The organism is Clostridium sardiniense (assembly GCF_050584765.1).
GTDB classification, from domain to species: Bacteria; Bacillota; Clostridia; order Clostridiales; family Clostridiaceae; genus Clostridium; species Clostridium sardiniense_A.
Window position 1 is genome coordinate 57,672 of the sequence record NZ_JBNOOR010000003.1, and the last position, 57,671, is coordinate 115,342.

The following is a 57,671-nucleotide window of genomic DNA, read 5'->3' on the forward strand; positions in this document are numbered from 1 at the left end:
AGTGTTAACACCAGGTTTAACTACTCCTAATAATAAGCTCATTCACTTAACATATTTTATAATATTATTTTCTTTAATACATTCTATCATACACCTATATCTTCTTACATAAAAAAAGCAGCTAAAAAGCTGCTTTTTAATAAAGTAAAATATTTATTATAGGTTTTCTCTTCCTTTTGCTAATTCATATATTGAATTAACAGGTACTCCAGTACCACCTTTTAATTTATAAGGCTTTGCTGAATCTGTCCAAGCAGTTCCTGCAATATCTAAATGTAAGAATGATACTCCATCATCTACAAATTCTTCTATAAATAATCCAGCAGTTATTGTACCTGCATTTCTTCCACCTATATTTTTAATATCAGCTATATCAGATTTTATTAATTCTCTATATTCAGGGAATGTTGGTAACTTCCATACCTTTTCTCCTGTATATTTTGATACATCTTCTAATTCTTTATATAATTCTTCATCATTAGTTATAACAGCTGTTGTTGTCTCTCCAAGTGCAACAAGAGCAGCTCCTGTAAGTGTAGCCATTTCAATAACTTCATTTACCTTTTCTTTTCTTATTATATAAGTTACTGCATCTGCTAAAGTTAATCTACCTTCAGCATCTGTATTTAATACTTCAATTGTCTTACCTGCCATACTTCCTATAATATCTCCTGGCTTATAAGCATTTCCTGATATCATATTTTCACAAGCTGCAACTACTGCTATTACATTCATTCTTAAATTTCTTTTTGCGATAGTCGCCATAGCACCTATAACAGCTGCTGCACCACCCATATCTGATTTCATTGTATCCATACTTGCAGTTGGCTTAATTGAGTATCCACCTGAATCATAAGTTAATCCCTTACCAACAAGTCCTAGAACATCTTTTTTATTATGCTTATCTCCAAAGTATCTCATAACTATAAGCTTTGGTTCTTTACTTGATCCCTTTGCAACTGATATAAAAGCTTCCATACCAAATTCTTCAATCTTTTCTCTTCCAAAGATATCAACTTCAAATCCAAACTTATTACCTAATATTTTAGCTTCATCAGCTAAGACTTCTGGATACATTTCATTTGCAGGTTCATTAACTAAGTCTCTAGCTATAGTTACTCCTTCTGCTATATCTTTTCCTTCAATTATATATTCTTCAACCTCATCTATCATTGAATCATTTAATTTAGCACATGAAATTGAAACAAATACATCCTTTACTTCATCTTTCTTATCACTCTTATATTTATCAAATTCATAATCTGAAAGCATTAAAGATATTGTCATAGCTTTAGCCATTTCTTTTACATCTAAATTCTCAGTTTCTATCATTCTTACAACAATATCATCATTTTTTAGTTCTTTCATCTTTTTATAAGCTTTTGATAAATTAACTTTTATCTTTTCTAAATTTATATCTTCTTCTTTTCCAAGACCTAATAAAACTATATCTTCTATATTGCCTTCTACCTCTTGAGTGAAAGTATAAACTTCACCTTCTTTTCCGCTAAACTTACCACTCTTTTCTAAATGCTTTATCATTTTATTTATTTCAGGAGTTTTTAATTCTAAATTATCCTCAAATAAAGAAATGATTACCCCTTGAACTTCTGTCCATTTTTTTGCCTTTGCACTTACGTCCATATAACTCTCTCCCTTCATATATAAATAAATTAGTTCATGTATTCATGTACTAAAACTATTTCGCCTTTATCTAGGCTCTCTTTAACATTTATGATTCTTTGATTACTTGAACCCCTAAATCTTATGCCATCATCCATCTTTGTTTCATCAAATCTACCATCTATAAGAACATCTATGTTGTTTATAAATTCTCTCCATCCAAATCTATCCTCTAAATGCTCTAAGATATATTCAAAGGTATAGCCTGTAAATGACCAAACATTTAATCCATTTTCTCTGAATTTCTTTGCCATATAAGCAAATTCTTCTGCTCTTTCCATTGGATCTCCACCACTAAATGTAACGCCCTTAATAATAGGATTATCTAATACATCCTCTATAAGTTCATCCATATCTCTTTCTTCTCCACCTGAGAAATCATGAGTATCAGGATTGAAGCATCCTTCGCAATTATGTTTACATCCTTGTGAGAAAAATACTCTTCTCATACCAGGTCCATTTACTAAGCTCTCATAAGCTATGCCAGCAAGTCTAATTTTTTTGCCCATAAGCTCACTCCTTTAATTAATTTATATTATATCACTGTGATAACTATTATCATATGTTTATAGATACTTTTTATTACTTAATTTAAATTATTAATATATTTATCACATACTCTTTATGTATTTATAATGCATTCTTTTCATTAAATATATTATAAGCTAAAACCTAAATTAAATATAATTAAAGTTTCCTATGTTAATATATATTTTACCTATATATAAATTTATATTGTTTGTACTCTTATTAACATTAATTATATTTATTTTTAATTTGCATATTTTAGTATATTTATATTTCAAGATTAAAAGGAATAATAGCTTATCCCTATTACTCCTTTTAATATACAAATATTAACTATTATTCTTTACATAATTTAGCCTTCCACCAGCTCTAATTATCTCTACTTCCTTATCTGTCAAATTTAAAATTGTATTAAATTCACTCTTATTAGTTCTATTTTTAAACTTAACTATTCTTTTTATTAAAGCATCCTGTATGTTATCACATATTATTTCATCCATTAATTCTATGCTATTATAGCTATCCTCATCCTCAAATTCTAACGGTAATATTCCATTATTTATAAGGTTTGCTTTATGAATTCTAGCGAAGGATTTTGCTAGAACTGCTTTTACACCAAGATATAAAGGCGCAAGTGCCGCATGTTCTCTACTCGATCCTTGCCCATAATTTGCACCAGCAACTATAATACCTCCATTATTTTCTTTTGCCCGTTTAGGAAATTCTACATCTACCGTATTAAAACAGAACTTAGAAAGATATGGTATGTTAGACCTAAATGGTAAAAGCTTTGAATTAGATGGCATTATGTGATCAGTTGTAATATTATCTTGAACCTTTATAAGAACTTTCCCTTTTATATCTCTACCTAATGGCTTATTAATCGGAAATGGCTTAATATTTGGTCCTCTACATACTGTAACATCTGAACTTTTATCTGCTGGTTTTAATATCATAGAATCATCAATTAAAAATTTCTTTGGTAGATCAATACTTAAATCAACATTCATAATTCTAGGGTCTGTAATAAATCCATTTATTGCAGAAACTGCTGCTGTTTCTGGACTCACTAGATATACTTTAGCAGATAGCGTTCCACTTCTTCCATAGAAATTTCTATTAAATGTTCTAAGAGATACTCCCTCTGTGCCAGGTGCTTGCCCCATACCAATACATGGCCCACAGGAATTTTCAAGTATTCTAGCTCCAGAGCTTATAATATCTGCAAGAGCACCATTTCTAGCTAACATCTCCATTACTTGCCTCGACCCTGGTGCAATAACTAAGCTAACATCTGGATGAACTTTTTTACCCTTTAATATCTTACTAACTTTCATTAAATCTTCATAGGATGAATTAGTACAACTGCCTATTGCTACTTGATCTACTTTAATTTTTGATATATCTGAAACTTCTATCACATTATCAGGTGAATGAGGTTTTGCTATCATAGGCTTAAGATTATTTAGGTTTATTGTAATCTCCTCATCATACGTAGCATCTTCATCTGCCTTTAATTCAATATAATCTGATTCTCTATCTTGAGCTTTAAAAAATTCTAAAGTTCTTTCATCACTAGGAAATATCGATGTAGTGGCTCCAAGTTCAGCTCCCATATTAGTTATTGTTGCTCTCTCAGGAACCGAAAGAGTTTTTACCCCACTTCCTCCATATTCAAAGACTTTATTAACTCCACCCTTAACTGAAAATCTCCTTAAAACTTCTAATATTATGTCTTTTGCAGATACCATTTCATTTAACTTTCCAACAAGATTTATCTTACATACCTTTGGAGTGTTAATATTATACTCACCACCTGCCATAGCAAGTGCAACATCAAGACCTCCAGCGCCCATAGCAAGCATTCCTACTCCGCCAGCTGTTGGTGTATGACTATCAGATCCTATTAAAGTTTCTCCCGGCTTTGAAAATCTCTCTAGAAATACTTGATGGCATATTCCATTTCCAGGCTTTGAAAAATACACCCCATGCTTCGATGCAACAGTTTGAATAAATTTATGATCATCTGCATTTTCAAATCCTTGTTGTAACATATTATGATCAACAAAAGCCACGGATCTTTTGGTTTTAACATTGCCTATATCCATAGCCTCAAGTTGAAGGTATGCCATTGTTCCTGTTGAATCTTGTGTTAATGTTTGATCTACTTTTATGCCAATAGGTCCATTTCCCTCAATTATTCCACTAACTAGATGATTTTTTAAAATCTTAATTACTAAATTATCTCCCATCTATTTAAGCCCCCTAATTAACTCTTGCTTTTAAGGATTCTTTATAGTCTTTATAAAGCTTAACTAATTCTTTATCAAAAAGACTTCTTTTAAGCCTTACCGATGTAGCACGTACAAGATTTAATATACCATCAGATTCATCTTGAGTAAGACCTATACCATACTCTTTAAATTTATTTATTATAGCTGCCCTTCCTGAATGTTTTCCTATTACTATTTGTCTTTCAAGCCCTACAACATCAGGATCAAAGGCTTCATAATTCTTAGGATTTTTTATAGCGCCATCCGCATGTATTCCTGATTCATGAGCAAACATATTATCTCCAACTATTGCCTTCCATGCAGGAAGTACTCTTCCAGATGCTCTTGATACATACTCTGAAGTCTCTCTAAATTTCTTTGTATCTATATCTACATCATAATTAAACAGATACTTAAATGTCATTATTACCTCTTCAAGTGCTGCATTACCAGCTCTCTCCCCAAGACCATTTACAGTTACTCCAACATAACTTGCCCCAGCTTTTACTCCAGCTACTGCATTTGCTGTTGCCATTCCAAAATCATTATGGGTATGCATCTCTATATCAAAATTAGTTTTTTCCTCTAGATATTTTATATCTGTATAAATCTTGAACGGATCCATTATCCCTACTGTATCACAATATCTAAATCTATCTGCACCTGAGCTTTTTGCAGCTTCAATAAATTTAACTAAAAAGTCTCTATCCGCCCTTGATGCATCTTCCCCATTTACTGATACATAAAGACCACTTTTCTTTGCATATTCAACCGCCTTGCACATATTCTCTATTACCCATTCTCTCGATGTCTTAAGCTTATGCTTTATATGAATATCAGATACAGATATAGAAATTGCAACCGCATCGACTCCACAATCAATTGATTGATTAATGTCTGAAATTACAGCTCTATTCCATGCCATTATGCTGCTTTTTAAATTTCTTTTCACTATTTTTTTTATAGCTTCTTTTTCATCACCACCCATTGTAGGAATGCCAACTTCTAATTGATCAATTCCTAAATCATTCAAAAGTTCTGCAATGGCTACTTTCTCATCATTTGCAAAAACAACTCCTGCGGTCTGCTCTCCATCTCTTAAAGTTGTATCTACAACATATATTTGCTTTCCATTATCTAATTTTTTAATAGTCATTTTAGAGCCCCCCTTTTATACCAAATTCCCCAATATCCTAATTTTACCATAAACTAACTTCCTAAACAAGCATTTTGCAAGAATTATTAATCATCCATTCATTTTATGCCTATCTTTTATATTTTGTTATTAATAATCGACTTTTTTTGCAAGTTATTTTATTTATTATTCATTTTAATTTTTGAGTCTATTTAAGTGCTTTGTTAATATAACTAATTTACATAATTTATTTACAAGTAAAAAAGACCGCTATAATAAGTTTCCTATTATAGCGGCCTTTAATATTTTTAACATTCTTGATAGTGATTTAGTTTTGTTCCTGTATGAGTTACTCTATCTTGTCTTTCATGATATTTTCCTGGTCCAAATCTTTCATCTAAGCTTAGGTATCCAGTAACTCTTGAAACTCCTTGTATATCTTCACTTCCACAATTAGTACATTTTTTTTCATGATTTTGTAGATAAGTTCCACAATCCTTACAGTATCTTATATGGAAATTAATCCCTAAGTAACTGATATTTGTTTTCTTATATGCAAAGTTTAAAATATCCATTATAGCTTCCCCTGATGGACAATCATCAACTTCTAAGTAGCTTATATGTCCACCATTACATAACTTGTGGTATGGTGCTTCAATCTCTATCTTATTTTTTATTGAAATAGCACACCCAACTGGAACATGATAACTATTAGTATAGTATTCCTTATCAGTTACACCTTCAATAATTCCAAATGCTTTTTGATCTTGCTTTATGAACTTTCCTGATAGACCTTCTGCTGGTGTTGCATATGCACTCCAGTTAAGTTTTGTTTCTTCTGTTAATCTATCACAATAAGCTCTTAAATGTTCAATTATTCTTAAACCAAGTGCTCTAGCTTCTTCATCTTCACCATGATGTTTACCAGTTAAAGCAACTAAAGTTTCAGCAAGCCCTATGAATCCAATTCCCCAAGTTCCTTGCTTTAATACTGGTTCAATTGAATCGTCTGGTGATAATCCTTCTGCACCTTTCATTAAGTGCTGTCCTGCTACAAATGGTAAATCTTTAACTCTTAAATTCTTTAATACCCCATATCTATGCATTAAAGCTTCTTTTGCAAGATTTAATCTAGTATCAAATATTTCAAAGAATCTATCTATATTACCTTGTGCTTGTATTCCTATTCTAGGTAAGTTTATTGTAGTTGGTGCTATATTACCTCTACCTTTAACTCCTGGCTCTCCATTCACATTACTCATAAGGTATGTTCTACAACCCATTGTTGCTGGAGTTATGCCCATATCATAATATTTTTTATTAAAATCTGCATCTATATTCATAAATGTAGGATTCATTCTCTTAGCTGCTACTCTACAAGCTAATTCATATAAATAGAAGTATGGATCCTCTGTCTCTCTATTTACACCTTCTTTAACTCTAAAGATTATATTAGGGAATATTGGTTGCTCACCTTTTCCTAATCCCTTTTCATATTCTAATAGGAATATTTCACAAACTAATGCAGCATCTTCTGATTCAGGAATCCCAAGGTTTATTGAACTAAATGGAACCTGTGAACCCGCTCTTGAATGCATTGTATTTAAATTATATACAACTCCTTGCATTGCTTGATGTATTCTCTTTCTTAGTCTTTTTTCAGCTAATTCTTCTATTTTTTCTGCTGGTACTTCAAGCTCTTTTAATTCACCTATTATTTCTTCTCTTGTTGGCGCTACAAATACAGCCATATCATTATCAAAGTCTGGGTGTGATTGTCCTCCAAACATATCATTTTGAGTTGATTGTAATAATATACATGATAATTCTGCTGCTGTTTCTATTCTTCTTGGAGCATTGATTGTTCCATATCCTGTATTGAATCCATTTTCTAATATTTCTCTAGTTGGTATATGAAGACAGTTAGTTGTTAGATTATAACTATCTAAATCATGATAGTAAAGATCTCCTATTTCATGACCTTTTGATAAATGCTTTGGCATTGAAGCTAAATTGTGCCACTTGTTTGATTCTGATGCTATTCTTAATAATTTTGAACTAAAATTATTACCTACATTAGCATTATCTCTATCAGTTTCAACTCCAATTTTACTTATAGCTCTCATAAGATCTGATTTTATTTCTCTAACCTTAGTTCTTTCTTTTCTATAATTTTGGTATGCTAAAACTACATCATTAAGTTCTGAATCTTTTAATGCTTTTTCTACAAGATTTTGAACTTGCTCTACTGTAATTCTGCTGTCTCCTGACATTTCTATATATTTGATAACTTTTTGAACGATATCCAAAGTCTTACTTGTCTTTAAATTTACGCCTATTTCTGCTGCCGCACTCTTTATAGCGTTACCAATTTTTTCGGCATTGAATTCTACCTCTCTACCGTCCCTTTTTACAACATATAGCATTTAAACTACCCCCATTACACAATATATAGTACCGTTTTTTCGTACCGTATTATTATACTTCAAAAGATATTCTAGTGCAATTACATTTTATTTTTAAATTTTTAGATATAATTCTCTCTATGTCTATTTATCTCTCTTTTTTGGTTTTTATTGTACTTTTGCTATTAAAATAATTTTTTTATTAGGTATGATTTCTCCTAAACCATTAATATATATTAAGTAGAAAACATTTAGTTCTAGGAGGAATTTATGAGAAAAAAAATATTATTATCGATACTTTCAATTTTTGTTATTTCATCATTAGTATCCTGCGATTCGTTAGAATCTATGCAACAAGATTCCGAAACTACAGAATCCAGTGCTAAAGAATCAGAACAAGTATATAAATATCCATTTACAGGACTTGAAACTAAAGAAAACCCCAAAGATAAAACCCCATATATGGTTGTTGTTGAAAACTCAAAAGCTGCAAGACCACAAAGTGGTTTATCCTTTGCTGATATAGTATATGAAACATCTGCTGAAGGTGGTATTCCAAGATTTATAGCAGTGTATCATAGTAATACAGCTAATAAAATTGGTCCTGTTAGAAGCATTAGACCTTACTTTTTAACCATATCTAAAGAATATGCCCTTCCTATAGCTCATTGTGGTGGATCTAAAGAAGCTCTCAATGAAGTAAAAAAAGATAATTCTATTATGAGTCTTAATGAAATGACTAACGGGAAATATTATAATAGAGATAAAAATAGAAAAGCGCCTCATAATCTGTATACTTCTAGTGAGAATATAATACAAGCCACTAAAGATAAGAAGTACAACCTAAAAGCAGAGTCATCATTAAAATTTGATAAAGAATTTTTCAATAAAGATGATTTAAAAGAAGCTTTAAACATAACTGTTAAACCAAATAACATATATGAAACTTCTTATGCATTTAAAGATGGCGTTTATACTAAATTAATGGATGGTGAAATTGCTAAGGATGCTTTAACAAATTCTCCATTAACATTTACTAATATAGTTATTCAAAAAACTGATATAACTCTCCAAACCGATAACTCTCATCTAGATATTGACTTGGTTAACAGTGGAGAAGGTTATGTATTCTCTAACGGAAAAGTACTAGATATAAAATGGTCTAAGGATTCAGAATATGGTGATACCAAGCTTTATGATTTAGATGGAAAAGAAATATCTTTATCAGAAGGTAATACTATATGGAATATAGTAGACTCTCAATCTGAGATCACATATTAAGCAACAAAAAAAGAAATTATTTACAATAATTTCTTTTTTTATTGCTAAACTATATCAGCAGTGATATAGTTTATATTATCATAACTGATAAAGATTTCATAATTACAATCTAAAATTAGGAGGAATAATTAATGCAAAAAATCGCTATTTTAACTGATAGTGGGTCAGATTTAACATTAGAAGAATTAAGAGAGAATAACATAGAATTTGCACCATTTAAAATTATATATTCATATGGTGAATTTGAAGATAAAATAGATTTAAGTCCTCAAGAAGTTTACGATTCTTTAGAGAAAGAAATTCCAAAAACATCACTGCCTAGTACAGCTAGAATTGAAAATATTCTGAATAAATTAGAGGATGAAGGATATACCCATTTAATTGCAGTAACAATTTCAAGTGGACTTTCAGGAACAGGAAATGCAATAAGACTTGCTCTTGAAGATCATCCTAAATTAATTTCTTATGTATACGATACTAAGATACTTAGTATGGCAGAAGGTGCTTTAGTATTAAATACTATTAAGATGGTTAAAGAAGGTAGAAGCTTTGAAGAAATTATCGAAAAACTTCCAAAGCTTAGAGAAAAAACTTATGGGTACTTTACTATAAGTACGTTAGAGTATTTAAAAAAAGGTGGAAGAATAGGAAAAGTAGCAGGTACAATAGGTGAAATATTAAACTTAAAACCTATTATTTCTATTGATGATGAAGGTGTTTATTACACTTATGCAAAAGTACGTGGTAGAAAGCAATCAATGAATAGAATATATAAGATAGCAAAAGAGCATCTTGAAAAGTCAAAGTGTAAAGTTTGGGTTCTAAACGGAGGAAGTCCTAGTGAGGAATTTGACTCTTTATACAAATTAATTTCAGAGCTTGATAATATAGAATCAATAGCTCCTGCAACAATCGGACCAGCTCTTGGTGTACACACTGGCCCTGGCTTATTAGGAGTTGTAGTTCAAGAGGTGTAATAACTGATGAATAATTTAAATTTCTCTAATTCAAATGATATAAAGGCTGAAGAAAAGCGTCTTTATGAGGAGTATAAAAAGAAGGTCTCTGAATTAAAAAAAGTAAAAAAAGAAAATGATGCTGTAGGTCAAGTCTTTACTAAAGGACTTTTACCGATTTACGTCCTTCATATACTCAATATAGGACCAACTACAGGCAACTATATATCTCATGATATAGGAGAGCGTACAAAGGGCAAATGGGTTCCTAGTACCGGTGGTATATACCCTTTACTAAAAAGCTTAGAAAAAGACGGTCTCGTTATTGGTACTTGGGATGACCCTAAGAAAAAATTTAGAAAAATTTACTCCCTTACACCAGATGGGAAAAAAGAATATTTAAGAAAAAAATATTTACTTAAATCTAAAATCGAAGAAGCTTTAGAAGTATTTAAAATTATATACAATGATATTTATTAAAGGCGCTAATATAGATTAGCGCCTATTTTTGTATAGATATTGCTAATTTTGATAACACTAACTAATAAACAATAAGGAGGTTAGTGTTATGCATGGACAAATAATCGATATAAACGGCTTAGAAGCATTTGTTGAACTTGATGGTGGTAGCCTAGTTTCTGTACCTACTCATCAATTATCTGGCGCCTCTATAGGTGATCATATTTATTTATCTAATTCTATTTCACCCAATAATCATAATTTATCCGAATGCAATGTAAACCCATTTATGAATGATTTCTTTCAATAAAAATAGCAAGCTTAAATTTAAGCTTGCTATTTTTATTAATTATTCTACTTCGATGGCATTAACTGGACAGCTTTCTTCGCCTTCTTTAGCTCCATCTTCATGTTCTGATGGTACATCTTCTTCGATAGCTACTGCCTTTCCATCATCATCCATTGAGAATACATCTGGGCAAATTGAAGGACATAATCCACATCCTATACAAGTATCCTTATCTACATGTGCTTTCATATTAAGTTACTCCTCTCTTTTATAGAGAGTATATCTTAGTATAACCCTTCAAAAATTAATGAGTACAGAGGATTATCTAATACATACTCCTCAGCTCTACCTTCCTCTAAAGCTTCCGTAAGCTCTAAGTTGATTGGAAGTTCTCCTAAAAGTGGTAATCCAAGATATTCAGCGTGTTCTTCAGCTGACTTTTTACTAAATACTCTTAACTTCTTATCACATCCATCGCAAACTATATAAGCCATATTCTCTACGACTCCTCTTATAGGTACCCCTACCTTTTGAGCCATCTTAACCACTTTTTTAACTATCATCGAAACCATATCTTGTGGTGTAGAAATTATTACTAGTTCTTTTAAATGGAAATCACTCATAACTGTAAGTGCTATATCACCTGTACCTGGTGGCATATCTATTAATAGATAATCTAATTCTTCCCACTCAGTATCAAAGTACATTTGATTTAATACACCAGTTATAACTGGGCCTCTCCATATAACTGGATCATCCTCTACATCTGTTAAGAGATTCATTGACATTACCTTTATTCCACTCTTAGTAGTAGCTGGGATGAACTTTATATTTTGTTCATCTAATGATATTATTTGCGCTCTTTCATTATTTATACCAAAAAATCTTGGCATTGATGGTCCTGTTATATCAGCATCTAAAACTCCTACTTTATATCCCTTTTTACTAAGCATAGTTGCCATAATTCCAGTCACTGTTGATTTACCAACTCCACCTTTTCCACTTATTACACCAATTACATTTTTTATCTTTCCGTATCTAGGTTTCTTTTTAAATTCTCCTATAGGTGTACCTTTAGTTTTTAATTCGTTCATTCCTTCTCCTCCTTGCTTACCAATTTTCTGGTTTCTTTCCATCTTTACCAACTGTTATTTCCCACTTTTTAAATTCATAATGTCCTACAACATAATACTTTTCATAAACATTATCTACTTTATTATCTATAGTAATAAGTGTTCTAAAAGTATCACTATCATATCCTTTATTTTGAACTGTAACAATGACATTATAATCTTCTGCATTATTCTTTATAATTTCAGCCCCTGGAATAACTTTTTGAAGTTCATCTTGGAAGCCTTGTAAATCAACTGAGAATAGGTATTTAACACAATCTAGATCTCCAAGTATATCTATTCCAACTTTATGTTTTCCATCCCCTAATTGATCTTTATTCATTTTTAATACATCCATTATTGTTCCATAATAAATTGAATTAAAATCCCTAGGTCTTCTTATAAATGATAAATTGTTTATTATTGTTTGATCTAGATTCTTAGGAACCTTATATGCTTTTTCTCCATCATAAAAATTTCCTTTGCCATTTTCATCTACTCCAACAACATACTCATATTTTTTTATTTCATCTCCACAGTGAATCTCAAATATGTAATCTGGATCTAAGGAACTCTTCTCTGACTCTGGATTACCAGCTGCTAAAGTATTATATATCTCATCAATGGCTTTTGGATCAGTAACTTTAAACCTAAAACCACTATCTCTAGTGCTTTCAATTGTGATTTCATCTACTTTATTTGTTTTCATATAGTCAAAGTCATTATTTCTAAATCCAAGCTTAACCATAACATCATTTACTGGTGCACATCCAACCATAGATGATCCAATAATAAGCATAATGCCAAGCATTAATAGTTTAGTTATTCTTTTTTTCATAAACCTGCTTACCTCTCCTTTTTTAGTTTGTCTAAATTGTATACTACAATTCCAAGTATTAATGTAAAAATAGCTATAAATTGAGATGTACTTAAAATCCAAACATTACCCCTAGGATCATTTCTAAAAAATTCAATAAGAAATCTACCTATACTATATATTATTAAATATAAGGCAAACACTCTTCCATCTTTGCTATTTTTTCTGCTATACCAAAGCAATATTCCAGCTAATATAAAATCAAAGCCTGAACTAAAAAGCTGTGTTGGAAGTAAGCTTACTCCACTTGGAGCTAATGAATCTTGTGGAAATGTAATCCCTATAGGAAGTGTAGTTTCCCTTCCATAGCAACATCCTGCTAAAAAGCATCCAATTCTTCCAAATCCTTGAGCTAATGCAACTCCAGGAGCTACAAAATCTAATATTCTTAATGAATTAAATTTATTTTTTCTACAATATAAATATAAACCTAATATACCACCCATTATAGCCCCATATATAACAAATCCATTTCCAAAGTCTAAAAGAATTGACGGATCATTAATTATGTTATTTAATTCTGTTAATATAAATAGAAGCTTTCCACCTAAGATTCCTGATATAACTGTTACTATTATTAAATTTAATAATTTATCTTCATCATATCCATCATACTTTGCTCTCCTTATGAATAATGTAGCTGCTACAATTATCCCTATAGCTATCATAAGCCCGTAGCTATAAACCTTAAAATCCCCTATTTGAAATAATACTAATCTCATATTCCCTCCCAAACCTTATATAAGTAATTAGGAGAAGCATATGCTTCTCCTAATTATATCTAAATTATAATACTTTAACTTATCATTGGCAAACAATTGTATATTACGATTTTATTACTTTGAAGGTACTACAACTGTTGAGTTTTTGTAATCATAGAACATTAGCCAGAATCCATTACGATCATCATCTCTCTTGCACCATGTTACAAAGCCTGATTTTCCACAATAAGGTTGTTCTTCTCTATCTCTTTTTCCCGGAATTGCATAAACTAAGTACTTTAAGTTACCTTTTGAATCACATTTATATCCCATCATAAAGTAACCATATTTCTTGATATATGGATAATAGTTTAACATTGGATAATATATAATTGAATATTTATTATAATCTTTTGAATTACACATATCTTCTATATCACGTACAGGAATTTTAAACCACTTACAGTAAGATATTTCTTTAAAGCCGCCTTTTACTTCTTCAAATTCTTTTACTAAATTCTCAAAGAAGTTTCCAACTCCACCTCTTAAACTAAAATCATAAGGATCTACTTTTTGTTCTTCTATTCTTCTTTCATACGCTTCAAAATTATTTGCTAAATTATCCCTACCACAATGGTACTTATTATCTCTAATTTCGTCATCCATGTTATAGCCTTCATTATGGTAATCTTGGATTTCATAATCCTTAATATCATTTTCTTCTGAAGTATACTCTTCATCTCTATCATGCATTTTTTCTCCATGCATCATCCCCCAATGCATCTTACCGTCATACATCTTCTCTCCGTGCATCATTCCACAATGCATCTTGTCGTCATACATCTTCTCTCCATGCATCATTCCGCAATTCATCTTATCGTCATACATCTTTTCTCCATGCATCATTCCGCAATTCATCTTATCGTCATGCATCTTTTCTCCATGCATCATTCCACAATGCATCTTATCGTCATACATCTTCTCTCCATGCATCATTCCGCAATTCATCTTATCGTAATGCATCTTTTCTCCATGCATCATTCCACAATGCATCTTATCGTCATGCATCTTCTTATCATGTTTTTTATAATCTTTCTTACCAGAGCAATATTTTTTATGACCTCTGATCTCATCATCCATGCTATAATTCTCATTATCATGGTCTTCATTGTGATGCTCTTGAACTTCATCATATATAATATCATTCTCGTCTATAGTATCATCTTCATCTATATCCCTTTTCTTATCATCACAATTATGTTTATGATCATCTTTATCATGGGACTTCTTTTCTTCATGCATCTTTTCACAATTCATCTCGTCCTCATGCTTCTTGTCATATTTTTTATCCTCGTGCTTTTTATCCTCGCACTTCTTATCTTTATCTTTTTTACTTTCGTATTTTTTATCATCATCTTTCTTGTAGTACTCTTTTGACTTTGTACTACCACTCTTATCATAACAGTTTACTACTTTCATCTTCTTCCAGCCGTCATCTACCTTTTCTCCGTTCATAAAACCATACATTGAAAAGTCTAAGCTTCCACTTTTCTTTTTACATATACCGGCTCCTGAAATCTTATCGTATCCTAAGTTTAGACCAGCTATATTATCAGAATAGTACTCAATACAAGCCTCTCCCTTACCAACTTCATTGACAGTTAGTGGTCCCATGTCAATTATCTGTTTCATGTCTTTTTTATAACAAATAAGTACTATGGCGTAATCGTCATCCTTTTTTAAGTTCTGAGCATAAAAGGTTATTTTACACTTTTCCCCCTTTGCCTCGATTTTTGCATATCCTGATAAAGCTTTATCATTTGAAGAAGATTTTGACTTATCATCTTCCTGTAATATTATAAAGTTTCTATATAATTTATTATGTGCCAAGTCTCCATTACCTCCACATATATTTATTCCATATAGTATATGCGTGAAGGTCACTATTATGATAATATTAATTTATTTATATTCATAAATCTTATCGCTAAGTCTTGCAAACTCTTCTAATGATAGAGTTTCCCCTCTTCTTTTAGGATCAATCTCAGCTTCTTCAAAGGCTTTCTTTAAATCCTCTTTATCTAATCCAATATTTTTTACGCCATTCCATAAAGTCTTTCTTCTCATATTAAATGAACTTCTAATGATTTCAAACATAAGTTTCTCATCTTTAACTTTAACTTTTGGCTCCTCTAATCTATCTAATCTTATTACTATAGATTCAACCTTAGGTCTTGGCATAAATGAACTTGGTGCAACTTTTCTTATAATTTCAGTGTTGCAATAATATTGTACTAATAATGATAGTGAACCGTATTCTTTGCAGTTTGGCTCAGCATCTATTCTCTCTGCAACCTCTTTTTGAATCATAATAGTTAAACTCTTAAAATTATATCCTTCCTTTAAAAGATTAACTATTATTGGAGTTGTAACATAGTATGGAAGGTTAGCAACTAGTTTTACGCTTTTTTCATCTCCAATTACTTCATTAAAATCTACCTTTAATGCATCTTTATGTATAAGTGAGAAATTTGGATGTTCTCCAAGTTCTTGTTGTAATATAGGAATTAGGTCACTATCTAACTCAATTGAAACAACTCTTTTTGCTTTATTTAATAATTGAGCTGTTAAAGTTCCAACCCCTGGACCAATTTCTATTACTAAATCTTCACTATTTACGTCAGCACCCTTTACTATATCATTAAGTACTGAGTCATCTATAAGGAAGTTTTGTCCTAGACTTTTTGAAAATCTGAAGTTATACTTCTTTACAAGCTCTTGTGTTTTATAATCTTTTATTTCCATAATAATTATTCTCCTATTTCTTTCTCTACCTTTTGTATAGCTTTTACAAACTCATCTTTATCTATTCCGTAATTATTTAATCTAGATATCATTTGCTTTGCATTACCATATCCTATTCCAAGCTCTTTTCCAAGTGCCATTCTTCTTTCTCTAGCTTTACTATCAGCTGTTAATTTAAAGAAGAACATATCTTCCATTCCATATATAGATTGCTTTTCTTCTAATGTTACTTTCGCTCCTTCTAAAGCTCTTATTATAACTTCAGGACAAGCATTTTCAACACCAATATCTCCGTCTTTTAATCCATCTTCTTGAGCTATGTATGCATGTTTTATCCCACTAACTCTTTTTCTTATAATACTTCTTATTTTCTCTCCAGCAAAATCTGGGTCAGTAAGTACTATTACACCTTTTCTTTTTTGAGCTTCTTTTATTCTATCTATAACTCTTTTATTTATTCCAAATCCGCCAACAGCAATAAGTTCAGCATCTACTGCTTTTTTTACTGCATCTATATCATCTCTACCTTCTACAACTATGACCTCTTTTATGACTTTTTTACTCACGCGACTACATCCTTTCGCAAATTCTATTTTTCCTTAATAGCTTCTATATAAATAATTTACCTATATATACACCCCGTGTCAAATATCAAGGTTTTATTTTATCATAAAAAAATAGAGATAACAAAATTGTTATCTCTTAAAAAAAAATTCTACCATTCTCCCGGATAAGATACTATATAAACATCCACACCATATTTTCTTCCCCATTGAGTACATTGATCTTCACTATTAAAGAAAACATCTATAATGTTTCCCTTTATTGCTCCACCTGTATCTGCAGCTCTAGCATATCCGTATCCTTCTACGTATACTAAGCTACCTAATGGTATTACTCTTGGGTCAACTGCTATAGTACTAGTTCCACCAGGGTTGTACACTGGTTTAACTCCAGTAGCAGTATTATTATGTCCTGAATATGCGGTTGATTCCATAACTAAGTGTTTCTTGTATTGTACTGAATCCCCTCTATTTGGTATATATTTAACTGGATTCTTAGTACCTTGTACAACAATTGCATTTACTGGGGTAGCAACAGTTTTACTGCTTACTTCCTTCTTTGAAGCTTCCTTGCCATTTTTATATACTACCTGGTAAGTAACCTCTTGCTTTCCGTTTTTACCTTCAGCTTCAACTTTTTTCTTTCCTTTTTCAAGTTCAGTATCACTCTTAGTTACAGTGTCAAAAGGTATAACTTTATGTTCAGTTACACTCTTAGTTTCTACCTTTATGACGTCAACATCCATGTTTTCTTTAACAGGAGCTTCTAGTCCTGGCTGAACTTCGTCAACACCATGAACATATTCTACTCCTTCTTTTTTAAGTTGATCATTACTAGCTACTAAGGCATCTTCAACATTATCCTCTGCTGAAAGAATTGTAACATCTTTCTTTGCAAAGTTAACCTTGATAGGCACGGCCTTCTTAACTGTAATCTCTTCCGCTTCTTCAATTTTGGATTCTAAGGATGGTTGCACCTTATCATGATCAGATATTTCTATACCTTTCTCCTGCAACGCATCTTTAACAGTCCCTTTATATGTGATAAATGTTTCTTCTTTTCCATCGATGCTCAAATTTACTGTCTTTCTCATTGTAGCAACGGTTGTTGCTGCTACTGCCACAACACATGCCGTGGCTAATATCACTATTTTTGCCTTCGGACCGTTAGAAAAACTTTTCTTAATAAAAGTTTTAAATTTTTCTACCATTTATTTCCCTCCTTTGGCAAGAGTGTCTTTTGCATTATATATTACTTTTTGACATTTTGTCAAATTTAAGGCCTCTTGCTTGATTGAACTGATACAATAAATGCAGTTCTATGCATAATTAACAAAGTTTATAAATTGTATATTTTCAGTTCTTTATGGGGTGTCCTTGCGTCCATGGTATATTTAGTGAAGTGTCTCCTTAAATTAATTGATATTTTCTTAATATACAATTAATTCCATTTCATTTTAGCTTAAATATCTTTTTTAATCAAATTGAAAAAATTGGTATTTAGTTGAATATTTAATTCATATGGATTTATACTTCTTATTTCTGCGATTTTCTCTATAATCTCTCTTATGTAATCAGATCTATTTCTTTTTCCTCGATTCGGAACTGGTGCCATAAATGGTGCGTCAGTCTCTACAAGCATTCTGTCAACAGGTATTTCTTTAGCAACTTCTACTATCTTTTTAGAATTTTTAAATGTTACTACTCCTGTGAATCCTATATAATATCCAAGTTTTATGCATTCTTTAGCAAACTCAACACTACCTGAGAAACAATGTACTACTCCATTAACCTCAGGGAATTCTTTTAGTATATCAAGAGTATCTTTATGCGCATCTCTATCATGAATTACTACTGGCATTTTAAGCTCCTTAGCTAAATTCATTTGAGCTCTTAAAGCATTTTTCTGTATCTCTCTTGAAGGATTTTCTTCCCAGTAATAATCAAGTCCTATCTCTCCAACAGCAACTATTTTATCATTTGCTTTAATCATCTCTTTTATTGTTTCTAATCTTTCATCTGTAAGTTCATCTGCATTCTCAGGATGGACCCCTAACGCACCATAAATAAAGTCATATTTTTTTGTAAGCTCATCAGTTAGCTTTACACTGTCATATGATGATGCACAATTCAATATTCCTATAACTCCATTCTCTTTTAACTCTTTAAATACCTCATCTCTATCTATGTCATAATCTTCTGAATCATAGTGTGCATGAGTATCAAAAATTCTATATTTTTTCTCCATATCTTCTGTCTCCCTCTTTAAATAATTAATAATATATATTATTATACATTATAAACAACTGACAAAAAATAAATACAAATTGAAAGGATGTGAAACATATGACAAATAGTGAAATAATTGATGTTTTAAATTTATCATCTCTATTTAATAACTTTTCTAGAGATGATTTAGATTCAATAATTAATAATCCATTAGTTCGCATAAAAAAATATTCAAAAGAAGAAACAATTTTCTTTCACAATGACACCTGTAATGATTTAAGCATTTTAATTTCAGGCAAAGTCGAAATACAACAAAATGACGCTAATGGAAACACTTTAGTGGTAACCACCTTAAATAAAGCAAATATGTTTGGCGAAAACCTTTTATTCGGTGATAAAAATACATATCCAATGGATGTCGTAAGCAAAGAAAATAGTGTAGTAATCCATATAAACAAAAAAGAAGTAACTAAGTTACTTCAATCAAACCAAACTTTTTTATTAGCATTTCTAAAATTATTGTCAAATAAAGCTATGATACTTAGTAATAAATTAAGACAAGTAAGTTCTAAATCTTTAAGACATATGATTTGCGATTTTTTAATAAAAGAATCAAAGAAACAAAACAGTGACACAATAAAATTGACTATGACAAAACAATCATTAGCAGATTCATTCGGAGTTCAAAGACCCTCTCTTTCTAGGGAATTAATCAATATGAAGCAGGAGAAAATCATAGATTATGACAGAAAAACAATAGAAATACTAAATTTCGATAAGATTTATATACAGTAATTCCTTATTTAGGATATTTAAGTTGATAATTATTATCTCTTAATACTTTATTATATTTTTTGACACATAAATGACATATTACTAAGTTATCATGTAATTGTAAAGTAGTTAAAGCATTATTATTTACCCCTTATAACCATCTTAATTGATTGGTTGCCTAGAATATCTCGTCCCCCTATTGTAGATATTCTAGGTTTTTTTTGTCTTTAAATCTTATTATCTTTTAGTTTCTTTATTTCTTCCATTATGTTTTTCCTATCTATCATTTCAAAAATAGGCTTATAACTTAGTTGCTTTGGCAATTCTTTTACCTCTATCAAATTCCATATACTTTCCTTTATATTAAATTGTTCCTTTATTTTTAAAGATGTACTTGGCATAAACGGCTCTAGTATATTTGCTATATTTATTAGCACATTAATGGAAGGTCTTTTCTTCTTACTTTCTTCCTTTATATATGAAAAAATCTCTTTTAATGCAGCCTTAAATTCACCTTCCTCAATCTTATCTCCTACACTAAAATATAAATCTAGTATTTTATTTTTTTCACTTAAATCTAGTCCTTTTAAATCTCCATTTGTAATAATATTTTTATATAATTTATCAAATTCTAATACTAAATCATAGTTATTTGAGTTTATAAAATTCCTCCACTTAAAATCAGTATTTGAATTTTCAGGTCCATTCGATATTAAATAATATCTTAAAGAGTCTACATTATATTTTTCTAATATATCATCAACCCAAATAGCCCAATTTTTATTAGTAGAAAAATCTTTACCCTCCAGCTTTAAATGTTCACTAGACATTATGCTTAAATTTACATTTTTAAAGCCTAATGCTGATAATAATCCTGGAAATATTATTGTATGAAATGGTATATTATCCTTTCCATGAACTAAGTAAACTCTGCTATCTTCATCATTCCAATAATCTTCTATACTTTCATCACTATTTTCAAGACATTTTGCTGTTGCTGTAATATATCCCATTAAAGCTTCAATCCATACGAATATTTTTTTGTCCGAAAACCCATCTAAAGGTACATCTACACCCCAATCAATCTCTTTAGTTACTGCTCTATCTCTTAATCCTTCTTCTATGTATTTTTTAGTTATACTTTGAGCATTTTCTCTCCAACCTTGTTGCTTTATAAATAGCCTCTTAACATCATTTTCAAACCTTGAAAGAGCTAAAAATAGATGGTTACTTTCACGCCCTGTTTCTCTCTCTAAGGATTTTTTTTCATATATATATCCTTCGTCATATAAGCTTCTAATAAAGTGCATTACCATTTCCTTGTGATAATCTGTATCAGTATTAGTAAATAAATCAAAGGAAAAATTGAGCTTATTAAAGCATTCTAAAAATTCTTCATGATACTTTAAGAGAGTTTCCTTTGGAGTTATATTAAGTTCTTCCGCCTTCACCTTAACCGGCCTACCATGTGCATCACTTCCAGATATAAATAAAACATTATCACCCATCATTCTATGATATCTAGCTAAAATATCTCCTGGAAGGAATACTGCTATTCTACCTAAATGCAATTTTCCATTTGCATAAGGCCATGCATTTCCTATTACTATATTCATAAATTCTCTCCCTCTGCTATTAATATAAATAAGGAAGTCAACTTATAATCTAAGCTGACTTCCTCTTTAGTGTTTATTTTATACTACTATCTTACTTCGCTTCCAGTTGGTAGTTTACCAGGATCTACTAAGTTTAATACGCTATCATCATCATTTGATGCAGCAAGTATCATACCTTGTGATAATTCCCCTCTTAACTTAACTGGCTTAAGGTTTGCTACAAGAACAACATTTTTTCCAACTAATTCTTCTGGTTTAAAATGTTTTGCTATTCCTGAGACAACCTGTCTAACTTCTCCACCTAAATCTACTTTTAATTTAAGTAATTTATTTGCTTTCTTTATTGGCTCACATTCTAATACTTTAACTACCCTTAGGTCAAGTTTTTCAAAATCATCTATTGTAATTTCTTCTTTTATCGGCTTCATTTCTTTAACTTCTTCTTGAGGTTTAATAGCCTCCATTTGAGTTTTTCTTAATTCTTCAAGTTCAGCAAGCTTCTTTTCAACATCTATTCTTGGGAATAAACTATCCCCCTTTTTAACTGTTGTTCCTGGCGCTGTTCCATCAAAACCTTCTAATGAACTCCAATCTTTAGCTGTTACTGCTAATTGTTCATTTATCTTTTCTGATGTTGTTGGTAAGAATGATGATATTAAAACTGATGCAAATCTTAAAGATTCTGCTAAGTTATAAAGTACAGTTCCAAGTCTACCTTTCTTATCTTCATCCTTAGCTAATATCCAAGGAGTTGTTTCATCAATATACTTGTTAGCTCTTCCAACTAAATCAAAGATATATTCTAAAGCTTCTGGGATTCTAAGCTCTCCTATAGCTTCTTCAACCTTCTTTGGAGTATCTAACGCAAGATTTATTAACTCATCATCAACTTCTTCTTTTTCTAATGGTGCAGGTATTACTCCATCGAAGTATTTTTCTACCATTGCAACTGTTCTTGAAAGTAAGTTTCCAAGGTCATTACAAAGATCTGAGTTTATCTTCTTTATGAATATTTCATTATTGAATAATCCATCTGCTCCAAAAGGTATTTCTCTTAATAAGTAATATCTAACCGCATCTACACCGAAGTTTTCAACAAGTGCAACTGGATCTACTACATTTCCTTTTGATTTACTCATCTTACCACCATCAACAAGTAACCATCCATGGCCAAATATTTGCTTTGGTAATGGTAAATCAAGCGCCATTAACATTATTGGCCAATAAATTGTATGGAATCTTAATATATCTTTACCTATTAAATGAACATCTGCTGGCCAGTATTTATCAAATAACTCTGTATTATCACTACCATAGCCTAATGCAGTTATATAGTTTGATAATGCATCTATCCATACATATACTACGTGCTTTTCATCAAATGTTACAGGTACTCCCCAATCAAAGCTAGTTCTTGAAACACAAAGATCTTGAAGTCCTGGTCTTAAGAAGTTATTTAACATTTCATTCTTTCTTGATTCTGGTTGAATGAAGTGTGGATGTTCTTCAATATATTTTATTAATCTATCAGCATACTTACTCATTTTGAAGAAATAAGCTTCTTCTTTTGAAGTTTCAACTGGTCTACCACAGTCTGGGCATTTTCCATCTACTAATTGGCTTTCTGTCCAGAAAGATTCACATGGAGTACAGTATAATCCTTCATATGAACTCTTATAAATATCTCCTTGATCATATAATCTCTTAAATATCTTTTGAACAGCTTCTACGTGATAATCATCTGTTGTTCTTATGAATTTATCATAGCTTACGTCCATCATCTTCCAAAGGTCTTTGATTCCTGCAACGATTTCATCTACATGCTCTATTGGCTTTATTCCTTTTTCTTCTGCAATTCTTTGAATCTTTTGACCATGTTCATCTGTTCCTGTTAAGAACATAACATCATATCCTGTTAATCTCTTAAATCTTGCAATTGCATCTGCTGCAACTGTTGTATAGGTATTACCTATATGCAGTTTCGTTGATGGATAATATATTGGTGTAGTTATATAGTATGGTTTTTTACACATCTTAAAATCCTCCTTGTTATTTACATATTAAATGTATTTTTTACTATTTTAAAATTTTTATAGTTTCCTTTAATAAAAAATCCTCTATGCAATATACTGCATAGAGGCGTTATATACGCGTACCACTCTACTTCATTCTTATCTCACAATAAGAAACTCACTAGGTGAATTATCACCATGCAATATAACGGTTGCTCCCGTATCTTCCTTACTAAATCCTATCAGCTCAAAAGATATGCTCAAAGTCCATCTTCATAAAAGTCTATAACGCTAACTTTCAGCCATTGTTAGCTCTCTTTGGAAATCTACTTTTATTACTCTTCTTTTCATAGCATTTACATTTTAAGTATATAATATTCCATATAGTTTTATATGTCAATTACTTTTAACCTTTATTAGTTTAACATAATATTATTTCATATGATATAATATTAAAATACTTAATTAGAGAGGGGAATAAGTATGAAGCTAAATGTGCATAGAGTGGGTTTACGTAATATAAAGACGGCTCTAGCAGTTACTGTATGTATGGTTATTTTTCAGCTTATTGGAAGAGAAAATGCTTTTTATGCTTGTATAGCTGCAGTTATCTGTATGAAAGATACTGTATCAAGTTCTTTTACAATGGGCAAAAATAGACTGATAGGTACTATAATAGGAGGGGTATTTGGAATATTAATTATATTTATTATGATTAAACTTCCTTTTTTGTATAATTATAATGCTTTTGTTACTGGTTTTGGTATTGTTGGGGTTATATATACATGTAATCTTTTTAATAAACCCGGTTCTGTAACCATAGCATGTATAGTGCTCATTGGTATCATGATAAATTATAGTGGTCCACAATCATATGCTTACGCAATTGGTAGAAGTATAGATACTGCTATAGGAATTATAGTAGCGATTTTAATTAATAAATATTTTAATCCACCAGAAGAAAAAGAAAACAACGAATAATATAATTAAAGAGGCAATTTTGTCTCTTTTTTTATTTTTATAAATCCGCTATCACCTTATTCACCTACTATTCATTTTTTATTTACTTTTTGTTAATATTTGATTAGAATATATTTGAATCAATTTGATAAGGAAAGGATTATCATATAATGCAAAAATATATTTATTTAGTATTCTCTTATACTGGTTCAAATTTATCAAATTGCATAAAATTTGTTACCAATGATATGTATACTCATGTTTCAGTTAGCTTAGATGATTCTTTCACCGAAATGTATTCCTTTGGAAGGAAGATTCCAAATAATCCTTTTGTTGCAGGTCTTGTTAAAGAGAGTCTTTATGATGGTACATTTAAATTATTTGGAAAAAGTAAGTGCTTAATATATAGAATCAAAATAACGAAAGAACAGCATTTAGGAATAAAGAGAGATTTAGAGAATCACTTTAATAAGAAGGAGATTTACAGATATAATTTTTTAGGTCTTATATTTGCTCCTTTAAGAGTTTCATTTAAAAGAGATAACTATTATTTCTGCTCTCAATTTATATCTGAGCTTTTGATTAATAACAATATATTCTCATCAAACAAAAAGCCTGAGTTCATAAAGCCTAGTGATATTCAAAGAATTAATTATGATTATATTGTATACGAAGGACTTGTAACTAACCTATCATCTCAAAGTGTACAAGCTATGCAATGTATATTTTAAATTAAATTAACTATTCATAATAAAGGCCCAATTAAATAATTAATATATTCAATCGGGCCTTTTATTATATTCTTTTAGTTTCTTTTTTTAAGAATTTTCTTTCATCATCACTTAAATAAGCTGAAAGTGTATCATACACCCACTTATGATAATTATTAATCCATTCCTTTTCTTTGTGGTCTAGTAATTTAGTATCTACTCCTTGTAAATCTATTGGACATAGTGATATTACTTCAAATTTGTAGAATTCACCAAATTCTTTTGATGATGTATCTTTAACTACAAGCATAGTATTTTCAGTTCTTATACCATGCTTTCCCTCTCTATAAATTCCTGGCTCATTTGTCAAAATCATTCCTGGTTCTAATGAAACTTTATTTGGAACTGGGCTTATACTTTGTGGACCTTCATGTACATTTAAGAAAAATCCTACCCCATGACCTGTTCCGCATTTATAATCTATACCTTCATCCCATAATGGTCCCCTAGCTTTAATATCAAGGTTTGATCCAGTTGTTCCCTTTAAAAATTTTGTATTCATTAAACTTATATGAGCCTTTAAAACTAATGTAAAATCTCTCTTTTCTTCCTCTGTAAGCTTTCCAAGTACAAAGGTTCTTGTTATATCAGTAGTTCCATCTAGATATTGACCACCTGAATCTACTAGTAAAAATCCTTTTTCTTCTAACTTATAATTAGTTTTTTCTGTTGCAAAATAATGCATCATTGCACCATGGTCTTTATGACCTGCAATTGTATTAAAGCTTATTCCTTTAAATAATTCTCCTAAAGCTCTAAACTCCAGCAACTTATCAGAAGCTGATATCTCGCTTATTTCTATTTTGCCTATATTTTCTTTAAGCCATTTAGTAAATCTAACCATTGCTATACCGTCTCTTATTTGACACCTTTTTAGATTCTCTATTTCAATATCATTCTTTATAGACTTTAGTGATGTTGTTATATTCAATCCTTCAATTATATCTACATTTTCATTTACATTAGTATATATAAATGAACTTATCTTATTTGGATCTATTAATACACTTCCTTTAATATCTTTAACATCTTCTTTTATATCATCATATTCTTTTAATATTATGCCTTCTTCATTAAGCTTATTTCTTACATCATCTAGCACTTTAGAATTATCAACATAAAGAATCGCTTCATCTTCCTTAATTAATGCATAGCTTATTACAACTGGGTTACATTCAACATCATTTCCTCTAATATTATAAAGCCACGCTATATCATCTAATGAAGCTATTATATAATTTGCTGCCCCTAAGCTTTTCATCTTCTCTCTAACTTCGCTAACCTTCTCTTTTGTACTCTTTCCGCAATACTTAATATCATGTATAAATACCTTCTCCATAGGTAGCTTAGGTCTATCTATCCATACATCATTTAATAAATCATACTCACTCTCTATCTTTATTGATTTTTTATCTTCTATGTTCTTAAATTGCTTATAGTCAGTTACTGAAAATACCTTTCCATCAAAAGCTAGGACTTCATCAGAATTCATATTATCCATAAGCCATTCTTGTAAACTTGGCCATCCAGGTATTCTCATTTTAAATAATTCTATATTAGAACCTTCAAGTTCTTTTTCAGCTTGAATAAAGTATCTTCCATCAGTCCAAAGTATAGCTTTATCTAGCCCCACTAATAAAGTACCTGCTGATCCTGTAAACCCTGACATATATGCTCTTCCTCTATAGTGTTCACATACATACTCACTTTGATGAGCATCACCACTTGGAATAATATAATAGTCTATTCCTCTTTTCTTCATTAGACTTCTTAATGACTCTATTCTCTTTAATATATCCATAATCTTGCCCCCTTTTTTCTTCTACTATATTTTCCCATATACATACTTTTATATCAAGCTTATCTAAAACAAAAAATCTGAGAATGCAAAAGCATCTCAGATTTATTCTTCTTCGTAATCAACAACATCAATAATATTGTCTTCATTCTCTATTAAGTTATCATTCCTATTTCCTACTATTTCCTCCATATACTTAGGAAGTTCTAGTCTTAATCTATAATTTTTGTATGAGGCTTTAAGCCTTGTAGCATCAGCATTAGGTACAAAGAATTCTCTGCTAAATTCATCACCAAATTGCATTACCATCATAGACATATTATACCCATTAGAAAATACTTGTTTTCTTCTAACATTTAAATATATATAACTATCTTTATAATCTATTTTTATATCTTGTCTATCTATCCCTGGAAATTCTCCTTCTATTAAGTATTTATCATTTTCATCTCTTATATTAACTTTTATTATACTATCTTCATTATTATAATCTCCATTGAAGCCTTCATTAAGATTTTCTAAAAGACCTGAATTAAATAGGCTATCAACTATTCCATCAATGAAATTATTGTTATTTATAAGTGCATTAAATGTCTGAGTAAATATATTAGTCAGGTCATTTCCACCATTCATAATATTTCTATTCATTATACGTCTCCCAATATAAATTTTTCCTCTATATAAGTTATTACATTTACGCATATGATGACACAAATAATTTATAAGTTATAAATAAATCCCACAGAACTTTATTCCGTGGGATTCTATATTATTGAAAATATTTTATTCTACATTATCAACTGGCTTTCCTATAAACCTTACTGCTAATGCAAGTACCAATATAGCAACTGGTAATATAATATACACTGGTATATTTAATCCTGCTGGAATGTACCCAAGTAGAATCGTTGCTCCTCCAACAAATAACGCATACCACATTTGTGTCTTAACGTGTTCTATATGATCACATCCAGCCCCCATTGATGAGAGAATGGTTGTATCTGATATTGGTGAGCAATGATCTCCAAAGATTGCTCCAGTAAGCACCGCACTTGTACTTAATACTATATACCCCATTTCTGGTGAGATTGAATGTGCAAGAGGTATTGCAAGTGGCATAAGTATTCCCATTGTTCCATAAGCAGTTCCAGTTGCAAATGATATTACTGCACCTAGAATAAATATAATACTTGGAAGTAAGAAGGCTGGTATTGAATCTGAAAGTAATGTAACTAAGTATTTAGCTGTTCCTAAATCTTTTATTACTGAACTTAATGACCAAGCAAGTAAAAGTATTACACCAGTGATTATTAGGCCTTTCATTCCATCAATCCATACATCTATAGCTTCTGAAATTGTAAATATCTTTTTGCAAACAGCCATTAATATAGCAACTATTGATGCAAATACTGCTGATTGGAAAAGTGCTGTTGATGCATCTGCTGCACTAAATGCTTGCTGAATAGCTTGGAATGAAAATGGTGAATTAGTAAGTATCCCTTGAAGAGCTACATCATTCCCTGCCATTATTGATGAGTATCCACTATAATAAAAACTTACAAGTGCTGAAATTATTAATGTTCCAATTGGAATTATTGCATTCCATACACTTAGCTTTACTCCTTCTTTAACTTCCATTTCTTCATTTACAGTTATGCTTTCAAGCTCTGCTTTTTTATCTTTAATTCCTTTTCTTGCTCTAATCTCTGCTTTTCTCATAGGTCCAAAATCTCTAAGCATAAGTGTTGTAATTACAACAAAAGCAAGTATTAATATATTATAAAATCTAAATGGTATAGTGTCTAAAAACACTCCAAAAGCATCTACCTCTACTCCTATTTGAGTGAATGAATCATTTATAAGTCCAACTTCAAGTCCAATCCATGTTGATATAATAGCAAGTCCAGCAATCGGAGCTGCTGTAGCATCTATTATAAAAGCTAGTCTCTCTCTTGAAACTTTTAATTTATCTGCAACTGGTTTCATTATAGGTCCAACAATTAATGAATTTGCATAATCATCAAAAAATACTAATAATCCTAAGAACCAAGTTGTCATTTGAGCACTTCTTGGTGTCTTAGCTCTTTTAGCTAACGCCTCTGCTATAGCTCTTGCTCCACCCATCTTAGAAACTAGATTTATAACACCACCTATAGCTAATACTTGAAGTATAATTCCAGCATTCCAAGGATCTGCAAGTGAATTTAAAACCCTTTGAATAAAGTCTAGGAATGCTTGAATTAATGATATAAATGCATTATTATCTACTATTTGAAGCATAAAACATCCTGCTAATGCTCCAACGAATAATGAAATAACAACATTTTTAGTGATAAATGCTAATACAATTGCAACTAATGGTGGAATTATCGTCCAGATACCAAATTTATCTGCATTTATAGTTCCAGGATCAACCTCTGCTGCAAAAGCAACTGTTGACATACTCATCATTAAGATGAATGTTAATAAAAATACTAAATAATTTCTTTTTTTCATGATTGAATCCCCCTCAAAATAATTTTTGTGAATATTAGAGGCCCATCATTTATTGCTCTTTAATACAAAAAAAGAACCTTGAGATAACACTCAAGGTTCTACTATATACGTAAAAATCCGTTGAATGATAGCTCACCACAATATAATTGTGACAGTCTTATGCATATTCTACATAAGCCCAGGATTATAGCATTAAAGCATTAGCTATATCCTTCGGCGACATCTCCTTTTCTATCATCTCTAAGTGCTTACCTCAATGATAGTACTCTTAAATATCGCGCCTCTACCTCTTCTCATTATTCACTTATTAAAATAATGTTATTATACATTATTTTCAAATTACTGTCAATAGTTTATTAACATTTTATCTTTATTTTATTAACATTTGCTCATAAATGCTTCTATATCTTCTACACTCTTAATCATATCTTTAGTAAGAACTTCGTGTCCACCATCTGTTATTAATACATCATCCTCTATTCTTACTCCTATTCCTTCTTCAGCTATATATATTCCAGGTTCTACTGTATATACCATACCTGCTTCTAGAGTAGTATTTCTTCCTGGATTTTCAACATCATGAGTATCTAATCCAAGACTATGTCCTATACTATGCCAGTAGTATTTTGATACATCTTTCTTATCTTCTATAAGACCAAGTTTAATACATTCTTCAGCAATCCAATCCCTTGACTTCTTATTAATATCTAAAAAGTTCACACCTGATTTTAATTCATCTATTACTCTTTCATTAACTCTTAAAACAGCTTCATATACTTCCTTTTGTCTTTCTGTAAACTTACCGTTTACAGGGAAGGTTCTTGAAATATCCCCATTATAATAATTAACTTGTGCTCCTAAATCAAATAATATTAAATCTCCATCTTTAGCTTCTGAATTATTATCTACATAATGAAGAATTGTGGCATTTTTACCTGCTGCTGCAATAGTCTTAAATGCGTAATCACGTACTCCTCTTCTCTTACATTCAAATTCAAAGTATGCTTCAAGCTCATATTCTTTCATACCTGGCTTTATATTTTTCATTATTGATTCAACACCTTTAATTGTTATATCAATAGCTTTTTGCATTTCTATTACTTCTCCAGGGCTCTTTATTAATCTTAAAGGAGCTAATATAGGAAATATATTTTTTATAGTTACTTGTGAGTATCTATTCTTTAATTCATTGCAGAAAGTATTGCTTACTGAAGGAAGGCTATCAAAACCATCTCTTTCTAAGTCTAAGTATATAGTTTTTTCTACACTCTCATTTAAAATTTTATTCAAATAACCCTTGAATTCTCCTAAGTATAAAACTTCTTCAATCTTATTTATTTCATATACTTCTTCTTTTCTTATAGTTTTTCCTAGCCATTTTTCTTTTTCTTCATCAATCTCCTTTATAAACATCTTTGCAGTTATATTTCCATTACTCTTTTCCATAACAAGTATATGATCTTCTTCATCTATTCCTGTTAAGTAATAAAAATTTCTATTTGGTGTAAAATCATATTTTTCATCTGCTGTTTTCTTTGGTGCATTACCAGCAAAAAGAATTACTAATTCATTATCCTCTAGCTTTTCTGCTAACCTTTTCCTATTTAATTCAAATACTTCGTTTTTCATATTGATCCCTCCAAATGTTTATTCAACAGCCAATACCCTAACCTTTATTACTCCATCTATTTCACTCATTTTATATAAAAACTTTTTAACATCGCCTTTTATCTTAGAAACATCTAGAGTTATAGTAACATTAGCTGTCATGTTTATTGGTATATCTTGATTTATTGTTAATATATTTAGTTTTCTAGTTGCAATAAAGTCTAATACCTTTGATAATACTCCTGATTCATGAGAAAGCAATAGCACAATTGTTATTTTTTTGCTATTAACTCCTTCTGCCATTGGATAAACGGCATCTTTATATTTATAATAAGTGCTTCTACTTATACCAACCTTCTTTACCCCTTCTGAAATATCCTTAACCTTTCCTGTGTGTAATAATTCTTTTACTTCAATAACCTTATAGAATACGTTTGGTAATACATTTTCATTAACTATGTAGAATCTTTCTTCTGACATATATCTCGTCCCCCTGTACTTTTAAAAACAAATCCCACAATCTGTTTTTTAGTATAATTTAATTTATGCTTATTACTCTAATTTATAGGCATATTATCTCCTAATATACATATAATTATTGTTATTCTTCTTTTTATTCTTATTTCCTCTTTATATTATGCTTTTATGTTAAATAAATAGACATCTTTTCTATATTCTTATAATATCATATAAAATACACTTGTCCATAGGAGGAATACATATGAAAAAATTAGGTTTAATCCCTAAGCTTATAATAGCAATTATATTAGGTTTATTAGTTGGAAACTTTATGCCCGAAGGATTTATAAGAGTATTGGCTACTTTTAATTCCTTATTCGGTAATTTTCTTGGATTTATAATTCCACTTATCATATTAGGATTTGTGGTTTGTGGTATTGCAGACCTTGGTGGTTCTGCTGGTAAAATGCTTGGATTTACAACATTATTAGCTTATGGATCAACACTTTTGGCAGGATTCTTTGCTTTTTTTGTTTCATCAAATATTTTTCCGAGGTTCATTACTGCAGCTGAATCTTTTAGTGCAAGTAATCCTGAAAAAGGACTACTACCCCCTTTATTTGTAGTTGATATGCCACCTATAATGCCTGTTATGACAGCTTTACTTTTAGCTTTTCTTTTAGGGCTTGGTATATCATCATTAAAAAAAGGTCGTACTCTTTATAATATGGCTTTAGAATTTCAAGAAATAGTTCAAAAAGTTATTAAAGTAATTATTATTCCATTAATCCCATTACATATTTTAGGGATATTTGCAAATATGACATATACAGGCGAAGTTCAAACTATCTTCTCTGTATTTTGGAAGGTATTTTTAATTATACTAGCTCTTCAATTCTGTATAATACTATTCCAATTTTCAATAGCTGGCGCTGCTAGTAAAAAGAATATTTTTGTTCTCCTAAAAAACCAGGTTGCCGGCTATTTAACTGCTCTTGGTACTCAATCATCTGCTGCAACTATACCTGTAAATCTTGATGTTGCTGAAAGAAATGGTGTATCAAAAGGTGTTAGAGAATTTGTTGTTCCACTTTGTGCAACTATTCACTTATCAGGTAGTACTATAACTCTTACTTGCTGTTCAATAGCAGTAATGCTTCTAAACGGTATGAATTTTACTTTTCCTCAATTTGCTGGATTTATAGCAATGCTTGGTATAACTATGGTTGCTGCCCCTGGAGTTCCTGGAGGTGCAGTTATGGCAGCACTTGGAGTACTTCAAGCTAATTTAGGTTTTAGTGAAGCACAGCTTGCTTTAATGATAGCACTATATATAACACAAGATAGTTTCGGAACTGCTTGTAATGTATCAGGAGATAACGCAATTGCATTAATAGTTGATAGATTTAAATTTAAGTAGAGTAAAACAGTATAAGTACTTAATATTAATATTGTCAGTCTGTAGATTAAAATAGAGATGGTCTAATGCCCATCTCTATTTTTATATTACTTAATTTTTAATACACTCTAAATATATTAATTTAATTACTAAACTTTATCATATAACTTAGGCCCATTTTTCATTAACATTTTATATGAAATTATAGTTACTAATAATATTATAGCTACATTTAAAGCAAATATTATATATATATTTATTATCATAAATGCAAGCCATGTTAATATCGCTCCAATAGGAATAAATATTAAAAACATTATAAGAGGTTTAAAGTTCTTATTAAATAAAGCCTTTTCATCCTCCCAGTCAAGTTTTGGAGAGCTATAATCCATATATACACCTATTACAGAAACCATAACTATAGTTAAAGCTTGTAATATTAAACTCATAATAAATGCCATTATAGGAGCATCAAAATATATAAGTATAAATACTCCAATTAAAAATCCTATACAGTTTATCATTATTGATGAAAGTATTTTAGACTTTATTTGTGTTTTATAATCAATAGGAATATATTTTAATACCATTAAGTTTTTGCCTTCTCTACTTATACAAGTAGAGGCAGCACTACCACCAGCTATTGTTAATGCCATAAATAAAACAGATCCTCCAACTATAACCATACTTCCAAAAGCTTCATTACCCAAAGATACCCCATTACCTAAAAAAGCAACAAAAAATATTGCTGGCATATATATAATCATAACAACACAATTTATAAAAAATGTTGGTGTTCTAAATATCATCTTTACATCCTTAATAGCAAGTGTTACTAGCGGAGATTTTTCTTTTATATATTCTTTATTATTTTCTAATATCTTTTCTCTCTTACCTACAGTCTCTGACATTCCAACGATACTCTTAAAGTATAACTTATCTCCAATATAATATAGGATAAAAGTAAGTATTAAAGTTGCTACAATTAATAATACTAAATTAATTATTCCTTTACCTTCATTACTATATAATAATGCATTTGCACCAAATATATTTGTAAAGAATATCCCATTCATAGTCTCCATAAGCCCATTACTTTTCTTTAATAATCCTTCAATTGTACCTGTAGCACTGGCACCTCTATTTGAAAAGAAATTAATTAATACAATAAAAGCTATTGCTATGACACCTGAAATTGTTTTAAACATATCCTTATGTCTTGATATATTAGTAAATCTCATAACTATTAATGAAATTAGTAAGCATAACATAAGTGGTAATATTGGATTTACTATTATAATTATAATTGCAAATACGTAATATAATACTCCCATATTAGCCTGTAAGCCATAAGCTATAAGCGGTAAAATTATTATACATGTATAAACATACATATTTAATAAAGTAACTGCAAACTTACCTATCATAATATCACTAGCCTTAAATGGCATTGGCATAAGTACTTCTATATCTTCTGAGAAGAAAAAGACATTAAGCACAGTATAAATACCCATAAGAAATGTTGTTGCACTTCCCATAAATAATATAAATGATATAAGATATCCTTCTTGATTTATTGCCTTAAAACCCTCATAAGTTGTACCAATCATTATACATATAGGTGCTGAAAATAAAAGAACTAATCCGAGCATAAGAGCCATCATTAATGTACCTGACGTTTTGTTATTAAACATCTCTCCAAGAGCATTTTTTAAAAAGAATTTTGTTGCCATCTTAATCCTATTCATGTTCTGTCATCTCCAAGAACATTTTTTCTAATGACTCACTCTCTTTAAACTCTTCTCTCATTTCATCTAAAGTTCCGACGAACTGTAATTTCCCCTTATTTATAATTGCAATTCTATCACAAACTTTTTCTGCTACCTCTAGTACGTGAGTTGAAAATAATACTGTATTACCTTCATCTGCATGTTCCCTCATCATCTCTTTTAATATATATGATGATTTAGGATCTAATCCAGTTAATGGCTCGTCCAGTATCCACACTTTAGGTTTATGGAGTAAAACTCCCATTATTATCATCTTTTGTCTCATCCCATGAGAATAACTTTGAATTTTATCTCCTAAAGCACCTTCCATTGAAAATCTTTTTGATAGATCTTCTATTCTACCCTTTCGATCTTCCTTTGGTACTCCATATACATCTCCCATAAAGTTTAAGTATTCAATTCCTGTAAATCTTAGAAACATATCGGGATTATCAGGAACATATCCGAATTGTTCCTTTGCTCTTACTGGCTCTTTAGTTATATCCACATTATTGATTGTAATATTACCATCAGTTATTTCTGATATACCCGTTATCATTTTTATAGTAGTTGTTTTCCCTGCTCCATTTGGTCCTAAAAGTCCAAATATTTCTCCATCTTTAATCTGTAGATTAATATCATCTACCGCCTTAAAAGTTCCATTGTATGTTTTGCTCACACCTTTAATACAAATCAACTTAATCCCCCCTTTTTTTAGTTAAATGTTACCATAATATATTACCTATTACAATAACATCCAATTAACCACTATAATAGCTGTTATAATAGCAGTTATATCAGCTATTATAGCTGCCCAAAGGGTATGTCTTATCTTTTTAATTTTTGCTGCTCCAAAGTAAACCGTTATTGTATAAAATATAGTCTCCGTAGTTCCCATAATCACTGACGCAACAAGTCCAATAAATGTATCTGCCCCATATGTTTTAATTATTTCTGTAAACATTCCAATTGCTCCACTTCCTGAAATTGGCTTTATTAATACTAAAGGTACAACTTCCTCAGGTAGTCCTATGGCCCCTGAAAGTGGTGAAATTCCTTTATTTAATAAGTCTAAAAGATTTGAACTCTTAAGTATTTGAACTGCCACTATCATAGCCAGAAGGCATGGAAATATTCTCATACAAACTCCAAGACCATCTTTAGCACCTTCTATAAACCATTCATAAACTTTTCTTCCCTTTATCATTCCATAAAATAGTATTATTGCAACAACTACAGGGATTATACTTTTTGTCATATAATCAAACATAATACATCCCCCTTAAAAATATCGTTGTAATATCTTACAGCAAGTTATCCCAACTATTGCTGCTACTCCAGTAGATATCATCGCTGGAATTATAATTATTCCAGGATTACCAGAACCTGCTGCTGCCCTTATTGAAATAATAGTTGTAGGAAGTAACTGTATACAAGCTGCATTCATAACTAAAAATAATGACATATCATTAGATGCTATACTACTACTTTTATTTAATCTCTCCATTTCTTCCATTGCTTTTATTCCAAAAGGAGTTGCTGCATTAGAGAGTCCCATCATATTTGCAGTTAGATTCATTACTATAGCACCAAGTGCTTTTTCATCCTTAGCCGCATCTTTGAATAACATTTTAAGGACAGGTCTTAAAAGTTTAGCTAGTTGTGCTGTAAGCCCACTCTTTTCTGCTACTTTCATAACTCCACACCAAAAACACATTATTCCAGCAAGCTCAATAATAAAAGTTACCGTACTTCCACTGCCATTTACAATAGCCTCTGTTATCTTATCTGCGTTTCCAGTAAAGAGTGCAAATATCACTCCAAAAAATATCATCAAAAACCAAATGTAATTAATCATATTACCCTCCATAAAATAAGTACTGTTAACATTTAAATATATGCCTTGCGTAAGGGTTTTAGTAGTGATAGGATAAATATATATAAACATAAGTTAAATATGATATGTTAAAGGAGAAGCTTGAATGAAAGAAGAAAATCTTAAAATAGCACAACAAGATATTGAAGAAGCATTAAAAACTGTAGAGGATCTAGAAAATGGAATCGATAATGACAATATGTCAAAAGATGATATAAAAGAAAAATTCATATCATTAAGCGATAGACTTCAACAATTAGAAGATATCTTAAAGAATGAAGGCATATTATAAAATTTAATAGTATCTAGAAAATATAAGAAGCTTATCCTATAAGCTTCTTTTGTGCATTTTTAATATTTATACAAGGGAGGAATTTAAAATGAGAGTAGTAAATAAACATAATGAGGTCGTTCCATTTAATTTTGAAAAATTAAAAAAGAGTATTTTTGGCGCATTTGAAGATGCAGATTTTTCATACACAGAAGGAGATTTAGACTTAGTTTCAAAAAATGCAGAAGATATATTAAAAGAGATTACTAATGATTGTAGAGCCGCATCTTATGATGAATTAATTAACTCTGTAGTTAAATCATTAAATAATAATGGGTTTAAAAGTATAGCTTTAGCATATGAAAAAATCTATAAATTATAATCTATTTTAAATAAAAAGAACTATAGAAATAATTATATTTTATAACTATTCCTATAGTCCTTTTTTTCTTTTATAATACTTTATCCTTAAATTCTTTTAATCCAATCCTGTCTATATAATCACCAAGTTTTTCTCCTGGCATACCCTCTTCTTTATAGATTTCAAAAATTTTATCTACTATTCTCAAAGCTTCCTTTTCATCTATATCTTGTATAATTATATCTGCCATTCTTGGATTATGTCCTGCTGATCCACCAGCAGTTACAAGAAATCCTGTCTTATCAGCTATAACTCCAACATCTTTTGAGTATACACCACCACATGCATTTCTACATCCCGCTACTCCAATTTTTGTTCTGCAAGGTACTTCCATGTATTGATACTTCTTTGAAAGTTTCATTCCTGTTCCTATTGTATTAAACTTAGATCTTTTACAATATCCAGCTGGGCACATTTCAACATTTTTAACTGTATTTTGCTTTTTTACAGCCGGTTCCATTCCAAGTTCTTCCCAAATCTTAGGCAAATCTTCACCCTCAAGATTTGTTATTAATAATCTTTGTCCTGATGTTATTTTAATTACTCCATTATACTTCTTTGCAACTTTTGTTATCTTCTCTAGAGTTTCTATAGTTATAAATCCTCCTGGAATATGAGGTGTTATACCAAAAGTCCTTCTACCATTTCTAATCTTTTGAAGATTACCATGATGTGCTCCACTTACCATAGTTGGCATATTAGTAACTGTATTTTTTATATCGCTCATAAGTTCTCCTCCTCTTTTAAAATATCTATTTAAATAAACTATAATAATTCCATTTTACAATCTTATTATATCTTACCCTTCTAAATTAAGTTGTAACCAAAGTTACAAAAATAAAAAAAGATATCAATTACTATATATTTACTATAGCAATTAATATCTAATTTATATTAACATATCTCTAATTCTTCTTCACCATCTAATACTATTGTCTCTTTTAATTTCTTCACTGAATTATAAAATATAATTCCTGTAATTAATGATGAAAGTCCATCACTTATTGCTCCTGAAAGCCATATTCCTGTAAGCCCAAGCGCTTCTCCATTTAATCCTGGAATATTTGGAAGTATTAAAAGACATGGTATTAAAAGAATAACTTGTCTTAATAAACTTAAAAACATTGATATCTTAGCCTTACCTACTGATTGGAAGTAATTTGAACTTATTACTTGGAATCCAATAACAGGTAACATAAATAAATAAATTCTTATTCCATCAGTTGCTATAGATACAAGCTCTGGATCACTATTAAATATTCTTATTAATAAGTGAGGTGCAAACTGTACTGCAATCCATCCTAATACAACTATTATGGTAGCAGCTATTGCTCCATATTTAACTGTCTCTTTTACTCTATGATATTTTCCTGAACCATAATTATATCCTATTATAGGCTGTGACCCTTGGTTTATACCAAAGATAGGCATTAAGAAAATCATAGAAATACTTGATATTATAGTCATAGCACCAATTGCTAAATCTCCACCATATTCCTTTAATGAATTGTTTGAAATCACTTGAACAATACTTGCCGCAAGTTGCATACTAAAAGGACTCATACCTATTGAAAATATACTAATAATAGTAGATTTCTCTAACATTAAATTCTCTAATCTAAGTTTTATAATACTTTTACCTCTAGTGAAATACTGAAGTACCCAAATTGTTGTTAAAACTTGTGAAATTACTGTAGCTATGGCTGCACCTCTAACACCCATATCTAGAGCAAATATGAATATTGGATCTAATATTATGTTAGTAATTGCACCAATTAACATTGATAACATAGCAACTTTAGGACTTCCATCGCTTCTAATTGAGTGATTAAGCCCAAAGCTTAACATATTTACAATTGTTCCAATGAATATTATTTGCATGTATTGCCTTGCATAAATTTCTGTATTTTCACTTGCTCCAAAAAGAGCTAGTATTGGATCTAAAAATATAAGTCCAACTATAGTAATTATGATACTTATTATAATTATTAAGGTAAATGCGTTACCTAAATGTTTTTCTGCTGCTTTCTTATCATGTTGGCCAAGCTTTAATGATACTCTAGCAGCTGTTCCTACCCCAACTAACATTCCAAATGCTAATATTATAGTCATTATAGGCATCGTTATTCCCACACCAGTTATAGCTAATTGTCCAATGCCCTCAATATTACCTATGTACATTCTATCAATTATATTGTATAGAGTATTAACCATCATACCTACAATTGCAGGTATTGAAAATGTTAATAGTAATTTTGAAATTTTTTCTTCTCCCAATCTTTTTTGCTGATTCATCTTTAAACCCCTTACCCTTTATTATCTATATTTACGCCCATGTCTTTAAGCATATTTTCAATTCCTTTCATTGAAGAAATATCTGATTTCTTCTCTATGAAATTACCATTTCTATCTAACGCTACTAATGTTGGTACTCCTGTAACTTCATACTTTTTTGCAAGTTCTATTGCTTCTTCATTATCTAAAGCATCTGAATTAGCATGTACTATATTAAATTGACTACCATATTCATCATGTAGAAGCTTTAGATTTCTCTCTGCTTTAACACTATTTTCTACAAGTGAGCTTTTAAATAGTATTATTGTTGGTAAATCTTTATTTATATCCTTCATGCTTGTTACAAATTCAGCTCTACCATATTTTATAGCATCATATTTATTCTTATTACTTATATGAATAATAGCAAAAGTACTAGCAGTTATAACTACAATAGCAATTATTATACTAGTAATTATTATGTGTTTTTTCTTCACAAATACTCCTCCTTCATAGTCTTTTCATAGATATACTATATCATAAATAAAGTATAATTGTTGCCTTATAAAAATTAAAAATACATTGCGACCTAAGGATAAATATTCCAAACAAAAAAATAGCCTCATCAAAAGTTTTTAATGAAGCTATTTTTATCTTTTCTGTTATTTTACGCTATTTCTTTCAATTATATTATGTGGTAATACATAATGTGCTTGCTCTAACTCTTGCTTATTAAGAAGTTTTATTAACATTCTCATAGCAACTGATCCCATATCGTAACTTGGTTGACCAACAGTAGTAAGTTTTGGATAGAACATTTCTCCAACATAGTTGTTATTAAATCCAATAACACTAACATCCTCTGGTACGCTTACTCCATTATCTCTTAATCCATTTATTGCTCCCATTGCAAGCTCATCAGTTGCGCAAACTATACCGTCTACTTTTTTGCCTGATTTTACATAACCTTCAGCAGCCTTATATCCACTGCTAACTTTAAGGTCTGCTAAATGAACTAATTCGTTATTAATAGCCATACCTGCCTCTTTCATAGCTTTTTCGAAACCTACATATCTATCGCTCCATGCATTCATCTCATCTTTCTTAACTCCGATAAACGCTATGTTCTTTAAACCTTTATTTAATAAGTACTTTGTTCCTTCATAAGCGGCATCTATGTTATCTATAGTTACACTTGGAAGTTTTCCTTCCTTGTCTTTAGTTTCAACAAGAATTGTTTTTAAATCTAATTCATTTATTAAATCTAAAATTTCATCTTGAAGAGAGCTACTCATGTAAATAACTCCATCTACCATCTTTTCTTTTAATACTCTTAAGTACTCTTTTTCTTTCTCTACATCAAAGTCTGAATTTCCAAGTATTATGTTATAATCATATATATTGGATACGTCTTCAGCCCCTCTAACGATTTCTGGATAGAATTGGCTTGATATGTCTGGTATTAATATTCCGATTGTCTTTGTTCTTTGTGTCTTTAAACTTCTTGCTACTATGTTTGGTCTATATCCTAATTTCTTTATCGCATCTACAACTTTTTTCTTTGTGTCCTCGTTTACAACATCTATGTCATTTAAAACTCTAGAAACCGTAGCAATTGAAACGCCCGCTTCTCTAGCAACATCTTTAATAGAAGTAGCCATAATTTATCACTCCTAATCATATTTGATAATTTATTATACTAATATATTCGCCTTATTTCAATAAAATACCTTCTTTAATTATAGTTTTCCTAAAATTTATGTAAATATATATTAATTCTTAAAAAAGACTAGAAATCTTTACGATTCCTAGTCTTAAGAAAATTTTATCTAACAACTTCTACTGTCATATCTAACGTTTCGCCATTTATTGTTACTTCTGTATAATCAAATTCTCCATTAAATACTATATTCTTAGTTAAAGTTTCCTTCTTAATAGTATCCTCGAATTTCTTTATAACATCAATTAACATGTCGTTATTTGCAACATAAAGTGTTATATTATCTGCAACCTCGAAACCTTTTTCTTTTCTCATATTTTGAATTTTTGATATAACTTCTCTTACGTGACCTTCTTCTCTTAATTCTTCTGTGATATGAGTATCTAAAACTACTCCAGTATCTCCTTCACCTGCAAATGCAAATCCATCTAGACCTTGCATTGTTACTAAGATACTATCTGAGTTAAGTTCTATTTCAGTTCCTTGAACATCTATAACTTCAACTCCACCACTTTGAATCTTTTGAGCTAATTCCATTTGATTTCTTGAAGCAATTTCTTTTCTTATTCCTGGTATTAACTTACCATAAGCTCTTCCTAAAACAGGTAGGTTAGGCTTAATTTCAAAGTTAACATACTTTGAAAGGTCTGCTCCAAATTCTATTTCCTTGATGTTAAGCTCATTTGCTATGATATCACCATAATAGTTTGGAAGTGATGTTGTAGATACAAGTATCTTTGAAAGTGGCTGTCTGTTCTTAACATTAGCTCCATTTCTAGCACTTCTTCCTAATTTAACTATTGTGTAGGCTAAATCCATATCTTTTTCTAAATCTTTATCTATAGCTTTTTCATTAACTTCTGGCCATCCACATAAATGAATACTTTCTGGTGCAGTAGGATCTAAGTTAACTACTAAGTTTTGATAGATTTCTTCTGTTATAAATGGAACAAATGGTGCAGCAACTTTAGCTAAAGTAACAAGTACTTTATTTAATGTTACATAAGCTCCAATCTTATCATCAGTTAATTCTGATGACCAGAATCTTGATCTATTTCTTCTTACATACCAGTTTGATAACTCATCTGTAAAGTCTTCAATAGCAAGAGCTGATTTTGTTATATCATACTCATCTAATCCATCTTCTACTGTCTTAATTAATGTACTTAATTTTGATAATATCCATTTATCCATTACATTATCTGATTCAAAATCAGCATATTTATTTGGATTGAATTTATCTAAATCTGCATATAAAACGTAGAATGAATAAACATTCCATAATGTACTTAAGAACTTTCTTGAAGCTTCAGCAACATCATCTATTGAGAATCTAGTTGGAAGCCATGGTGCACTTGCAGTATAGAAATGCCATCTTGTAGCATCAGCACCTTGTGCATCAAGTACATCAAATGGATCTACAACGTTACCCTTTGATTTACTCATCTTTAAGCCCTTCTTATCAAGAACGTGACCTAATACTATACAGTTTTCAAATGGATTTCTATCAAATATTGCAGTTGAAATTGCAAGTAATGTATAGAACCATCCTCTTGTTTGGTCAACAGCTTCTGATATAAATTGAGCTGGGAAGTTTTGATCAAATAACTCTTTATTTTCAAATGGATAGTGAAGTTGAGCAAATGGCATTGATCCTGAATCAAACCAGCAATCAATAACTTCATGAGTTCTCTTCATCTTCTTTCCACAGTGTTCACAAGTTAAATCAATCTTATCTATAAATGGTTTGTGAAGTTCTATATCATCTGGAACATTAATTCCTTTTTGCTTTAATTCTTCAATGCTTCCAATACAATCTTTATGTCCGCATTCACATTCCCATATTGGAAGTGGTGTACCCCAATATCTATCTCTTGAAATACCCCAGTCAATAACATTTTCTAAGAATTTACCGAATCTACCAGTTCTAATGTTGTCTGGTAACCAGTTGATCTTATCGTTATTTTCTAACAGTTTATCTCTTAAAGTTGTCATAGCAACAAACCAGCTATCTCTTGGGTAATAAAGAAGTGGTGTATCACATCTCCAGCAATGTGGATATGAGTGAGTATGCTTTTCTGACTTAAATAACTTATTTTCAGCTTCTAAGTAATCACAAATTTGTTGGTCACACTTCTTAACAAACTTACCAGCCCATGGAGTTACTTCTTCAGTAAAACATCCAGCAGCATCAACTAAGTTTATAAATGCCATTCCATTTTTCTTTGCAACTAAGCTATCATCTTCACCATAAGCTGGTGCTATATGAACTATTCCAGTACCATCTGAAAGTGTTACGAAGTCTCCGTGAATTATTTCAAAAGCTTTTCCTTCTGGAGTATGGAATGGTAATAATTGCTCATACTTCATTCCAAGAAGATCTGCGCCCTTGAATTCTTTAACTACTTCATACTCTTCTCCAAGCACTTTTGGTGCTAATTCTTTAGCTAAAATATAAGTTTCATCTCCAACTTTAGCTTCAATGTAATCATATGATTTATTTAAGCATAAAGCTACATTTGAAGGTAATGTCCAAGGAGTTGTTGTCCATGCAAGTATGTATTTGTTATCTTCTCCTGAAACCTTAAACTTAGCAACTGCAGTTAAGTCTTTAACATCTTTGTATCCTTGAGATACTTCGTGTGATGAAAGTCCTGTTCCACATCTTGGGCAATATGGCATAACTTTGTGACCTTTGTATAAAAGATCTTTGTTCCACATTTGTTTTAATGCCCACCATACTGATTCAATATATGGATTATGATATGTTACATATGGGTTTTCCATATCTACCCAGTATCCTATTTTATCAGTCATCTTTTCCCACATGTTAACATATGTGAAAACACTTTCTTTACATTCTTTAACGAAGTTTTCAACTCCATACTCTTCTATTTGCTCTTTACCTGAAATTCCAAGTTTCTTTTCAATTTCAAGTTCAACTGGTAATCCATGAGTATCCCAACCAGCTTTTCTTATAACTTTATATCCCTTCATAACTTTATATCTTGGGATAATATCCTTCATAACTCTTGTTAAGATATGTCCTACGTGAGGTTTTCCATTTGCTGTTGGAGGTCCATCATAAAATGTGAAATACTCACCATCTTGATTCATGTCAAAATTTTTCTTGATTACATTTCTTGCTTTCCAAAGGTTAGCAACTTCATTTTCCATACCTACAAATCCATTTGTAAGTTCTACTTTTTTGTACATGTCAAAACTCCTTTCTTACTATATATTTATTTTTGTTAAAATATTTATATATATAAGCATCTTATAATATCTTTTGTATTTTATTAATTAAAATATTTAATACTATATATGACACTTTATAATTTCTTTTTAAATATAAAAAAACCTCATCCAAACTATAGGACGAAGTAAATAACTCGCTATACCACCCATGGTAATACAATAATCAATAATATTGATAAAACACCAATACTTTTATAATAGTAAATTTTCTCCTTTACTATTTAATTTGATATTGTGAGATTCAAGTACTAACATACTCTATCTTTTAACGCAAGATTACGGGTTAACTTAGTAAGTAACTTTATTACCGTTAGGCTACCGACTCCTAGGTGATTTTCATTAATATTTACTATAGCTTCTCACCAAACAGCTACTCTCTTTAAGCAAGGCTATTAACTACTTTTCCTAATCATTGTCTTTATTAAAAACATTATATATTATGCCCCTAAAAAAGTCAATTAAACATAAATTTATAAATTCGCTCAATTTAAATAATAATTTTTATTACTTAGTATTGATTTTTGTATTAAAGAATGATTAAATTGTCTTATAGAAAAATAAATATGAAATTTAATTGAAAATTTAAAATATAAATTACTTAGTATTAGGAGGAGTAAATATGGAAAATAACAATGCAAATCAAGAAATAATGGATAAATTAACTAAAGTATGTGTGTGTAAGGCTATTAATAGAGCTACTATAAAAGATGCTATAAGAAATGGTGCTAGAAATATGGAGGATGTTAAAAAAGCAACTGGTGCTGGAACTGGATGCTGTGGCGGTGCTAGATGTGTATTTAAGATTCAAGGTTTAATAGAGCAATTTGAAAATGGTGAATACAAATAAATTCCTCGGATTAAATTTTTTATAATGCTAAAACTAATAGTGTTATAAAAAAGGAGGCGTTTATTATGAATAAAAATGAAAAAACTGCAACTAATAACCAATGGATTTCAACTCCAGTAGAATCTGAAGGTTTTTCATCTGATTGTCATAAAGAAAAAACTGAAGGAAATAATGAGTGGACTTCCACAAATAAAAATCCAGCTAAAAATACTGAAAAATAAGACTTATAAAAGGATATAGCATTTGCTATATCCTTTTTATTTTTTATTATATTTTTAAATGTTAAATATAATTTATTGCTATAATTTAAATTTTAAAATTAAAATTTAAACTTCTCACAGTCTTATTATATATACTTTTATTTATTCTCTTCACAATATCTTTCCATTGCATCTGCAACATGTTTTGCATGAGCAACCGCTTGAACAACAGTCTTAGCCCCTGTAACAACATCTCCTGAAGCAAATACACCTTCTCTTGTTGTATGACCTTCTTCATCTGTTATAACAAGTCCCCACTTATTTGTTTCTAATCTTGTTGTACTTGAAACAATAACTGATCTTGGCTCCTGACTTACAGCTATTATTGTTGAATCACATGGTATTATCTCTTCTTGACCATCTAATGTTTTAGTTTGGATTTTTCCATCAACTTCTATATTTTCAGTTTTAACTACCTTAATACCATCTTCTAATATCTCAACTGGAGCTCTAAATAATTTAAATTCTACATTATCTTCTTTAGCTTCTTCTATTTCTTTCTTTGTTGCTGTCATTTGATCGAAATGTTTTCTATATACTACATAAACATTTTTCGCACCATTTCTCTTAGCTGTTCTAGCGGCATCCATAGCAACATTTCCAGCACCAATAACACATACAGTATCACCTAAATTATAAACATTTGGTGCTTTTAAATAATCTATAGCATAATGAACATTTCCAAGAGTTTCACCTTTTATATTTAACTTCTTAGCATTCCATACACCAGTTCCTATAAATACTGATTTGTATCCATCTTCAAATAATCTATCTAATGTAATAACTGGTCCTATCATTATGTTAGGTCTTATTTGAACTCCTAATTCCTGTAGCTTTTCTGCGATTTTATCAACCATTGTATTTGGAAGTCTATATTCAGGTATTCCATATCTTAAAACTCCACCTATTTTTTCATGTGCTTCAAATATAGTAACTTTGAACCCTCTATTTGCTAATGTAAATGCAATAGTTATTCCTGCTGGTCCTCCACCAATTATTGCAATTCTATCTCTATTAGCTACTGGCTTTTCAAACTTAACATTATTTAAGTAATCTTTTGAAATTTCTTCTTCCATTTCATAAAAATGGATTGGTTCACCTTTAATTCCTCTTATACAGTTACCTGCACACTGATCTTCGTGTGGACAAACTATAGCACACACAGCTGAAAGAGGATTATTTTGGAATAATATCTCTCCTGCCTCATTAAGTTTGCCTTCTCTATAAAGTTCTATAATTTCTGGAATCGGAGTACTTATAGGACAAAACTCTTTGCATCTTGGTTTTTTACATAATAAACATCTATTTGCTTCTTCATTTAAAAATAAATTCATAACGTCCTCCTAAAAACTATTCTTCAGTAAATCTTTTTTATAATATATTATCAATACGATAAAAAAACAAGTTATTTTTATTGGAATAACATTAAAAAAGTTGTGTTATAATCTTAAAAGAATTAATTTGAAGGGAGCTACAATTAAATGGCTAGTAAATTCTACTTAGAAAAGTTAAGCAAAAAGGCAAAAGCTGAACAAGGCAGACCATGGATATATACAGATGAAATTAAAGAATATGATGGTGAGTATCAAAATGGAGACATAGTTGAAGTTTATAATCACAAACATTTCTTTATAGGTAAAGGATACATAAATGATGCAAGTAAAATTGCTATAAGAATAATGACAAGAGACATAGACGAAGAAATAAATGAAGAATTCTTCAAAAAAAGATTTAAGGCTGCATGGGATTATAGAAAAACTGTAATTGATACATCATCTTGTAGATTTATATTTGGAGAGGCTGATTTCCTTCCAGGACTTACAGTTGATAAATTTGAAGACTATTACGTAATACAAATTTCTACTTTAGGTATGGATAAATACAGAGATATAGTAACAAAAATATTAGTTGAAGAATATAATGCTAAAGGAGTTTACGAAAGAAGCGACCTTAAAACTAGAGAAATAGAAGGATTAGAGCAAACAAAAGGATTTTTAACAGAACCTTTTGATACTAATATTCAAATTATAGAAAACGGAGTTAAATATATTGTAGATTTAGAAAATGGTCAAAAGACTGGTTTCTTCTTAGACCAAAAAGAAAATAGAGCTGCAATACATAGAATTTGCAAAGGAAAAGATGTTCTAGATTGCTTTACTCATACTGGGTCATTTGCATTAAATGCTGGAATAGCTGGAGCAAAGTCAGTACTTGGTATTGATGTATCACAACATGCAGTTGATTGTGCGACTAGAAATGCTGAGCTTAATGGACTTCAAGATACAGTTAAATTTGAATGTCATAATGCTTTTGATGTATTATCTTCTTGGTCAAAAGAAGGAAGAAAGTTTGATGTTGTAATATTAGACCCTCCAGCCTTCACAAAATCAAGAGATACAATAAGTGGTGCAAAGAGAGGCTATAAGGAGATTAACCTTAGAGGATTAAAAATGGTTAAACCTGGTGGTTACTTTGTTACATGCTCATGTTCTCACTACATGGCAGAAGATTTACTAAAATCTACAATTGCTGAAGCTGCGCATGATTCACATAGAACATTAAGACAAATAGAATTTAGAACTCAATCTTCAGATCACCCAATACTTTGGAATTCTGATGAATCATATTATCTAAAATTCTTTGTATTCCAAGTAGTTTAATAATCATATTAATAATTAATATTTATACTTTTTAATAATTACATATTTTTAACATATAATTATAATAATTACCCCTTTGTTAACAGCACGTTAATTGCTTATTGGATTTTATAGTACTATAATTAATTCATAAGTTTTCTTCGGAAAATAATTATTCGTTAATATTTATTGTACATATTTAAGGAGGAGTTAGTTATGAAAAGTTTAAAAGGAACAAAAACAGCTGAAAATCTAATGAAATCTTTCGCAGGAGAATGTCAAGCTAGAACAAGATATACTTATTTTGCTAGTGCAGCATTAAAAGAAGGTTATCACCAAATTTCAAATATCTTCATGGAAACTGCTGAAAATGAAAAAGAACATGCTAAGAGATTCTATAAATTCTTAAAGGATGATTTCCAAGGAGAAGGAATTGAAATCAATGCAGCATATCCAGTAGAATTACCTACTGATACAAAAACAAACTTAATATTTGCAGCTGAAGGTGAACATGATGAAAATTCAAACCTTTATCCTACATTTGCTAAAGTTGCTGAAGAAGAAGGATTCCCTGAAATTGCTGCAGCATTTAGAATGATTACTAAAGCAGAAATAGCTCATGAAACTAGATATAGAAAATTAGCTGCAAATATAGAAAACGGAAGAGTATTTAAGAGAGATTCAGCTGAAACTTTATGGAAATGTGGAAACTGTGGATTCATATTTGAAGGTGCTGAAGCTCCAGTTAAGTGTCCAGCTTGCTTACACCCTCAATCATACTTTGAATTATTTGTAGAAAACTACTAAAATAAATATATTTAATTAAAAAGCTACCCTAATTTTAGGGTAGCTTTTTTAATTATAGAAAGGATTAAGTTCTTCTTTAAATTCCCATGCTAAAGAGTTCTTTGGATATCCAAACTTAGTTAAATCCCCCACTCTTAAAAATTCCTTTTTAGAATTAGAATTTAAAAATTCATCTCTTATTAATTCTAATATATCTTTAATTCTGTCCCTGTAAACCTTTTTATTGATGATGCAAGGCTCTCCCCATGCCGCAATTATTATATCACTTTCACTTATACATTCCTTAATTATATCATTATTTATATATAAGTTTTCTGTATAATTTTCATCCCTTATATCAACTTCATATGCTGAAAATAAATTAGTTATAACTATCCTCTTTACTCCATTTATAAAGCTTTTATAAGATTTTTCATTAAGGTATTTTAGTATTTTTTTGAAGGTCTTGCTACACCCTCTGCTATCTATTCTTTTAGGATAATTAGAAATTATAAGTATGGTATCTCCCTCACTTGAAACATCAATACTTATTTTATAACAATTGCTTTCGGAAGAGTCTTCTAACACTTTTATATTATTTTTTTTGATACACTTAGGATACTTACACCTACCCATGCCTTTCCCCTCAAAAATTCTTAATACCCTTTATAGGGTTAATTTATTCTATAATATGTCCATCTTTATATTCTGGAACAATATCAGTAATATTTTTTTTCATGCAATATGAAATATCATCCATAAGGTTTAGATCTTTCATTACTCCATAGTGTCTTGCATCCTTTATAAAGCTCTCTATTCCGGTATTATTTTCATATATATAGTTTGCAGTTTTAGCTATATCAGTAAGGTATAGTTTAGAACTCATCTTAAGCATCTCATTAATCATATATCCTGCACATATGAAGTCATCCATTGAAAATTGCCCATTTGTTCCTGCATTAACTATTACAACATCTTCGCCAAGTTCTATTAATTTCTCAGCTACTGCTTTCCCATTAATCATAGCTCCAACAAAAACTCTCTTTGCCTTAGCACACTCTGTTAAAGTTCTAGTACCATTTGTTGTAGTCATTATTACAGTTTTATCTTTAACTATATCTTTTGTATATTCTAAAGGTGAGTTTGATAAATCAAATCCTTCTATCTTAACTGCCTTTCTCTCTCCACCAAGAACACATTGTCCACTTTTAAATTCTGTGCTTTTCTCTCTTGCTTCTTCAACAGTCAAGTAAGGTATTACCTCTTTGCACTCATTCATAAATGCAGTAGTTATAACACTTGTTGCCCTAAGCATATCAATAACAACTACAACCTTATCCTTTAATAAATTTTCTTCTATATGATCTGCTGAAATAATAATATCTATATTCATAAAACGCCTCCACTTTCAATCTATATAACACAAAAAACCCCTAAGGGCTTTTTATGTTATAAAAATATATTTAATTATTTGTCATGAATTTCTCTAAATTCTTTTCCTTGATATATCTCATTATCTATTAAAGCTTTATCTATAGCATTTAATATCTCCCACTTCTTAAGACTCCATATAGGCCCTATTAAAAGATCCCTTGGTGCATCTCCAGTTAATCTATGAACTATCATATCTTCTGGAAGCATAGCTATGGACTTACATATTAAGTCTATATAATCATCCTGTGATACAAATTCAAGCTCTCCTCTTTCATATAACTTAACCATAGGAGTATTCTTCATTAAATGTAGAAGATGGAACTTAATTCCCTTAGACCCTGAGTGTGCTATATAGTCTACACTTTTAAGCATATCTTCTTTTGTTTCACCAGGAAGCCCAAATATACAATGAGTTACAAAATCGATATTTCTTTCTTTTAATCTTTTTATAGCATCTTCATATACTTCTAATTTATATCCTCTATTTATTTTTCTTGCTGTCTCATCAGATACAGTTTGAAGTCCAAGTTCCACCCAAACATATATATCTTTATTTATCTCTTCTAATAAATCTAATACATCATCACCCAAACAGTCTGGTCTAGTTGCAATAGCAAGTGCAACTACACCTTCTTGGCTTATAGCTTCTTCATACTTTCTTCTAAGCTCTTCAACTGGTGCATATGTATTTGTAAAAGCTTGAAAATAGGCAATATACTTACCTTCCTTCCACTTTTTATTCATCATCTCTTTTATATCGCAAAATTGCTTACCTATTGATAAAACTCTATTTCCAGCATAATCTCCTGATCCACTTTCACTACAGAAAAGGCAACCACCTATACTTATAGTACCATCTCTATTTGGACAAGAAAATCCTCCATCTAACGATATTTTAAACACTTTTTCGTCAAATTTATTTCTTAGGAAATAGTTTAAGCTGTGATATCTTTTTCCATTCCATTCTTTCACCATGATTTCCTCCATTATTATGTCTCTTTTATACTATAATATCATAAGTGAAATTTTATTTCCTATTACAATTTTTCAATAGTTTCTTTTACTAAATCTATTTCATAATTCCCAAGGATATCTTGTGATGCATTGCTTTTATTTCCTGCTGTAACATTAATTATCATATTATTTTTTGTTGCCTTTACATATTCAATATTATATTTATCTATTGGGAATATTTTATCAAATTCTATTGGGAACAAATCTCCTTCAGGATTTTTGTATATCTTTAGTCCTAATGACTTTCCATTCCCTTTTGTGTATTGAACTATTAAAAAACCTTCTTCTTCATTAAACATCATTTTTTTAACTTGACTATCTTCTAAAACATCATATCCAGATATTTTTTGTGCAATAGGTTTTTCTAATGCTTTTTTTAATGTATTTTCATTTAATCCGCCGCCAGTACTACTTCCGCCACCAGTACTTCCGCCTTGAGCCACTCTTTCATCTGATACCCTTGCATTACTTTCAATACTAGCCTCTTCAATAATAGCAACTCCAATAAAGCTATTTTTTCCATCTGTTGTACTTATTCCTATATTGCTACCCTTATAACTTATACCTATTACAGAGTATCTATCCTTTGGTACTGTAACTTTTTTTATAACTGGTATTTGCCCCTTTGGATAAATTTCTAAAGGTAAATCTTTTAATCTAAGTATTAATTGACTACTTCCTGTTCCCTTTGTTAGTACTCTAAGCTCATCCTTATCATGGTATATTTCTTTAACATTATCACTTTTAACATCTGCAACTTTATACTCCTCTCCAGATTTAATTATCTTTAAGGTTACCATATCTAAATCTGCATCTGATAAATGGCCATTTGTTCTAGAACAAAAAAATACAATATATGAACTCATCCCAGTCTCAGTTACATTTCCAGGCTCAAAAGCTACAATAGGCATATTAGATAGCTCTTTTATTTTATTACTAGCTGCAAGTTCTGGAGTTGATATAGCATTAGCACCTGATACATCATTCGCCTTAAGCCTTTCCATATATTGAATTGCTTTCTCTTTTGCAATTTGAGTATTGAATTTTTGCTGTAATTCAACCTTTTCCTCTTTTGCCTTACATCCAACTATACATAAAATAAATATCATAAATAAAATAAATAATCTCCTCTTTTTCAAAAAACTCACTCCTCTTTAGTGCTTCTTAATCTCCTATTAGTTTTCCTTAGAAAATTCACCTTATTCACTTATAAATAGAATAAATCTTAAGTATACTTTGTATATTTGATATTAGGAGTATTTATAAGGAGGTATATCTTGAAAAAAGAATGGATTAAAGTATTTCAAGTTGCAGTTGTTTTTATAGGGACAGTTGTTGGTGCTGGTCTTGCTTCCGGAAAAGAAATAACACAATTTTTCACATCTTTTGGTGTAGCTAGCTTTGTATCTATAATTATTTGTGGACTATTCTATATTGCAATGGGTACTATAATTTCAAAAATAAGTATCAAATATAAACTAGAGTCCTATGGAGATGTTATTCATAAAATTAGTCCAAACTTTTTTGGGAAAATTACAGGAGGTATAACAACAATTTATTTAATATCAAGTGCATCTATAATCCTTGCAGGAAGCGGAGCACTTATTAATCAGTTTTTTGGAATTCCTAAAATAGTTGGTACTTTAATTATGATTGCAATTTCTATATTTTTCTTACTTAGAGGTACAAATGGGTTAATAGAGGTTAATTCCTTCATAGTCCCAACCTTGATATTTACAATATCAACTATTACAATACTTTATTTTGTACTTTGTCGTGATGCTATGACATTTGAAAACATATTAAGCTTTACACCTAAAAAAGAAAGTGGACTTGTTGTATCAACAATTCTTTATGCAGGCTATAACATCTTGTGTTGTTGTGGTGTTTTAGTACCACTAAGTACAAGTATAAAGAAGACAAAGACTATGTCTTTAGGTGTTGTATTTGGTGCATTAGGCCTTACATTACTTTGCCTAATGATAAATTTATTACTTACAATAAATCAACCTTATATTTATGACCTTGAAATACCATTATTATTTGTGGCAAAAAGATTTAGTACAATATTACAAGCACTTCTTCTTATGGTTATACTTTTAGAAATGTTCTCAACAGAGGTTTCTGATGTATATTCTATAAGTAAAACATTAGAAAAATCATTTAAAATAGGATTTAAAAAAGGGATACTATTAGTATTATTAATAGCATTCCCAATATCGCAAATAGGCTTTGGTAATCTTATATCAACTTTATACCCACTATTTGGAATGTTAAGCTTAATCTTTATTTCTCAATGCTTAATATTCTATTTTAAAAATAGAAAAACATTAAATTCTTAATATTTTTCAAATAAATGACCATTTCTTATTTAATATAGAAATGGTCATTTACCTTATTGTTTAAGTTCTGCTATTTTAGTAACTCCAACATATATTTCTGAAATTTTATACCATGTTTTATAATCTACTATTCCTGTTTTTGGTAATCCAAATATACCTTGGAATACTCTTACTTGCTCTGCCGTACTTTCTCCATATACACCATCCTCAGCTACTTTAGGTATTAATGGATAATTTCTAGCTATTCTATTTAGATATTCTTGTGTTACTCTGACCGGCTCTCCCCTTGAGCCAACAGTTAAGTCATATCCTGGGTAAGATTGAGGGCTTCCTTTAACAACTTCCGCTGTAGTAAGCTCAATGTCACTTCCATAATAGTGAGTTAATATATCATATGGGACCATCCCTTGATCTCCAAGTTCCTTACTTCCCCATTGGCTAAGCCATTCTGGACAAATAACACTCTTACCATCACAATATTGAGTTAAAAGTGGTTGCTTTCTTCCTATTCTTCTTACGTATGTTGAAAATATTTCATCTACTATATCGCCTATATTTTCATATACATTACGTCCAAAATTAAATGCATGGTCATAAGCTGTTGAATTAGTAATATCAAAATTCTTACCTTTTGATCTATACCATTCTGTGTAAATTCTATTTAATGTAAATGATATAATACAAAATACATTAGCTCTTATTGTATTGCTTGACCACGTTGAATATATTTCACTTGAAGCAACATTTTTAATATAGTCCTTATAAAGAACTCTATGATTTCTCCCCGGTGCATTAGGTCCCCCTTCATGAACTATAATATATTCTGGTACAACAGGTTTTGGTAATACTACCCCACTAGATGGTGGTGGTAATGGCTTATCTACCTCTTCAGGAATCTTTTTGGGGAAATTACCATTAAGTCTATTCGGCGGTATATTTATAATTTCTGCTCTGCTTGCTCTAGCTGTAGGTGTCTCTGACAAATTACATTTTTGATAAGCTGTTTCTCTAGAGAATATTTGACATCCATTGACCACGAAAGGTTGAAATCCATCTCTTTCAACTGTTATATTACACAACCCATATGGTAATTCTTGTCCAGGTTGCTGTGAATTCTCAAACGGAGGCGCGTCTAATTGTATAGTTTGAGTAAGTCCAGAAGAATCCGTTACTAATTGAACCTGAGTTGATGTACCATATTGGGGAGTTACAGTTGCTTTGCACCCTTCTACAGGGATATAATCATCTCCACTAAAACACTGAATTTTTAAACTTCCTTTATCAGCCATAAAGTGCTCCTTAATATTTCTTTTATAAATAACTTATGCTTTTTCATCTTCATTGGTGAAATCATTTGGTTTCCTTACAAATAAATTTCCTATATAAAATTCATCATATATAGTGCTTCTATAACCTCTAGACCTAATATTATTAAACACACCCTGCATATCAATAGTCCCATATCCCCATTCACGATTTGGATATACATCTCCTTCTCTCTTTCCAGCTCCTCTTGTTAGGTATGTCTTTATCTTTACGGAATACATAGTTGGATCATTTCCATCTACGATTCCCCATTGAAGTAGTTGTGCACAACATCCAGCAACAACCCCCCCTGCAATAGATGATCCAGATGCAACCTTAGTTCCCCCACCTGGTGACAGTACTAGTGCATTTATTCCTCCTGCTGCTATATCTGGTTTTATCCTTTCATCTCTAGTATATCCTCGCCCTGACTTTCCTACTGTGGCATTATTATTTTGATTATAATATGCAACAGCTATACATCTACGTGATGTTGATGGAAGTGCTAGCGTCGTATATGGATTTGAATTTAAAAATCTTGTACCTTCTTGAAGTAAATCTTTTTGAGGTATCCAAGAGTAACACCTTCCATCAACTATATAATCACCTATTAATTTAAATTGCCATATTCCTTCTCTTAAATTTTCTGCTTTTATAATTATTAGTTCATCCCCTGTTTGCTCTTCTGGAATTGAATATTGTATAAACATCCTTGTCCCTTCAAAGACAAACTTTATCTCCTCAGTTTGCTTCAATTTTGCTGGTATCTTTTCTATAATCTCTCCTGAGGGTGATACTATAGATAAAGATACTTTATCAGGACTATTCATCCATATTTGAAAATATAGTTCTGTTTGATTAGGAGCTATCCTAAGCTCCATTGTCGCTGTATCACCTGTTGCTGCTATAGTTGATAAAGTATGCGTATCTGCATCTCCTTGGTTCGCTGTTGTTGTAACTACAACAAGTCCTCTTCTCTTAGATATATCATCTATATATCTCTCTACAATAGAAGTTCCATCATGAGACCCTACATTAGTACCAACTGGGATATATATCACAACGGGCAGATTCCTGCTTCTAGCCACATTTAATATATATCTTATTGCTAATATCATATCTGTATTTTCATATCTTCCAACTCCGGGTGTAGTTACACCAAAATCCCTTAAATATTCCTGTGATGCTTCCTTTAGTTTTACTATTACAAAATTGCAGTCTGGCGCTGCCCCTACAAGTTCCGGATTCTTTCCCCTTGCACCAGCAAGTCCTGCCATCATAGTTCCATGTCCTATTTCATCTCTACTTTTAACAATAGAATACGGATCTCCTCCACTTAACCCTACACTTATTGCATTATTAATCTGTTCTTCTGAATATACTATTCCATACTGTGCAAAGCTTTCTGCAGTTCCATCTGTAATACTTTGATCCCATAATGATACTATCCGTGTTTTATCATCTTCTCTAGTAAACTCTGTATTCATATAATCAATTCCAGTATCAAGTATACCTACTAACACCCCTCTTCCATTTAAACCAAGATAGGGATTTTTGTGAAAGATAGGTGCATTAGATGCATACACTGGAGATATGTCATTAAGTGTATAAACCGGTGATTGTTCTACAAATACAATCTCTGGTACCGTAGAAGTTATTTTATCTATCTCATTATCAGGTGCTGCTATTACTGCAAAATTTTCATCTAATATTATTATTCGTGCATTTGGATATGCACCTATAGCTTTTTGAATATCTCCTGTATACTCAATTATTCTCCTCCCTATCTCTTGCCTATTTAAGCTTTCGAGTCCTTGTTTAAATCTCGGTAGATTTAGTGTATTCCTCAATATCTCAAAAGCATTATATGCACATACAGTTCCATACCCCCATAAAGGATTAGGATAAGTTACACTAGGTCTATCTCTTTTCGAACCTCTAACTAGGTAATTCTTTAGCCGTTCACCATATAAGAATTTATCGTTCCCTTTTACTATTCCCCACTGCATAAATAATGCAGCTATACCTGTAACATGAGGTGCTGCCATAGAAGTCCCTGTCTTAGCATCAAAATTATTATAAGGAATGGATGAGATTATCCCTTCCCCTGGAGCTATAAGTTCTGGCTTTGTATATGCTGGATCTCCACTTGCTCCCCTTCCACTAAAGCTTGATATGGTATTAGTTATATAATTATAACTTCCAACTGATATGACATTACTAACTGTCGCTGGTATTCCTAATGTATTAAAGAGTGTTGGTCTTAA

The 57,671-nt window shown here is 30.5% G+C and carries 50 protein-coding genes, 2 pseudogenes, 1 riboswitch and 1 other annotated feature (1 of these 54 only partly in view); of the genes and pseudogenes, 15 read left to right on the forward strand and 37 right to left on the reverse strand.

Translation table 11 applies throughout. From position 1 onward, the window contains the following. Positions 1-156: 156 nt before the first annotated feature. The 5 genes from ACQPUW_RS14120 to nrdD form a co-directional block, all read right to left on the reverse strand. Positions 157-1,644, reverse strand: a complete 1,488-nt coding sequence (locus ACQPUW_RS14120; protein ID WP_430838136.1) for a leucyl aminopeptidase — start codon at positions 1,642-1,644, stop codon at positions 157-159. A gap of 29 nt (positions 1,645-1,673) precedes the next feature. Then, the gene (gene nrdG / locus ACQPUW_RS14125) at positions 1,674-2,192 is read right to left on the reverse strand and encodes an anaerobic ribonucleoside-triphosphate reductase activating protein (protein ID WP_430838137.1); all 519 of its coding nucleotides are present in this window, start codon (positions 2,190-2,192) and stop codon (positions 1,674-1,676) included. Positions 2,193-2,540: 348 nt separating this feature from the next. Then, positions 2,541-4,463, reverse strand: coding sequence for an aconitate hydratase (locus tag ACQPUW_RS14130; protein WP_430838138.1), 1,923 nt, complete (start codon positions 4,461-4,463; stop codon positions 2,541-2,543). Positions 4,464-4,476: 13 nt separating this feature from the next. Then, positions 4,477-5,640 (reverse strand): homocitrate synthase, encoded by a 1,164-nt coding sequence (gene nifV / locus ACQPUW_RS14135; RefSeq protein ID WP_430838139.1) that lies wholly within the window; start codon positions 5,638-5,640, stop codon positions 4,477-4,479. 287 nt (positions 5,641-5,927) lie between these two features. Further along, entirely contained in the window at positions 5,928-8,045 is a 2,118-nt protein-coding gene (gene nrdD / locus ACQPUW_RS14140; RefSeq protein WP_430838140.1) for an anaerobic ribonucleoside-triphosphate reductase, read from the reverse strand. 249 nt (positions 8,046-8,294) lie between these two features. On the opposite strand from nrdD, the gene ACQPUW_RS14145 reads away from it, so the two are divergent. The 4 genes from ACQPUW_RS14145 (at position 8,295) to ACQPUW_RS14160 (ending at position 11,030) form a co-directional block, all read left to right on the forward strand. Beyond that, on the forward strand, positions 8,295-9,305 hold the full coding sequence (locus ACQPUW_RS14145) for a DUF3048 domain-containing protein (RefSeq protein WP_430838141.1): 1,011 nt from the start codon (positions 8,295-8,297) through the stop codon (positions 9,303-9,305). 131 nt (positions 9,306-9,436) lie between these two features. Then, complete coding sequence (locus tag ACQPUW_RS14150) at positions 9,437-10,282, forward strand: DegV family protein (protein ID WP_430838142.1); 846 nt, start codon at positions 9,437-9,439, stop codon at positions 10,280-10,282. 6 nt (positions 10,283-10,288) lie between these two features. Then, positions 10,289-10,741, forward strand: coding sequence for a PadR family transcriptional regulator (locus ACQPUW_RS14155; RefSeq protein ID WP_430838143.1), 453 nt, complete (start codon positions 10,289-10,291; stop codon positions 10,739-10,741). Positions 10,742-10,829: 88 nt separating this feature from the next. Beyond that, complete coding sequence (locus ACQPUW_RS14160; protein WP_430838144.1) at positions 10,830-11,030, forward strand: hypothetical protein; 201 nt, start codon at positions 10,830-10,832, stop codon at positions 11,028-11,030. Between the two features lie 39 nt (positions 11,031-11,069). Here the strand turns inward: ACQPUW_RS14160 and ACQPUW_RS14165 are convergent, their stop codons facing one another. From ACQPUW_RS14165 to ACQPUW_RS14205, 9 genes and pseudogenes are all read right to left on the reverse strand, one after another. Next, entirely contained in the window at positions 11,070-11,258 is a 189-nt protein-coding gene (locus ACQPUW_RS14165) for a ferredoxin (protein ID WP_430838145.1), read from the reverse strand. Between the two features lie 35 nt (positions 11,259-11,293). Next, a pseudogene (locus ACQPUW_RS14170) lies at positions 11,294-12,046 on the reverse strand (Mrp/NBP35 family ATP-binding protein); the annotation flags it as partial. 73 nt (positions 12,047-12,119) lie between these two features. Then, complete coding sequence (locus tag ACQPUW_RS14175) at positions 12,120-12,959, reverse strand: hypothetical protein (protein WP_430838146.1); 840 nt, start codon at positions 12,957-12,959, stop codon at positions 12,120-12,122. 8 nt (positions 12,960-12,967) lie between these two features. After that, positions 12,968-13,720 (reverse strand): prolipoprotein diacylglyceryl transferase, encoded by a 753-nt coding sequence (locus ACQPUW_RS14180; protein ID WP_430838147.1) that lies wholly within the window; start codon positions 13,718-13,720, stop codon positions 12,968-12,970. A gap of 114 nt (positions 13,721-13,834) precedes the next feature. Then, the gene (locus ACQPUW_RS14185) at positions 13,835-15,589 is read right to left on the reverse strand and encodes a hypothetical protein (protein WP_430838148.1); all 1,755 of its coding nucleotides are present in this window, start codon (positions 15,587-15,589) and stop codon (positions 13,835-13,837) included. 72 nt (positions 15,590-15,661) lie between these two features. Then, the gene (gene rsmA, locus ACQPUW_RS14190) at positions 15,662-16,513 is read right to left on the reverse strand and encodes a 16S rRNA (adenine(1518)-N(6)/adenine(1519)-N(6))-dimethyltransferase RsmA (protein WP_204594235.1); all 852 of its coding nucleotides are present in this window, start codon (positions 16,511-16,513) and stop codon (positions 15,662-15,664) included. Beyond that, on the reverse strand, positions 16,510-17,070 hold the full coding sequence (rnmV, locus tag ACQPUW_RS14195) for a ribonuclease M5 (protein ID WP_430838149.1): 561 nt from the start codon (positions 17,068-17,070) through the stop codon (positions 16,510-16,512). Before rnmV ends, rsmA begins: the two co-directional genes overlap by 4 nt. A 149-nt stretch (positions 17,071-17,219) precedes the next feature. Next, positions 17,220-18,278 carry a 3D domain-containing protein gene (locus ACQPUW_RS14200; RefSeq protein ID WP_430838150.1) on the reverse strand — a complete coding sequence of 353 codons (1,059 nt, stop codon included), beginning with the start codon at positions 18,276-18,278 and terminating at the stop codon, positions 17,220-17,222. 251 nt (positions 18,279-18,529) lie between these two features. Beyond that, on the reverse strand, positions 18,530-19,315 hold the full coding sequence (locus ACQPUW_RS14205) for a TatD family hydrolase (RefSeq protein WP_430838151.1): 786 nt from the start codon (positions 19,313-19,315) through the stop codon (positions 18,530-18,532). A 98-nt stretch (positions 19,316-19,413) separates the two neighbouring features. On the opposite strand from ACQPUW_RS14205, the gene ACQPUW_RS14210 reads away from it, so the two are divergent. Then, a complete protein-coding gene (locus ACQPUW_RS14210; RefSeq protein WP_430838152.1) occupies positions 19,414-20,091 on the forward strand; it encodes a Crp/Fnr family transcriptional regulator in 678 nt (225 codons plus the stop codon). Positions 20,092-20,297: 206 nt separating this feature from the next. Here the strand turns inward: ACQPUW_RS14210 and ACQPUW_RS14215 are convergent, their stop codons facing one another. Both ACQPUW_RS14215 and metG read right to left on the reverse strand, forming a co-directional pair. Beyond that, positions 20,298-21,686, reverse strand: coding sequence for a methionine--tRNA ligase (locus ACQPUW_RS14215; RefSeq protein WP_430838153.1), 1,389 nt, complete (start codon positions 21,684-21,686; stop codon positions 20,298-20,300). An 86-nt stretch (positions 21,687-21,772) separates the two neighbouring features. Further along, positions 21,773-23,722, reverse strand: a pseudogene (metG, locus tag ACQPUW_RS14220) (methionine--tRNA ligase); the annotation flags it as partial. Positions 23,723-23,818: 96 nt separating this feature from the next. Beyond that, positions 23,819-24,058 (reverse strand) — a binding site (T-box leader). 123 nt (positions 24,059-24,181) lie between these two features. Between metG and ACQPUW_RS14225 the strand changes: the two are divergent. Further along, positions 24,182-24,679, forward strand: a complete 498-nt coding sequence (locus ACQPUW_RS14225; protein ID WP_430838154.1) for an FUSC family protein — start codon at positions 24,182-24,184, stop codon at positions 24,677-24,679. 149 nt (positions 24,680-24,828) lie between these two features. Continuing rightward, positions 24,829-25,389, forward strand: a complete 561-nt coding sequence (locus tag ACQPUW_RS14230; RefSeq protein WP_430838155.1) for a hypothetical protein — start codon at positions 24,829-24,831, stop codon at positions 25,387-25,389. A gap of 64 nt (positions 25,390-25,453) precedes the next feature. Here the strand turns inward: ACQPUW_RS14230 and ACQPUW_RS14235 are convergent, their stop codons facing one another. The 5 genes from ACQPUW_RS14235 to ACQPUW_RS14255 form a co-directional block, all read right to left on the reverse strand. Next, the gene (locus ACQPUW_RS14235) at positions 25,454-27,229 is read right to left on the reverse strand and encodes an aminopeptidase P family protein (protein WP_430838156.1); all 1,776 of its coding nucleotides are present in this window, start codon (positions 27,227-27,229) and stop codon (positions 25,454-25,456) included. A 102-nt stretch (positions 27,230-27,331) separates the two neighbouring features. Beyond that, entirely contained in the window at positions 27,332-27,874 is a 543-nt protein-coding gene (locus ACQPUW_RS14240; protein ID WP_430838157.1) for an Hsp20 family protein, read from the reverse strand. Positions 27,875-28,009: 135 nt separating this feature from the next. Next, the gene (locus tag ACQPUW_RS14245) at positions 28,010-29,722 is read right to left on the reverse strand and encodes a Na+/H+ antiporter NhaC family protein (RefSeq protein WP_430838158.1); all 1,713 of its coding nucleotides are present in this window, start codon (positions 29,720-29,722) and stop codon (positions 28,010-28,012) included. Positions 29,723-29,842: 120 nt separating this feature from the next. Next, positions 29,843-30,016, reverse strand: a riboswitch (Lysine riboswitch). 84 nt (positions 30,017-30,100) lie between these two features. After that, the gene (locus ACQPUW_RS14250) at positions 30,101-31,351 is read right to left on the reverse strand and encodes an aminopeptidase P family protein (RefSeq protein ID WP_430838159.1); all 1,251 of its coding nucleotides are present in this window, start codon (positions 31,349-31,351) and stop codon (positions 30,101-30,103) included. Positions 31,352-31,369: 18 nt separating this feature from the next. Then, positions 31,370-31,810: an ACT domain-containing protein gene (locus tag ACQPUW_RS14255; protein WP_430838160.1), complete on the reverse strand. Its 441-nt coding sequence runs from the start codon at positions 31,808-31,810 to the stop codon at positions 31,370-31,372. 241 nt (positions 31,811-32,051) lie between these two features. Here ACQPUW_RS14255 and ACQPUW_RS14260 point away from each other — a divergent pair, with 241 nt between their 5' ends. After that, a complete protein-coding gene (locus ACQPUW_RS14260) occupies positions 32,052-33,209 on the forward strand; it encodes a dicarboxylate/amino acid:cation symporter (RefSeq protein WP_430838161.1) in 1,158 nt (385 codons plus the stop codon). A gap of 128 nt (positions 33,210-33,337) precedes the next feature. Here the strand turns inward: ACQPUW_RS14260 and ACQPUW_RS14265 are convergent, their stop codons facing one another. Genes ACQPUW_RS14265 through ACQPUW_RS14280 form a run of 4 tightly spaced genes read right to left on the reverse strand, consistent with a single transcriptional unit; the run spans position 33,338 to position 36,815 of the window. Then, a complete protein-coding gene (locus ACQPUW_RS14265) occupies positions 33,338-34,936 on the reverse strand; it encodes a putative ABC transporter permease subunit (protein ID WP_430838162.1) in 1,599 nt (532 codons plus the stop codon). Then, positions 34,929-35,654, reverse strand: a complete 726-nt coding sequence (locus tag ACQPUW_RS14270) for an ABC transporter ATP-binding protein (protein ID WP_430838163.1) — start codon at positions 35,652-35,654, stop codon at positions 34,929-34,931. Before ACQPUW_RS14270 ends, ACQPUW_RS14265 begins: the two co-directional genes overlap by 8 nt. A 48-nt stretch (positions 35,655-35,702) precedes the next feature. Continuing rightward, entirely contained in the window at positions 35,703-36,227 is a 525-nt protein-coding gene (locus ACQPUW_RS14275; protein WP_430838164.1) for a spore maturation protein, read from the reverse strand. 12 nt (positions 36,228-36,239) lie between these two features. Beyond that, the gene (locus ACQPUW_RS14280) at positions 36,240-36,815 is read right to left on the reverse strand and encodes a nucleoside recognition domain-containing protein (protein WP_430838165.1); all 576 of its coding nucleotides are present in this window, start codon (positions 36,813-36,815) and stop codon (positions 36,240-36,242) included. Positions 36,816-36,939: 124 nt separating this feature from the next. Here ACQPUW_RS14280 and ACQPUW_RS14285 point away from each other — a divergent pair, with 124 nt between their 5' ends. Further along, positions 36,940-37,125, forward strand: a complete 186-nt coding sequence (locus tag ACQPUW_RS14285; RefSeq protein WP_204594134.1) for a hypothetical protein — start codon at positions 36,940-36,942, stop codon at positions 37,123-37,125. 88 nt (positions 37,126-37,213) lie between these two features. Continuing rightward, the gene (locus ACQPUW_RS14290) at positions 37,214-37,486 is read left to right on the forward strand and encodes an ATP cone domain-containing protein (RefSeq protein ID WP_430838166.1); all 273 of its coding nucleotides are present in this window, start codon (positions 37,214-37,216) and stop codon (positions 37,484-37,486) included. A 70-nt stretch (positions 37,487-37,556) separates the two neighbouring features. On the opposite strand, the gene ACQPUW_RS14295 is transcribed toward ACQPUW_RS14290, so the two are convergent. From ACQPUW_RS14295 to ileS, 5 genes are all read right to left on the reverse strand, one after another. Next, entirely contained in the window at positions 37,557-38,252 is a 696-nt protein-coding gene (locus ACQPUW_RS14295) for an NAD(P)/FAD-dependent oxidoreductase (RefSeq protein ID WP_430838167.1), read from the reverse strand. A 167-nt stretch (positions 38,253-38,419) separates the two neighbouring features. Further along, positions 38,420-39,820, reverse strand: a complete 1,401-nt coding sequence (locus ACQPUW_RS14300) for an MATE family efflux transporter (protein ID WP_430838168.1) — start codon at positions 39,818-39,820, stop codon at positions 38,420-38,422. Between the two features lie 11 nt (positions 39,821-39,831). Then, positions 39,832-40,296, reverse strand: coding sequence for a hypothetical protein (locus ACQPUW_RS14305; protein ID WP_430838169.1), 465 nt, complete (start codon positions 40,294-40,296; stop codon positions 39,832-39,834). Between the two features lie 165 nt (positions 40,297-40,461). Then, positions 40,462-41,460: a LacI family DNA-binding transcriptional regulator gene (locus ACQPUW_RS14310; protein WP_430838170.1), complete on the reverse strand. Its 999-nt coding sequence runs from the start codon at positions 41,458-41,460 to the stop codon at positions 40,462-40,464. 164 nt (positions 41,461-41,624) lie between these two features. Next, positions 41,625-44,735 (reverse strand): isoleucine--tRNA ligase, encoded by a 3,111-nt coding sequence (gene ileS, locus ACQPUW_RS14315; protein WP_430838171.1) that lies wholly within the window; start codon positions 44,733-44,735, stop codon positions 41,625-41,627. 661 nt (positions 44,736-45,396) lie between these two features. Between ileS and ACQPUW_RS14320 the strand changes: the two genes are divergently transcribed. After that, positions 45,397-45,624 (forward strand): (2Fe-2S)-binding protein, encoded by a 228-nt coding sequence (locus ACQPUW_RS14320; RefSeq protein WP_430838172.1) that lies wholly within the window; start codon positions 45,397-45,399, stop codon positions 45,622-45,624. Between the two features lie 65 nt (positions 45,625-45,689). Beyond that, entirely contained in the window at positions 45,690-45,845 is a 156-nt protein-coding gene (locus ACQPUW_RS14325) for a hypothetical protein (RefSeq protein WP_430838173.1), read from the forward strand. 137 nt (positions 45,846-45,982) lie between these two features. Here the strand turns inward: ACQPUW_RS14325 and ACQPUW_RS14330 are convergent, their stop codons facing one another. Further along, positions 45,983-47,218, reverse strand: a complete 1,236-nt coding sequence (locus ACQPUW_RS14330; protein ID WP_430838174.1) for an NAD(P)-dependent oxidoreductase — start codon at positions 47,216-47,218, stop codon at positions 45,983-45,985. 147 nt (positions 47,219-47,365) lie between these two features. Between ACQPUW_RS14330 and ACQPUW_RS14335 the strand changes: the two genes are divergently transcribed. Further along, on the forward strand, positions 47,366-48,544 hold the full coding sequence (locus ACQPUW_RS14335; protein ID WP_221861304.1) for a class I SAM-dependent rRNA methyltransferase: 1,179 nt from the start codon (positions 47,366-47,368) through the stop codon (positions 48,542-48,544). A gap of 195 nt (positions 48,545-48,739) precedes the next feature. Further along, positions 48,740-49,330 carry a rubrerythrin gene (gene rbr / locus ACQPUW_RS14340; protein ID WP_430838175.1) on the forward strand — a complete coding sequence of 197 codons (591 nt, stop codon included), beginning with the start codon at positions 48,740-48,742 and terminating at the stop codon, positions 49,328-49,330. 48 nt (positions 49,331-49,378) lie between these two features. Here rbr and ACQPUW_RS14345 read toward each other — a convergent pair whose 3' ends face one another. The 4 genes from ACQPUW_RS14345 to ACQPUW_RS14360 form a co-directional block, all read right to left on the reverse strand. Then, the gene (locus tag ACQPUW_RS14345) at positions 49,379-49,945 is read right to left on the reverse strand and encodes a DUF1643 domain-containing protein (RefSeq protein WP_430838176.1); all 567 of its coding nucleotides are present in this window, start codon (positions 49,943-49,945) and stop codon (positions 49,379-49,381) included. Between the two features lie 43 nt (positions 49,946-49,988). Further along, a complete protein-coding gene (locus tag ACQPUW_RS14350; RefSeq protein ID WP_430838177.1) occupies positions 49,989-50,702 on the reverse strand; it encodes a 2-phosphosulfolactate phosphatase family protein in 714 nt (237 codons plus the stop codon). A 74-nt stretch (positions 50,703-50,776) separates the two neighbouring features. Then, entirely contained in the window at positions 50,777-51,718 is a 942-nt protein-coding gene (locus ACQPUW_RS14355; RefSeq protein WP_430838178.1) for a TIGR01212 family radical SAM protein, read from the reverse strand. A 62-nt stretch (positions 51,719-51,780) separates the two neighbouring features. After that, complete coding sequence (locus ACQPUW_RS14360; protein WP_430838179.1) at positions 51,781-52,896, reverse strand: hypothetical protein; 1,116 nt, start codon at positions 52,894-52,896, stop codon at positions 51,781-51,783. A 138-nt stretch (positions 52,897-53,034) separates the two neighbouring features. On the opposite strand from ACQPUW_RS14360, the gene ACQPUW_RS14365 reads away from it, so the two are divergent. Beyond that, positions 53,035-54,099: a YkvI family membrane protein gene (locus ACQPUW_RS14365; RefSeq protein ID WP_430838180.1), complete on the forward strand. Its 1,065-nt coding sequence runs from the start codon at positions 53,035-53,037 to the stop codon at positions 54,097-54,099. A 53-nt stretch (positions 54,100-54,152) separates the two neighbouring features. Here the strand turns inward: ACQPUW_RS14365 and ACQPUW_RS14370 are convergent, their stop codons facing one another. Beyond that, complete coding sequence (locus ACQPUW_RS14370; protein WP_430838181.1) at positions 54,153-55,388, reverse strand: peptidoglycan-binding protein; 1,236 nt, start codon at positions 55,386-55,388, stop codon at positions 54,153-54,155. A 33-nt stretch (positions 55,389-55,421) separates the two neighbouring features. Then, positions 55,422-57,671, reverse strand: the 3' portion of a protein-coding gene (locus tag ACQPUW_RS14375; protein ID WP_430838182.1) for a S8 family serine peptidase. Its footprint extends 1,266 nt past the window's final position; 2,250 of the gene's 3,516 nt are visible here — the last part of the coding sequence; its start codon lies beyond the right edge, outside the window; its stop codon occupies positions 55,422-55,424.

Excerpts from the sequence above, each read along its gene's own strand:
- ACQPUW_RS14120 (WP_430838136.1), bottom strand. The coding sequence starts at position 1,644 with ATGGACGTAAGTGCAAAGGCAAAAAAATGGACAGAAGTTCAAGGGGTA.
- nrdG (WP_430838137.1), bottom strand. The coding sequence starts at position 2,192 with ATGGGCAAAAAAATTAGACTTGCTGGCATAGCTTATGAGAGCTTAGTA.
- ACQPUW_RS14130 (WP_430838138.1), bottom strand. The coding sequence starts at position 4,463 with ATGGGAGATAATTTAGTAATTAAGATTTTAAAAAATCATCTAGTTAGT.
- nifV (WP_430838139.1), bottom strand. The coding sequence starts at position 5,640 with ATGACTATTAAAAAATTAGATAATGGAAAGCAAATATATGTTGTAGAT.
- nrdD (WP_430838140.1), bottom strand. The coding sequence starts at position 8,045 with ATGCTATATGTTGTAAAAAGGGACGGTAGAGAGGTAGAATTCAATGCC.
- ACQPUW_RS14145 (WP_430838141.1), top strand. The coding sequence starts at position 8,295 with ATGAGAAAAAAAATATTATTATCGATACTTTCAATTTTTGTTATTTCA.
- ACQPUW_RS14150 (WP_430838142.1), top strand. The coding sequence starts at position 9,437 with ATGCAAAAAATCGCTATTTTAACTGATAGTGGGTCAGATTTAACATTA.
- ACQPUW_RS14155 (WP_430838143.1), top strand. The coding sequence starts at position 10,289 with ATGAATAATTTAAATTTCTCTAATTCAAATGATATAAAGGCTGAAGAA.
- ACQPUW_RS14160 (WP_430838144.1), top strand. The coding sequence starts at position 10,830 with ATGCATGGACAAATAATCGATATAAACGGCTTAGAAGCATTTGTTGAA.
- ACQPUW_RS14165 (WP_430838145.1), bottom strand. The coding sequence starts at position 11,258 with ATGAAAGCACATGTAGATAAGGATACTTGTATAGGATGTGGATTATGT.
- ACQPUW_RS14175 (WP_430838146.1), bottom strand. The coding sequence starts at position 12,959 with ATGAAAAAAAGAATAACTAAACTATTAATGCTTGGCATTATGCTTATT.
- ACQPUW_RS14180 (WP_430838147.1), bottom strand. The coding sequence starts at position 13,720 with ATGAGATTAGTATTATTTCAAATAGGGGATTTTAAGGTTTATAGCTAC.
- ACQPUW_RS14200 (WP_430838150.1), bottom strand. The coding sequence starts at position 18,278 with ATGGTAGAAAAATTTAAAACTTTTATTAAGAAAAGTTTTTCTAACGGT.
- ACQPUW_RS14205 (WP_430838151.1), bottom strand. The coding sequence starts at position 19,315 with ATGGAGAAAAAATATAGAATTTTTGATACTCATGCACACTATGATTCA.
- ACQPUW_RS14210 (WP_430838152.1), top strand. The coding sequence starts at position 19,414 with ATGACAAATAGTGAAATAATTGATGTTTTAAATTTATCATCTCTATTT.
- ACQPUW_RS14215 (WP_430838153.1), bottom strand. The coding sequence starts at position 21,686 with ATGAATATAGTAATAGGAAATGCATGGCCTTATGCAAATGGAAAATTG.
- ACQPUW_RS14225 (WP_430838154.1), top strand. The coding sequence starts at position 24,182 with ATGAAGCTAAATGTGCATAGAGTGGGTTTACGTAATATAAAGACGGCT.
- ACQPUW_RS14230 (WP_430838155.1), top strand. The coding sequence starts at position 24,829 with ATGCAAAAATATATTTATTTAGTATTCTCTTATACTGGTTCAAATTTA.
- ACQPUW_RS14235 (WP_430838156.1), bottom strand. The coding sequence starts at position 27,229 with ATGGATATATTAAAGAGAATAGAGTCATTAAGAAGTCTAATGAAGAAA.
- ACQPUW_RS14240 (WP_430838157.1), bottom strand. The coding sequence starts at position 27,874 with ATGAATAGAAATATTATGAATGGTGGAAATGACCTGACTAATATATTT.
- ACQPUW_RS14245 (WP_430838158.1), bottom strand. The coding sequence starts at position 29,722 with ATGAAAAAAAGAAATTATTTAGTATTTTTATTAACATTCATCTTAATG.
- ACQPUW_RS14250 (WP_430838159.1), bottom strand. The coding sequence starts at position 31,351 with ATGAAAAACGAAGTATTTGAATTAAATAGGAAAAGGTTAGCAGAAAAG.
- ACQPUW_RS14255 (WP_430838160.1), bottom strand. The coding sequence starts at position 31,810 with ATGTCAGAAGAAAGATTCTACATAGTTAATGAAAATGTATTACCAAAC.
- ACQPUW_RS14260 (WP_430838161.1), top strand. The coding sequence starts at position 32,052 with ATGAAAAAATTAGGTTTAATCCCTAAGCTTATAATAGCAATTATATTA.
- ACQPUW_RS14265 (WP_430838162.1), bottom strand. The coding sequence starts at position 34,936 with ATGAATAGGATTAAGATGGCAACAAAATTCTTTTTAAAAAATGCTCTT.
- ACQPUW_RS14275 (WP_430838164.1), bottom strand. The coding sequence starts at position 36,227 with ATGTTTGATTATATGACAAAAAGTATAATCCCTGTAGTTGTTGCAATA.
- ACQPUW_RS14280 (WP_430838165.1), bottom strand. The coding sequence starts at position 36,815 with ATGATTAATTACATTTGGTTTTTGATGATATTTTTTGGAGTGATATTT.
- ACQPUW_RS14285 (WP_204594134.1), top strand. The coding sequence starts at position 36,940 with ATGAAAGAAGAAAATCTTAAAATAGCACAACAAGATATTGAAGAAGCA.
- ACQPUW_RS14290 (WP_430838166.1), top strand. The coding sequence starts at position 37,214 with ATGAGAGTAGTAAATAAACATAATGAGGTCGTTCCATTTAATTTTGAA.
- ACQPUW_RS14295 (WP_430838167.1), bottom strand. The coding sequence starts at position 38,252 with ATGAGCGATATAAAAAATACAGTTACTAATATGCCAACTATGGTAAGT.
- ACQPUW_RS14300 (WP_430838168.1), bottom strand. The coding sequence starts at position 39,820 with ATGAATCAGCAAAAAAGATTGGGAGAAGAAAAAATTTCAAAATTACTA.
- ACQPUW_RS14310 (WP_430838170.1), bottom strand. The coding sequence starts at position 41,460 with ATGGCTACTTCTATTAAAGATGTTGCTAGAGAAGCGGGCGTTTCAATT.
- ileS (WP_430838171.1), bottom strand. The coding sequence starts at position 44,735 with ATGTACAAAAAAGTAGAACTTACAAATGGATTTGTAGGTATGGAAAAT.
- ACQPUW_RS14320 (WP_430838172.1), top strand. The coding sequence starts at position 45,397 with ATGGAAAATAACAATGCAAATCAAGAAATAATGGATAAATTAACTAAA.
- ACQPUW_RS14325 (WP_430838173.1), top strand. The coding sequence starts at position 45,690 with ATGAATAAAAATGAAAAAACTGCAACTAATAACCAATGGATTTCAACT.
- ACQPUW_RS14330 (WP_430838174.1), bottom strand. The coding sequence starts at position 47,218 with ATGAATTTATTTTTAAATGAAGAAGCAAATAGATGTTTATTATGTAAA.
- ACQPUW_RS14335 (WP_221861304.1), top strand. The coding sequence starts at position 47,366 with ATGGCTAGTAAATTCTACTTAGAAAAGTTAAGCAAAAAGGCAAAAGCT.
- rbr (WP_430838175.1), top strand. The coding sequence starts at position 48,740 with ATGAAAAGTTTAAAAGGAACAAAAACAGCTGAAAATCTAATGAAATCT.
- ACQPUW_RS14345 (WP_430838176.1), bottom strand. The coding sequence starts at position 49,945 with ATGGGTAGGTGTAAGTATCCTAAGTGTATCAAAAAAAATAATATAAAA.
- ACQPUW_RS14350 (WP_430838177.1), bottom strand. The coding sequence starts at position 50,702 with ATGAATATAGATATTATTATTTCAGCAGATCATATAGAAGAAAATTTA.
- ACQPUW_RS14355 (WP_430838178.1), bottom strand. The coding sequence starts at position 51,718 with ATGGTGAAAGAATGGAATGGAAAAAGATATCACAGCTTAAACTATTTC.
- ACQPUW_RS14370 (WP_430838181.1), bottom strand. The coding sequence starts at position 55,388 with ATGGCTGATAAAGGAAGTTTAAAAATTCAGTGTTTTAGTGGAGATGAT.